This window comes from Vreelandella lutescens (genome assembly GCF_014640815.1).
Taxonomy (GTDB): Bacteria; Pseudomonadota; Gammaproteobacteria; order Pseudomonadales; family Halomonadaceae; genus Vreelandella; species Vreelandella lutescens.
In genome coordinates this window covers 1-56,931 of sequence record NZ_BMHM01000005.1, presented here as the reverse complement: position 1 = coordinate 56,931, position 56,931 = coordinate 1, and the positions used below count along the sequence as shown (strand labels likewise).

At 57.3% G+C, this 56,931-nt stretch carries 51 protein-coding genes, 2 tRNA genes and 1 rRNA gene (1 of these 54 only partly in view); 31 read left to right on the top strand and 23 right to left on the bottom strand.

From position 1 onward, the window contains the following. Positions 1-1,775 carry the 3' portion of a molecular chaperone DnaK gene (gene dnaK, locus IEW65_RS13340; RefSeq protein ID WP_188639975.1) on the top strand. 157 nt of this gene lie to the left of the window's left edge, so only the last 1,775 of its 1,932 coding nucleotides appear in the window; the start codon falls outside the window, past its left edge; its stop codon occupies positions 1,773-1,775. A 109-nt stretch (positions 1,776-1,884) separates the two neighbouring features. Continuing rightward, positions 1,885-3,039: a molecular chaperone DnaJ gene (dnaJ, locus tag IEW65_RS13335; RefSeq protein ID WP_188639974.1), complete on the top strand. Its 1,155-nt coding sequence runs from the start codon at positions 1,885-1,887 to the stop codon at positions 3,037-3,039. Between the two features lie 67 nt (positions 3,040-3,106). Here dnaJ and IEW65_RS13330 read toward each other — a convergent pair whose 3' ends face one another. Beyond that, complete coding sequence (locus IEW65_RS13330) at positions 3,107-4,051, bottom strand: HNH endonuclease (protein ID WP_188639973.1); 945 nt, start codon at positions 4,049-4,051, stop codon at positions 3,107-3,109. Between the two features lie 176 nt (positions 4,052-4,227). Here IEW65_RS13330 and IEW65_RS13325 point away from each other — a divergent pair, with 176 nt between their 5' ends. Further along, positions 4,228-5,130 (top strand): DMT family transporter, encoded by a 903-nt coding sequence (locus IEW65_RS13325; protein ID WP_188639972.1) that lies wholly within the window; start codon positions 4,228-4,230, stop codon positions 5,128-5,130. Here IEW65_RS13325 and IEW65_RS13320 read toward each other — a convergent pair. Genes IEW65_RS13320 through IEW65_RS13310 form a run of 3 tightly spaced genes read right to left on the bottom strand, consistent with a single transcriptional unit; the run spans position 5,108 to position 8,035 of the window. Then, on the bottom strand, positions 5,108-5,857 hold the full coding sequence (locus tag IEW65_RS13320) for an ABC transporter ATP-binding protein (RefSeq protein ID WP_188639971.1): 750 nt from the start codon (positions 5,855-5,857) through the stop codon (positions 5,108-5,110). The genes IEW65_RS13325 and IEW65_RS13320 overlap by 23 nt on opposite strands. Further along, positions 5,851-6,918, bottom strand: a complete 1,068-nt coding sequence (locus IEW65_RS13315) for a FecCD family ABC transporter permease (protein WP_188639970.1) — start codon at positions 6,916-6,918, stop codon at positions 5,851-5,853. The genes IEW65_RS13320 and IEW65_RS13315 overlap by 7 nt, the downstream gene beginning before the upstream one ends. Further along, on the bottom strand, positions 6,908-8,035 hold the full coding sequence (locus tag IEW65_RS13310; protein ID WP_188639969.1) for an ABC transporter substrate-binding protein: 1,128 nt from the start codon (positions 8,033-8,035) through the stop codon (positions 6,908-6,910). Before IEW65_RS13310 ends, IEW65_RS13315 begins: the two co-directional genes overlap by 11 nt. Before the next feature lie 252 nt (positions 8,036-8,287). Between IEW65_RS13310 and IEW65_RS13305 the strand changes: the two genes are divergently transcribed. The 6 genes from IEW65_RS13305 (at position 8,288) to greA (ending at position 14,797) form a co-directional block, all read left to right on the top strand. Next, positions 8,288-8,569 carry a DUF2218 domain-containing protein gene (locus tag IEW65_RS13305; RefSeq protein WP_188639968.1) on the top strand — a complete coding sequence of 94 codons (282 nt, stop codon included), beginning with the start codon at positions 8,288-8,290 and terminating at the stop codon, positions 8,567-8,569. A 113-nt stretch (positions 8,570-8,682) separates the two neighbouring features. Next, entirely contained in the window at positions 8,683-9,489 is an 807-nt protein-coding gene (dapB, locus tag IEW65_RS13300) for a 4-hydroxy-tetrahydrodipicolinate reductase (protein WP_188639967.1), read from the top strand. A 195-nt stretch (positions 9,490-9,684) separates the two neighbouring features. After that, positions 9,685-9,816, top strand: a complete 132-nt coding sequence (locus tag IEW65_RS17180; protein WP_268234730.1) for a hypothetical protein — start codon at positions 9,685-9,687, stop codon at positions 9,814-9,816. Between the two features lie 56 nt (positions 9,817-9,872). After that, on the top strand, positions 9,873-11,018 hold the full coding sequence (carA, locus tag IEW65_RS13295; protein WP_188640169.1) for a glutamine-hydrolyzing carbamoyl-phosphate synthase small subunit: 1,146 nt from the start codon (positions 9,873-9,875) through the stop codon (positions 11,016-11,018). Between the two features lie 75 nt (positions 11,019-11,093). Continuing rightward, a complete protein-coding gene (carB, locus tag IEW65_RS13290) occupies positions 11,094-14,324 on the top strand; it encodes a carbamoyl-phosphate synthase large subunit (protein ID WP_188639966.1) in 3,231 nt (1,076 codons plus the stop codon). Then, complete coding sequence (gene greA / locus IEW65_RS13285) at positions 14,321-14,797, top strand: transcription elongation factor GreA (RefSeq protein ID WP_188639965.1); 477 nt, start codon at positions 14,321-14,323, stop codon at positions 14,795-14,797. Before carB ends, greA begins: the two co-directional genes overlap by 4 nt. Positions 14,798-14,899: 102 nt before the next feature. Here the strand turns inward: greA and yhbY are convergent, their stop codons facing one another. After that, positions 14,900-15,226 carry a ribosome assembly RNA-binding protein YhbY gene (yhbY, locus tag IEW65_RS13280; RefSeq protein WP_188639964.1) on the bottom strand — a complete coding sequence of 109 codons (327 nt, stop codon included), beginning with the start codon at positions 15,224-15,226 and terminating at the stop codon, positions 14,900-14,902. Between the two features lie 114 nt (positions 15,227-15,340). Here yhbY and rlmE point away from each other — a divergent pair, with 114 nt between their 5' ends. The 16 genes from rlmE to IEW65_RS13200 all read left to right on the top strand — a co-directional run bounded on the left by rlmE (position 15,341) and on the right by IEW65_RS13200 (position 32,487). After that, the gene (gene rlmE / locus IEW65_RS13275) at positions 15,341-15,988 is read left to right on the top strand and encodes a 23S rRNA (uridine(2552)-2'-O)-methyltransferase RlmE (RefSeq protein WP_188640168.1); all 648 of its coding nucleotides are present in this window, start codon (positions 15,341-15,343) and stop codon (positions 15,986-15,988) included. Between the two features lie 227 nt (positions 15,989-16,215). After that, complete coding sequence (gene ftsH, locus IEW65_RS13270) at positions 16,216-18,213, top strand: ATP-dependent zinc metalloprotease FtsH (protein ID WP_188639963.1); 1,998 nt, start codon at positions 16,216-16,218, stop codon at positions 18,211-18,213. A gap of 107 nt (positions 18,214-18,320) precedes the next feature. Further along, positions 18,321-19,238, top strand: a complete 918-nt coding sequence (gene folP, locus IEW65_RS13265; RefSeq protein WP_188639962.1) for a dihydropteroate synthase — start codon at positions 18,321-18,323, stop codon at positions 19,236-19,238. Further along, positions 19,235-20,584, top strand: coding sequence for a phosphoglucosamine mutase (gene glmM / locus IEW65_RS13260; protein ID WP_188639961.1), 1,350 nt, complete (start codon positions 19,235-19,237; stop codon positions 20,582-20,584). Before folP ends, glmM begins: the two co-directional genes overlap by 4 nt. Before the next feature lie 130 nt (positions 20,585-20,714). Beyond that, a complete protein-coding gene (gene tpiA, locus IEW65_RS13255) occupies positions 20,715-21,464 on the top strand; it encodes a triose-phosphate isomerase (protein ID WP_188639960.1) in 750 nt (249 codons plus the stop codon). Between the two features lie 4 nt (positions 21,465-21,468). Next, positions 21,469-21,828, top strand: coding sequence for a preprotein translocase subunit SecG (gene secG / locus IEW65_RS13250; RefSeq protein ID WP_188639959.1), 360 nt, complete (start codon positions 21,469-21,471; stop codon positions 21,826-21,828). Between the two features lie 32 nt (positions 21,829-21,860). After that, positions 21,861-21,947: transfer RNA gene (locus IEW65_RS13245), tRNA-Leu, on the top strand. Positions 21,948-22,096: 149 nt separating this feature from the next. After that, positions 22,097-22,173: transfer RNA gene (locus IEW65_RS13240), tRNA-Met, on the top strand. A 320-nt stretch (positions 22,174-22,493) separates the two neighbouring features. Further along, the gene (rimP, locus tag IEW65_RS13235; RefSeq protein ID WP_188639958.1) at positions 22,494-22,955 is read left to right on the top strand and encodes a ribosome maturation factor RimP; all 462 of its coding nucleotides are present in this window, start codon (positions 22,494-22,496) and stop codon (positions 22,953-22,955) included. Between the two features lie 70 nt (positions 22,956-23,025). After that, positions 23,026-24,540 carry a transcription termination factor NusA gene (nusA, locus tag IEW65_RS13230; protein ID WP_188639957.1) on the top strand — a complete coding sequence of 505 codons (1,515 nt, stop codon included), beginning with the start codon at positions 23,026-23,028 and terminating at the stop codon, positions 24,538-24,540. A 27-nt stretch (positions 24,541-24,567) separates the two neighbouring features. After that, positions 24,568-27,153 carry a translation initiation factor IF-2 gene (gene infB / locus IEW65_RS13225; protein WP_188639956.1) on the top strand — a complete coding sequence of 862 codons (2,586 nt, stop codon included), beginning with the start codon at positions 24,568-24,570 and terminating at the stop codon, positions 27,151-27,153. A gap of 17 nt (positions 27,154-27,170) precedes the next feature. Beyond that, positions 27,171-27,584, top strand: a complete 414-nt coding sequence (gene rbfA, locus IEW65_RS13220) for a 30S ribosome-binding factor RbfA (RefSeq protein WP_083023355.1) — start codon at positions 27,171-27,173, stop codon at positions 27,582-27,584. Next, positions 27,584-28,504 carry a tRNA pseudouridine(55) synthase TruB gene (truB, locus tag IEW65_RS13215; RefSeq protein WP_188639955.1) on the top strand — a complete coding sequence of 307 codons (921 nt, stop codon included), beginning with the start codon at positions 27,584-27,586 and terminating at the stop codon, positions 28,502-28,504. Before rbfA ends, truB begins: the two co-directional genes overlap by 1 nt. Before the next feature lie 106 nt (positions 28,505-28,610). Further along, positions 28,611-28,880: a 30S ribosomal protein S15 gene (gene rpsO / locus IEW65_RS13210; RefSeq protein WP_009723734.1), complete on the top strand. Its 270-nt coding sequence runs from the start codon at positions 28,611-28,613 to the stop codon at positions 28,878-28,880. 137 nt (positions 28,881-29,017) lie between these two features. Further along, positions 29,018-31,180, top strand: a complete 2,163-nt coding sequence (gene pnp / locus IEW65_RS13205; RefSeq protein WP_188639954.1) for a polyribonucleotide nucleotidyltransferase — start codon at positions 29,018-29,020, stop codon at positions 31,178-31,180. A gap of 137 nt (positions 31,181-31,317) precedes the next feature. Further along, on the top strand, positions 31,318-32,487 hold the full coding sequence (locus tag IEW65_RS13200; RefSeq protein WP_188639953.1) for an MFS transporter: 1,170 nt from the start codon (positions 31,318-31,320) through the stop codon (positions 32,485-32,487). 94 nt (positions 32,488-32,581) lie between these two features. Here IEW65_RS13200 and IEW65_RS13195 read toward each other — a convergent pair whose 3' ends face one another. The 11 genes from IEW65_RS13195 to dksA form a co-directional block, all read right to left on the bottom strand. Next, a complete protein-coding gene (locus IEW65_RS13195) occupies positions 32,582-33,760 on the bottom strand; it encodes an acetyl-CoA C-acetyltransferase (RefSeq protein WP_188639952.1) in 1,179 nt (392 codons plus the stop codon). A gap of 205 nt (positions 33,761-33,965) precedes the next feature. Next, positions 33,966-34,346 carry an aspartate 1-decarboxylase gene (gene panD, locus IEW65_RS13190; protein ID WP_058578292.1) on the bottom strand — a complete coding sequence of 127 codons (381 nt, stop codon included), beginning with the start codon at positions 34,344-34,346 and terminating at the stop codon, positions 33,966-33,968. 32 nt (positions 34,347-34,378) lie between these two features. Further along, on the bottom strand, positions 34,379-35,239 hold the full coding sequence (panC, locus tag IEW65_RS13185) for a pantoate--beta-alanine ligase (protein ID WP_188639951.1): 861 nt from the start codon (positions 35,237-35,239) through the stop codon (positions 34,379-34,381). A 35-nt stretch (positions 35,240-35,274) separates the two neighbouring features. After that, positions 35,275-36,066, bottom strand: a complete 792-nt coding sequence (gene panB / locus IEW65_RS13180) for a 3-methyl-2-oxobutanoate hydroxymethyltransferase (RefSeq protein WP_188639950.1) — start codon at positions 36,064-36,066, stop codon at positions 35,275-35,277. Positions 36,067-36,252: 186 nt separating this feature from the next. Continuing rightward, the gene (gene folK, locus IEW65_RS13175) at positions 36,253-36,780 is read right to left on the bottom strand and encodes a 2-amino-4-hydroxy-6-hydroxymethyldihydropteridine diphosphokinase (protein WP_229755568.1); all 528 of its coding nucleotides are present in this window, start codon (positions 36,778-36,780) and stop codon (positions 36,253-36,255) included. Next, complete coding sequence (gene pcnB / locus IEW65_RS13170) at positions 36,773-38,161, bottom strand: polynucleotide adenylyltransferase PcnB (protein WP_188639948.1); 1,389 nt, start codon at positions 38,159-38,161, stop codon at positions 36,773-36,775. The genes folK and pcnB overlap by 8 nt, the downstream gene beginning before the upstream one ends. 882 nt (positions 38,162-39,043) lie before the next feature. Further along, a complete protein-coding gene (locus IEW65_RS13165; protein WP_188639947.1) occupies positions 39,044-40,423 on the bottom strand; it encodes a sigma-54-dependent transcriptional regulator in 1,380 nt (459 codons plus the stop codon). Next, a complete protein-coding gene (locus IEW65_RS13160; protein ID WP_188639946.1) occupies positions 40,401-43,346 on the bottom strand; it encodes an ATP-binding protein in 2,946 nt (981 codons plus the stop codon). Before IEW65_RS13160 ends, IEW65_RS13165 begins: the two co-directional genes overlap by 23 nt. Then, a complete protein-coding gene (locus IEW65_RS13155) occupies positions 43,336-43,512 on the bottom strand; it encodes a hypothetical protein (protein WP_188639945.1) in 177 nt (58 codons plus the stop codon). Before IEW65_RS13155 ends, IEW65_RS13160 begins: the two co-directional genes overlap by 11 nt. A 1-nt stretch (position 43,513) precedes the next feature. Next, entirely contained in the window at positions 43,514-44,413 is a 900-nt protein-coding gene (gluQRS, locus tag IEW65_RS13150) for a tRNA glutamyl-Q(34) synthetase GluQRS (protein ID WP_188639944.1), read from the bottom strand. Positions 44,414-44,519: 106 nt separating this feature from the next. Next, positions 44,520-44,957: an RNA polymerase-binding protein DksA gene (gene dksA / locus IEW65_RS13145; protein WP_188639943.1), complete on the bottom strand. Its 438-nt coding sequence runs from the start codon at positions 44,955-44,957 to the stop codon at positions 44,520-44,522. Between the two features lie 186 nt (positions 44,958-45,143). Here dksA and IEW65_RS13140 point away from each other — a divergent pair, with 186 nt between their 5' ends. Both IEW65_RS13140 and sfsA read left to right on the top strand, forming a co-directional pair. Then, on the top strand, positions 45,144-46,304 hold the full coding sequence (locus tag IEW65_RS13140; protein ID WP_188639942.1) for an aminotransferase class I/II-fold pyridoxal phosphate-dependent enzyme: 1,161 nt from the start codon (positions 45,144-45,146) through the stop codon (positions 46,302-46,304). Further along, complete coding sequence (sfsA, locus tag IEW65_RS13135) at positions 46,301-47,029, top strand: DNA/RNA nuclease SfsA (protein ID WP_188639941.1); 729 nt, start codon at positions 46,301-46,303, stop codon at positions 47,027-47,029. Before IEW65_RS13140 ends, sfsA begins: the two co-directional genes overlap by 4 nt. Here sfsA and IEW65_RS13130 read toward each other — a convergent pair. The 6 genes from IEW65_RS13130 to IEW65_RS13105 all read right to left on the bottom strand — a co-directional run bounded on the left by IEW65_RS13130 (position 47,026) and on the right by IEW65_RS13105 (position 51,667). Next, positions 47,026-47,487 (bottom strand): DUF4426 domain-containing protein, encoded by a 462-nt coding sequence (locus tag IEW65_RS13130; RefSeq protein ID WP_188639940.1) that lies wholly within the window; start codon positions 47,485-47,487, stop codon positions 47,026-47,028. The two genes, sfsA and IEW65_RS13130, sit on opposite strands and share 4 nt — an antisense overlap. Positions 47,488-47,522: 35 nt before the next feature. Further along, positions 47,523-48,119, bottom strand: a complete 597-nt coding sequence (gene metW, locus IEW65_RS13125; RefSeq protein ID WP_188639939.1) for a methionine biosynthesis protein MetW — start codon at positions 48,117-48,119, stop codon at positions 47,523-47,525. Beyond that, on the bottom strand, positions 48,119-49,312 hold the full coding sequence (gene metX, locus IEW65_RS13120) for a homoserine O-succinyltransferase MetX (protein ID WP_188639938.1): 1,194 nt from the start codon (positions 49,310-49,312) through the stop codon (positions 48,119-48,121). Before metX ends, metW begins: the two co-directional genes overlap by 1 nt. A gap of 64 nt (positions 49,313-49,376) precedes the next feature. Next, positions 49,377-49,970, bottom strand: coding sequence for a YggT family protein (locus tag IEW65_RS13115; RefSeq protein ID WP_188639937.1), 594 nt, complete (start codon positions 49,968-49,970; stop codon positions 49,377-49,379). A gap of 98 nt (positions 49,971-50,068) precedes the next feature. Then, positions 50,069-50,896 (bottom strand): pyrroline-5-carboxylate reductase, encoded by an 828-nt coding sequence (gene proC, locus IEW65_RS13110; protein WP_188639936.1) that lies wholly within the window; start codon positions 50,894-50,896, stop codon positions 50,069-50,071. A gap of 72 nt (positions 50,897-50,968) precedes the next feature. Then, positions 50,969-51,667, bottom strand: a complete 699-nt coding sequence (locus IEW65_RS13105; RefSeq protein ID WP_188639935.1) for a YggS family pyridoxal phosphate-dependent enzyme — start codon at positions 51,665-51,667, stop codon at positions 50,969-50,971. Positions 51,668-51,700: 33 nt separating this feature from the next. Between IEW65_RS13105 and IEW65_RS13100 the strand changes: the two genes are divergently transcribed. Next, on the top strand, positions 51,701-52,744 hold the full coding sequence (locus IEW65_RS13100; RefSeq protein ID WP_188639934.1) for a type IV pilus twitching motility protein PilT: 1,044 nt from the start codon (positions 51,701-51,703) through the stop codon (positions 52,742-52,744). 24 nt (positions 52,745-52,768) lie between these two features. Next, complete coding sequence (locus IEW65_RS13095; protein ID WP_308421465.1) at positions 52,769-53,932, top strand: PilT/PilU family type 4a pilus ATPase; 1,164 nt, start codon at positions 52,769-52,771, stop codon at positions 53,930-53,932. A 12-nt stretch (positions 53,933-53,944) separates the two neighbouring features. Here the strand turns inward: IEW65_RS13095 and IEW65_RS13090 are convergent, their stop codons facing one another. Beyond that, a complete protein-coding gene (locus IEW65_RS13090; protein WP_188639933.1) occupies positions 53,945-55,087 on the bottom strand; it encodes an anhydro-N-acetylmuramic acid kinase in 1,143 nt (380 codons plus the stop codon). A 116-nt stretch (positions 55,088-55,203) separates the two neighbouring features. Here IEW65_RS13090 and tyrS point away from each other — a divergent pair, with 116 nt between their 5' ends. After that, on the top strand, positions 55,204-56,403 hold the full coding sequence (tyrS, locus tag IEW65_RS13085; RefSeq protein ID WP_188639932.1) for a tyrosine--tRNA ligase: 1,200 nt from the start codon (positions 55,204-55,206) through the stop codon (positions 56,401-56,403). A gap of 453 nt (positions 56,404-56,856) precedes the next feature. Continuing rightward, positions 56,857-56,931: ribosomal RNA gene (locus IEW65_RS13080) — 16S ribosomal RNA — on the top strand; the annotation flags it as partial.

The following is a 56,931-nucleotide window of genomic DNA, read 5'->3' as shown; positions in this document are numbered from 1 at the left end:
CCGCCAAGCGCCAAGCCGTGACCAACCCGGAAAACACCCTGTACGCCATTAAGCGTCTGATCGGCCGTCGCTTCAAAGACGACGTGGTCCAGAAAGACATCAAAATGGTGCCGTACAAAATCGCTGAAGCCGATAACGGCGATGCGTGGGTAGAAGTGAAAGGCAAAAAAATGGCACCGCCGCAGGTAAGCGCGGAAGTGCTGAAGAAAATGAAGAAAACCGCTGAAGACTACCTCGGCGAGCCGGTCACTGAAGCGGTTATCACCGTTCCGGCCTACTTCAACGACAGCCAGCGTCAGGCCACTAAAGATGCGGGCCGGATTGCCGGTCTTGATGTTAAGCGCATCATCAACGAGCCGACAGCCGCAGCACTTGCCTACGGCATGGATAAATCCCGTGGTGATAAAACCATCGCGGTATACGACCTGGGTGGCGGTACCTTCGATATCTCCATCATCGAAGTGGCCGACGTTGACGGCGAAACTCAGTTTGAAGTGTTAGCCACTAACGGCGACACCTTCCTGGGCGGTGAAGATTTCGACCTGGCGTTGATTAACTATCTGGTTGACCAGTTCAAAACCGATAGCGGCATCAACCTCTCCGGCGACAACCTGGCCATGCAGCGTCTGAAAGAAGCCGCAGAGAAAGCCAAGATTGAGCTTTCCAGCGCTCAGCAGACCGACGTGAACCTGCCGTACATCACGGCTGATAACACTGGCCCGAAACACCTGAACGTGAAGGTGACGCGTGCCAAGCTGGAGTCGCTGGTAGAAGAGCTGGTTCAGCGCTCGCTCGAGCCGTGCAAAACGGCACTGAAAGATGCTGGCTTGTCCGCGTCTGAAATCGATGAAGTGATCCTGGTCGGCGGCCAAACCCGCATGCCGATGGTTCAGAAGAAAGCGGCTGACTTCTTCGGTAAAGAAGCACGTAAAGACGTTAACCCCGATGAAGCAGTGGCCGTAGGTGCTGCGATTCAGGGCGGCGTACTGGGTGGCGACGTGAAAGACGTTCTGCTGCTTGACGTGACTCCGCTGACCCTGGGTATCGAAACCATGGGTGGCGTGATGACCGCGCTGATCGACAAGAACACCACCATCCCGACCAAGAAGACACAAACCTTCTCAACCGCGGATGACAACCAGACGGCCGTGACCATTCACGTCGTTCAGGGTGAGCGTAAGCAGGTCACGCAGAATAAATCGCTGGGTCGTTTTGACCTTTCCGATATTCCGCCGGCCCCGCGCGGTGTACCGCAAATTGAAGTGGCGTTCGACCTTGATGCCAACGGTATCTTGAACGTGTCTGCCAAAGACAAGGCTACCGGTAAAGAGCAGTCCATCGTCATCAAAGCGTCCAGCGGCCTCTCGGATGAAGAGATCGAGCAAATGGTACGCGATGCCGAAGCCCACGCGGACGAAGATAAAAAGTTCGAAGCGCTGGTGCAGCTGCGTAACCAAGCGGACGGCATGATCCACGCCACCCGCAAAACCGTTCAAGAAGCGGGCGATAAAGCGACCGATGACGAAAAACAGGCCATCGAAACCGCTATTAGTGAACTGGAAGAAGCGCTGAAAACCGATGACCAGGACAACATCCAGAAGAAACTGGATGCACTGACCGAAGTCTCCGGCCAGCTGGCGCAAAAAATGTATGCCGAGCAGGCAGACGCTGCACAGGCAGGCGGTGAAGGCGCAGAAGAAGCCAACACCAAGCAGGACGACGACGTGGTTGACGCTGAGTACGAAGAAGTCAACGACGACAAGAAGAAGCAGTAACCCACCTCTTTCTGCCAAGGAAAGCGGTGACGCGGGAGGCAACTCCCGCGTTGCTGTTTCCGCGGCCGAGACGCCTATAGAGCGTCGCTAACCAGGAGGCGTAGGACCCATGTCCAAGCGCGATTATTACGAAGTCCTGGGTGTCGAAAAAGGGGCTGATCAGAAAGAGATCAAAAAAGCCTATCGCCGTCTGGCGCAAAAATTCCACCCTGATCGAAACCCGGACGATAACACCGCAGCGGAAAAATTCCGTGAAGTGTCAGAAGCCTACGAAATACTCAGTGATGGCGAGAAGCGCGCGGCCTACGACCAGTTTGGTCATGCCGGTGTGGATAGCCAGGGCGGCGGCTTTGGTGGCGGTGGCTTCGGCGGCGGCGGAGCCGGCGATTTTGGCGATATTTTTGGCGATGTGTTTGGCGATATTTTCGGGGGTGGCGGTGGCCGCCGTCGTGGGCCTAACGCACCCGCTCGTGGTTCCGACCTGCGCTACAACCTAGAGCTTGATCTAGAAAGCGCGGTTGCCGGTACCACGGTCGATATTCGCGTACCGCGCCATATCGAGTGTGACCGCTGTGACGGCGGCGGTGCCGAGCCGGGTTCCAGCAAAGAAACCTGCCCTACCTGCCATGGCCACGGCCAAGTGCGTATGCAGCAGGGCTTCTTTGCCGTTCAGCAAACCTGCCCCACCTGCCACGGCAGTGGCCAGCACATCAAAGTGCCGTGCCACAAATGTAACGGTGAAGGCCGCGTTCGCGAAACCCGCACGCTCTCCGTGAAGATTCCACCGGGTGTGGATACCGGCGACCGCATTCGCTTAAACGGCGAAGGTGAAAGCGGCGTGAACGGTGGCCCGGCGGGTGATCTGTACGTTCAGGTCGCGATCAAGCCGCACCATATCTTCAAGCGTGACGGCAAGCACCTGCAGTGCGACGTGCCGATCAACTTTGTGGATGCAGCGTTAGGTGGCGAGCTAGAAGTGCCCACGCTCGATGGCCGCGTGAAGCTGAAGATCCCGCCGGAAACCCAAACCGGCAAGCTCTTCCGCCTGCGTGGCAAAGGCGTGAAGCCTGTGCGCGGCGGCGCCCCCGGCGACCTGCTGTGCAAAGTAGTGTTGGAAACGCCCGTCAATCTCAACGACGAGCAGCGCGACCTGCTTCGCCAACTGCAAGAGAGCTTCGATGGCAGCAACAGCCACAGCCACTCGCCGAAGAAGACCGGTTTCTTCGACAGCGTGAAGAAGTTCTTTGAAGAGATGAAGCCGTAAGGGCGGTATAGCGCCACTACGTAAAAAGCCCCAGCACGGTTACGTGCTGGGGCTTTTTCGTGTCTGTTCAGCGCAGCAGGTGATCCAAGCGCCATGCCAGTGCCTGTTGGCAAGGCTGACAATGCTTGGCTCTGGGAAGTACGACGGTTTGTCCATGCAACTGATGAAGCCATGCGTTATCTGGCATTAGGTCATCAAGGGTTGGGCTGACATGCCACTTATGATCTGGGCCAGGAGCAATCAGGTAGTTATCCATTGCCCAATGCAAGTTGGGCGTCAGTGCTAGACCATTTGTTGGCCGGTCATCGTAGCTCTTAGCAAAGGGGATCAAATGAGCGGCTTCGACAAGATAGCGATAGTCTGGCGTGATGAAACGTAAGCGGGTGGCCGCGCAGCGATAGTCATAGGCTTCAAGCACGAGCGTGCGAAATGCCGCAGAGCGTGCCTGCTGCTGGGCGCTCTCTTTCACCTCGCCAACTAAGCGGTCAGGCTGTTTCTCGTACTCACCGCTTTCAAGGGCTGTGGTTAAGTAAGCATTGAGCGCATGCTGCTGGGCAGGGCTCGTAAAATAGTGTGCCACGATGAGCGCGCAGGCGATGTGGGCTTTAGATGGGTCTTGAAAGGCATTAAATAATGCGTAATCAAGCGTTGCCTCGGTAAACAGCTCTCGTAGTTTTTTAAGCGATTTAGGTTGCCCAAGGCTATCCACGATCTTAGTGATGCTGCTCTCGAAGTGAGGCTTCCAAAGGGCTCCTGAAATGCCTTGATCACTTTTTAAATGCCAGAGAGGTAGGTGAGGGTTGCCAGCTTGGCGATCACCGGTGGCTGCTTCATAGAGATCAAAATAGCGTGCTACCAAGCGATCATCGATCAATATCTGGGGTGTTGTAATGTGGCCGCTTTGAACTTCGCAAATTATCGCCAGCAGTAAGCAAGGCTTATTAGCCGCCAGTTGGCCTCGGCTTCTACCAACTCGTAGAGCGGTCAGGCAGGTGAGTGTTTCGTCTGTCATGCTGGTCTCAAGTTTGGTCAAGCCTGCGCGAGATTGTCTCGTGTTCAATAGTCGTCCCTCGCACAAAAATGATCAAATCAGACAGTGATAGATGAGCTAACGAAAAGCAATTTGCGTCACAATAACAGCATCTGCTGATTAACCATTGGCTCATCATGAGTGAAGGAAGCCGTGCTATGCCCCAGGATGCTGTTAACCGCCCTTACGTGGGGATCTTGCTACGTGTGCTGTCGGGGGGGCTGTTTACGGGCATGCTGGTGTGTATCAAGGCGGTGAGCGATGCCGTGCCGGTGGGGCAGTCGGTGTTCTTTCGTTCGCTGTTTGCGCTGCTGCCGATCATGGTGTTTCTGGCCTTACGCCGGGAATTTCCTCACGGCTTGGCAACCCGGCGCCCGCTGGGCCATGCGCTGCGCTCTGGGTTGGGTGCTGCGGCGATGTTTGCCTCGTTTGCCGCCGTGGCGGTGTTGCCGGTGGCAGAGGCCACGCTATTAGCGCAGTTGACCCCTATCTTTATGGCGCTGGGCGGTGTGTTGCTGCTGGGCGAGCGTTTTACGCGGGTGCGTGCGTTGGCGATGGGTTTGGCGCTTTGCGGGATGGCCGTGCTGGTGCTGCCGAATGTGGGCGGCTCTGCCCAGCAGGGGCAGCTAATGGGCTATCTATTGGCCGTGATGAGTGCGTTATTAACGGCGGGTGCGCTACTCACCGTGCGGCGCATTTCACGCACCGAAACCACGGGCTCCATCGCGTTTTACTTTATTTTGGTGTCGGCACTGGCGGGGCTGGCGACGCTGCCGCTGGGCTGGGCGTCGTTAAGCCCTTTAACGCTTGGCTTGCTGGTGTTGGCAGGATTGTTGGGTGGTGCGGCGCATATCGCGATGACGTTGGCATTTCGCTATGCCGAGGCGTCGCGGTTAGCGCCGTTTGAGTACTTGGCGTTGATATGGCCGGTGCTGGCGGATTGGTTTCTATTCGATATCCCTGCTTCGCATTATTTCTTCTTGGCTCTGCCCTTTATGCTGGCCGGTGTTGCTTTGGCAGCGCTGGAGGGCAGGCGCTTTAAATGGCCTCTTCGACGATAAGCTGAGGCTGCCCCTTCGAGCAGGGCTCAATGCGGGCGTTCACGTGGTAAACGCTGCGCAGTAGTGCGGGCGTAATGACTTCTTCTGTGGCACCGCAGGCAATCAGCCGGCCTTGTTCCAACACCATGGCGTGATCGGTAAAACGCAGTGCGTGGCCAATATCGTGCAGCGCTACCAGGATTAGCATTTGCCGCTCGTCGGCAAGGCGCCTCAGTACGCTCAATAGGCTAATTTGGCGGTTGAGATCAAGGGCGGACGTGGGTTCGTCCAGCATCAGTATCTCAGGCTCCTGAACCAGCGCCTGGGCGGCGCTCACCAGCTGGCGCTGGCCGCCGCTTAAGTCGCCAATATCACGCTCGGCCAGCGCGCTGATGTTCAGCTCGGCAAGCGCTTTATCCACTTGGGCGAGGTCCTCGGCTTGTACCGTTAGGCTACGCCCTTGCATGCGGGCCAACAGCACGGACTCATAGACCGATAGGACGGCTTTTGCGCCGGTATCCTGGGGCATGTAGGCCACAGGGCGCTCGGCGGTGGTGTGCTGAATGAGCACATCGCCGCTACCTTTTAGTAGCCCCAAAATACGACGAAACAGCGTCGATTTTCCTGCCGCATTAGGGCCAAGCAAGGCCACCACTTGCCCACCTTGAAAGCAGGGCGTGGAGATGTCGTGAACAATGGTGTTGCGCCCGTAGCGGGCGCTCACGTTCTTAAGTTGTAGCGTTACCATGCGGCCTTCTTATGGTTGAGCACGAGAAAGAGGAAGAAGGGGATACCCACCAGCGAGGTGATAATGCCGATGGGAATGATGGTGCCGGGAATGAGGATCTTCGAAATGACCGAGCCCACCGAGAGAATTAGCGCGCCGCACAGCGCCGAACCTGGCAGGAAGAAACGTTGATCTTCGCCTAGCAGCATGCGGGCGATATGCGGGCCCACCAAACCAATGAAACCAATCGTGCCAACGAAGGCGACGGCGATAGCGGCGAGTAACGAAACGAGCACCAGTACTTCTAGGCGTAGCGCGCGAGGATTAACGCCCATGCTTTCGGCCTTGGCATCGCCCAGGCGCATGGCGGTGAGGGCCCACCCGTGGCGTGCCAGTAGCGGCATCACCAGGGCTAAGACGCTAAGCGCTACCCAGAATTTTGGCCAAGTGGCTTTGGTAAGGCTGCCCATCGTCCAAAACACGACAGCAGCGACGGCCTCTTGACTGGCAAAGAACTGAATCAGCGCCATCAGAGAGTTGAAGATGAACACCATCGCAATGCCGAGTAGCACGATGGTTTCGACGGTAACGCCGCGCTTGAGGCTGAGTGCGTGAATCAAAAACGCGGTGAACATCGCCATCACGAAGGCGTTGATGGGTACCACGTATTCAATCGCGGCGGGGATGATCGCCACGCCAAAGGCTAAGCCCAGCGCTGCGCCAAAGCTGGCACCTGCGGAAATCCCCAGCGTGAACGGGCTGGCGAGTGGGTTGCTCAGGATGGTCTGCATCTGTGCGCCTGCCACCGAGAGGCTGGCCCCAACGACCATCGCCATTAACGCGACTGGCATACGAATATCCCAGAGTATGACCCGCGCCTGCTGGCTGACGGCGCCCGGAGTCACCAGCGCCGCAACGACCTCAGACAAACTGAAACGGGCGGGGCCAAGTGCCAAATCCACGCATAGGCTGAGCAGCAGCGCTAGGGTCAAGCCCACCAGAATCAGCTGCCGGCGCCACACTTGTGCGCGATAAAAAGTGCGCCCGGAGGTTGGGCTGGCGACGTTGGCATTAGTGGTCATGAAGCGTTACCCAGTAGCCGGGCTGGTAATTGATCGGCAAAAACCGCTCGTGAAGCTCTTTCAAGGTGGCTTCGGGGTCTACATTTTCAAACAGCTCGGGATGGAACCACTTGGCCAACTGCTGTACGGCGACGAAATAGTAAGGGCTGTTATAAAACTGGTGCCAAATGGCGTGTACGTTCCCCGTCTCGACAGCCTCAATACCGGTCATAGCGGTGCGGGTCGTTAACGCCTGCAGTTTTTCCCGTGCCAGCGCTTGGTCCGCGCCTGGCCCAACGCCTACCCAGTCACCGCCTGGTACATAGGCATCCCAACTGCCGCCTGTGACCACCACGTGCTGCGGGTTAGCAGCAATAATGTGCTCGGGGTTTAGGTTGCCAAAGCTTTCGGGGATGATGCTGTCAGCAATGTTGGTGCCGCCTGCGAGCGTTACGTATTCACCAAAGTTGGCAGGGCCGAAGCTCATACAGCACTCGTCGGAATAGCCGCCCGCACGGTCGATGAAGACGCGTGGCCGGTCGGGGTTGGCTTGCTCAATGATGTCGGTTACCCGCGCGAGCTGTTCTTCTGCAAAGGTGATGAACTCCTCGGCGGCTGCCTCATCGTTCATCAACTGGCCGATTAAGCGCATCGAAGGGATGGTGTTTTCGATAGGATCTTCGCGGAAATCCACGTAGACAATGGGGATATCCAGCGCTGCGAGTTTGTCGTCGTATGCGGCATCTTCGGTAGCCGCTTTTGCCTCGATATTCATTAGGATGAGGTCGGGGTTCAGCGATGCCGCTTGCTCGACATCGAAGGTGCCGTCTTTGAAGCCCCCAAGCGTGGGAATCGACGCCATCTCGGGAAAACGCTCTAAGTAGCGCTGGTAATTGTCTGGGTCCGCTTGGGAAAAGTCCTCTCGCCACCCCACTACATGGGCTAACGGTGCTTCCGGTTCGAGCATACCCAGTAAATAAATTTGCCTGCCTTCACCGAGAATGACGCGTTCAGCAGGGGCGTCGAGAGTGATCTGTCGGCCAGCAATGTCAGTGACCGTGATAGGGGCCGCGGCGGCAGAAACGCAAACGAGAGACGTCAGCGCGCTCATAAGCGAAAAAGATAGGCGTGACAGCATAGTGGCATCGATTACCTGGGTTTTTAGCGTCAAAGCTAACGATGGGTGTTTAATCAAACATAGGTTTTGAGGTTAATTGCTATTCTCATGTTTGGCATTATCCTCAAAAGCAATAAAGCTGTCGAGGTAAGTGAGAGGCGTTAGCGTTTAGCAACACGCTGTTGCAACAAATTCTCATTCGTCGCTTGGTTCTTTGCACTGCGAGTATTACGCTAGTGGGTACTTACTCGCTTTTGAGATGGAGAGAACATCATGCCGTTATCCCGAGCAGAGATTGCCACCTCGTCTGGTGCGAAATTAATCAACCGCTTGTGCAAGCACTGGGCGCATAAGCTTGAGGTAGAGCACAGTGAGCAGGATGCCAAGATCGTGTTTGCCAGCGGTACTTGCCTGATGCATGCAGACCCAGAGCGGCTGTCGGTGTCGATTGAAACCCTAGAGGAAGAGCATCTAGACCAGCTAGAGGGTGTGGTGGAGAGCCATTTAGTGCGCATGGCGAAAGATGAGCCGTTGGTGATCGTCTGGGAGAATTGATTGCGTCGGCGTGGCGCAGCCTTTAGCGCCGCATCGCTAAGGTGGTCTGCTATAATCGCGGCCACCTTTTTTGTATCTCGTGAATATTCAACAGCCCACGCGCAGGAGTTTCCATGACCCGAATTGCCATTGTAGGCGTAGCTGGCCGTATGGGCCGCACCTTAGTCAATGCTATTGAGCAAGCGGCAGATGCGACGCTGGCGGGCGGCATTGTGGAGCCAGGCAGCTCCTTGGTGGGCGCAGATATTGGCGAGCTGGCGGGTGTAGGTAAGCGTGGCGTGGTGGCGGTAGATTCGCTAGCGGCCATCGTGGATGACTTCGACGTGCTGATTGATTTCACTGCGCCCCAGGTCACATTAGCCAATTTGGCGTTCTGTGCTGAGCACGGTAAGCGCATGGTGATTGGCACCACCGGCATGAATGACGAAGAGCTAGCAACGCTCGATAGCTACCGCGATACGGTCGCCATGGTGTTCGCTCCCAATATGAGCGTGGGCGTGAACCTGACGCTGAAACTGCTGGAAACAGCGGCCAAGGCGCTGGGTGACGAAGGCTACGACATTGAAGTGATCGAATCTCACCACCGTCATAAAGTCGACGCGCCTTCCGGTACGGCGATCAAAATGGGTGAAGTGGTGGCCGAAAGCTTGGGCCGTACCCTGAAAGAGCACGGCGTGTTTGAGCGGGTAGGGCAGTGCGGCCCGCGTACCGATAAAGAGATCGGTTTTGCTACCGTGCGCGCAGGCGATATCGTCGGTGAACACACCGTGATGTTTGCTACCGAAGGCGAGCGCATCGAGATTACCCACAAGGCGTCTAGCCGGATGACGTTTGCCAAGGGCGCGGTACGGGCTGCTCGTTGGGTCGCCAGCCAACCTCATGGCCGTTACGACATGCAGGATGTCCTGGCACTTAACTAATCAGCAAAGTAGCCTTCGGTACAGCGCCTACAATAAAGGGCTAGCCGAAGGCCGGTAAATCCTGTAACATTCCAAAAATTTTGGCCCAGTGGCTGCAAAAAGCAGCAAAATATCTATAGTGAAGAGCTGTAGAGAGAGCACCGCGCTTGTTGCACTGGCCGTTTAGTTAAAAAATAGTCAGCTAGATGCTGCACCGTGGCCGATGCCGTTACAGATGCCATGGAAGAGAACAACAAGCGGGATGAAACCGATTTTTTTATTGTCGGCTTCGTCCCGCTTTTTTACGACCCGACGTTTGCACGCAAACGCCGACAACCGGATCGCTGAGCCTGCGCCCACAGGCTCCCACCAGCATGGGAGAACTTGTTTTGAATAACCCCGCATTGAGCAAACCCGCGATATTGGCCCTGGAAGATGGCAGTGTGTTTCATGGAACTGCTATTGGCGCGGATGGAGTCACAAGCGGTGAGGTGGTGTTCAATACAGCCATGACCGGCTACCAAGAAATCCTCACTGACCCCTCTTACACCCGCCAAATCGTCACCCTGACCTATCCCCATATCGGCAACACCGGCATCAATTCTGAAGATGTAGAGTCTGCCTCGATTGCGGCAGCGGGCTTGGTAATTCGCGATCTCCCTCTGCTGGCCAGCAGCTTCCGCTCTGAGCAAACCCTCTCTGATTACCTGAAAAGCCAAAACGTGCTGGGCATTGCGGATATCGACACTCGCCGCCTAACGCGCATTCTGCGCGATAAAGGTGCCCAGAACGGTGCGATTTTGGCGGGTGCCGATGCAGAAGGTGAAGATGCCGTAGAACGGGCGCTGGCGGCGGCGAAGGCATTCCCTGGCCTGAAGGGCATGGATTTAGCCAAGGAAGTCTCGTGCAAAGAAGCGTACGAGTGGTCAGAAGGCGAGTGGACCTTGGGCGAAGGTTACGCGGATACCACCCAGGGTGAGCGCCCTTACCATGTGGTTGCGTTTGATTACGGCGTGAAGTTCAACATCCTGCGTATGCTGGCGGCACGCGGTTGCCGCCTGACGGTGGTGCCCGCGCAAACGCCTGCGGCTGAGGTGCTGGCGATGAACCCCGATGGCGTGTTCCTCGCCAACGGCCCCGGCGACCCCGAGCCCTGCGACTACGCCATTAAAGCGATCCAAGAAGTGCTGGAAACCAATACCCCGGTATTTGGTATCTGCTTAGGCCACCAGTTGCTGGCGCTGGCCTCCGGTGCCAAAACGGTCAAGATGAGCCACGGCCATCACGGTGCCAATCACCCGGTACAGGATTTAGACACCGGCACCGTGATGATCACCAGCCAAAACCACGGCTTTGCGGCCGATGAAGCAACCCTGCCTGCTAACGTACGTGCGACGCACCGTTCGCTGTTTGATGGCACCCTGCAGGGTATTGAGCGTACCGACCGCCCAGCGTTTAGTTTCCAGGGCCACCCGGAAGCCAGCCCCGGCCCGCGTGATGTCGCGCCGCTGTTTGATCGCTTTATCGCCATGATGCAGGCGCGCCGCTAAGTTTGCCGCGCTGCCTCTCATTGCCTAATTACGCCGTTTTGATGCTCATCGTCACCACTTTTTGCGGGAACCGTTATGCCTAAGCGTACCGATATCAACAGCATTCTTATCATTGGCGCTGGCCCGATTGTCATCGGCCAGGCCTGCGAATTCGACTACTCTGGCGCCCAGGCGTGTAAAGCGCTGCGCGAAGAGGGTTACCGGGTTATTTTGGTCAACTCTAACCCAGCCACCATCATGACCGACCCCGCCATGGCCGATGCTACATACATCGAGCCGATTACTTGGCAGGCGGTTGAGAAAATTATCGAAGTCGAGCGCCCGGACGCTATTCTGCCCACCATGGGCGGCCAAACCGCGCTGAACTGCGCGCTGGATCTTGAAAAGCATGGCGTGCTGGCCAAGTACAGCGTTGAGATGATCGGTGCTAACGCCGACGCCATTAATATGGCGGAAGACCGCGACCTGTTCGACCAAGCCATGAAGCGCATCGGCCTTGAGTGCCCGAAAGCCAAGGTAGCGCACACCATGGATGAGGCGTGGGAGATTCAGGCAGAGCTTGGCTTCCCGACGATTATTCGTCCTTCCTACACCATGGGCGGCTCCGGCGGCGGCGTGGCGTACAACAAGGAAGAGTTCGAAGAGATCTGTACCCGCGGTTTCGAGCTTTCTAACAACCACGAGCTGCTGATTGATGAGTCGCTACTGGGTTGGAAAGAGTACGAAATGGAAGTGGTGCGCGACAAAAACGATAACTGCATTATCGTCTGCGCGATTGAAAACTTCGACCCCATGGGCGTACACACCGGCGACTCCATCACCGTCGCGCCTGCGCAAACGCTGACCGATAAAGAGTACCAAATCATGCGGGACGCGAGCCTCGCGGTACTGCGTGAAATCGGCGTGGAAACCGGCGGCTCCAACGTGCAGTTTGGTATGGACCCGAAAACCGGTCGTCTGGTCGTGATCGAGATGAACCCGCGTGTGTCGCGCTCGTCGGCGCTGGCATCGAAAGCTACCGGTTTCCCGATTGCTAAAATCGCCGCGAAGCTGGCAGTGGGTTACACCCTAGATGAGCTGCAGAACGACATTACCGGTGGTCAAACGCCGGCATCGTTTGAGCCGTCCATCGACTATGTCGTGACTAAAATTCCGCGCTTTACGTTCGAGAAATTCCCCCAGGCTAACGACCGCCTGACCACCCAGATGAAGTCGGTGGGTGAGGTGATGGCGATTGGCCGCACGTTCCAAGAGTCGCTGCAAAAAGCGCTGCGCGGGTTGGAAACTGGTAACGACGGCCTCGACCCGATCGTGACCGAATTCACCGATGAAGCCATGGCCCAAATCAAGGGCGAGCTGCAGGCGGCGGGTGCCGAGCGTATCTTCTTTGTGGCCGACGCCATGCGTTCCGGTATGAGCGTTGACGAGATCTTTGCGCTGACCAACATTGATCCTTGGTTCCTGGTGCAGATTGAAAATCTGGTGCTGACCGAAAACGCGGTGGCTAAGCGAACGCTTACCGATTTTTCTGCGCGCGAGCTTTATCAGCTCAAGCGTAAAGGCTTTGGTGATGCCCGTTTAGCCAAGCTTCTGGGCGTGTCGGAAAAAGAGTTCCGCAAAACGCGTCAGGCAGCAGGCATTCGCCCGGTGTACAAGCGCGTGGACACCTGTGCCGCTGAGTTTGCGTCGGATACGGCCTACATGTACTCCACCTACGAGGAAGAGTGCGAAGCGGACGTCTCGGATCGCCAGAAAATCATGGTGCTGGGCGGTGGCCCGAACCGTATCGGCCAGGGTATCGAGTTTGACTACTGCTGCGTTCACGCCGCCTTCGCCATGCGCGACGACGGTTACGAAACCATCATGGTCAACTGTAACCCGGAAACCGTTTCTACCGACTATGACACCTCTGATCGTCTCTACTTCGAGCCCGTCACGCTGGAAGATGTGCTGGAAATTGCTGATAAAGAGAAGCCGGTAGGCGTGATTGTACAGTTCGGCGGCCAAACCCCGCTGAAGCTGGCTCGCGAGCTGGAAGCCGCAGGCGTGCCGATTATCGGCACCACGCCGGACGCCATCGACCGCGCTGAAGACCGCGAGCGCTTCCAGGTGATGATCGACAAGCTTGGCCTGAAGCAGCCGCCTAACGCCACCGCGCGCAGCTTTGAAGAAGCATTCGATAAAGCTGAAAAAATCGGTTACCCCTTGGTCGTGCGTCCGAGCTATGTCCTGGGCGGCCGGGCGATGGAGATCGTCTACGACGCTTCCGAGCTTGAAAACTACATGACCAACGCGGTGAAAGTCTCCAACGACTCGCCGGTACTGCTGGATCACTTCCTGAGCGCCGCGGTAGAAGTGGATATCGATGCGGTCTCTGACGGCCAGCAGGTCGTGATCGGCGGTATCATGCAGCACGTAGAGCAAGCGGGCGTTCACTCCGGCGACTCCGCCTGTGCGCTGCCGCCTTACTCGCTGCCTGCTGATGTTCAGGATGAGATGCGCGAGCAGGTCAAGAAAATGGCCGTTGAGCTGGGCGTGAAGGGCCTGATGAACGTGCAGCTGGCGTGGCAGGATGGCGAGATCTACGTGATCGAGGTCAACCCCCGTGCATCGCGTACCGTGCCGTTTGTGTCCAAGTGCATTGGCACCTCGCTGGCGCAGATTGCCGCCCGCTGCATGGCCGGTAAAACGCTGGCCGAGCAGGGCTTTGAGCGCGAAATCGTGCCGCACTTCTACAGCGTGAAAGAAGCGGTCTTCCCGTTCAACAAGTTCCAGGGCGTTGACCCGATTCTCTCGCCGGAAATGAAATCTACCGGTGAAGTGATGGGCTCGGGCGAGACCTTTGCTGAAGCCTTCTTCAAGGCGCAGCTAGGCGCGGGCGAAGCGATCCCGGCGCTGGATGGCGACCGTAAAGCGTTCCTGTCCGTGCGTGAGCCGGACAAGCAGGGGATTATCGAAGTGGCCCGTTCTCTGCTAACATTGGGCTTCACACTTTGTGCAACACGCGGCACGGCAGCAGCGATTGAAGCCGCTGGGCTACCCGTGGAGCACGTCAATAAAGTCTACGAAGGCCGTCCCCATATCGTCGATCTGCTGAAGAACGACGAAATCGCCTACATCGTGAACACTACCGAAGGTCGTCAGGCAATTAACGACTCTTCGATCATTCGCCGTACTGCTCTCGCGCGCAAGGTGCCCTATGCGACCACCTTGGCGGGCGCTAATGCTGTTTGTATGGCGCTAGAGTACGGTAGGGAGATTACGGTGCGGCGCCTTCAGGATCTGCATGCAGGAGCAAATAAATGAATAAGGTCCCGATGACGGTAGCGGGAGAAAAAAGCCTTCGCGAAGAGCTCAACCACTTGAAGGGCGAAGCTCGCCCTCAGGTGATTGCAGCGATCGCTGAAGCGCGTGAACACGGCGACCTTAAGGAGAACGCCGAGTACCACGCCGCCCGTGAGCAGCAGGGGTTTATTGAGGGTCGTATTCAGGAAATCGAGAGCAAGCTCTCGGTTGCCCAGGTGATTGATGTCACCAAGCTGCCCAAAACTGGCAAGGTTATTTTTGGTGTGACCGTGTCGCTGCTGAATTTAGACAGCGATGCCAGCGTCACCTACCGCATTGTGGGTGAGGATGAGGCCAATATTAAAGAGGGCCGCATTTCAGTGACGTCACCTATCGCCCGTGCTCTGATTGGTAAAGAAGAGGGCGACGTGGTGGTAGTGAAGACCCCTGGTGGCGACGTTGAGTACGAAGTTGAGACGGTTGAACACCTCTAAACGCGTGCTGATAGCGCTATAAAAAAGGCCCGATGCAGGTAACTGCGTCGGGCCTTTTGGCTTAGCGGCGCTTGGCGCCGTGTCAGCATATTACGGTGCGCGTTAGTGCCGCCCGTGGTGGTTCTCAAAGCGAGCAACGTTGGAAAGCTTTGGATTGACCTTCGGGTTGTGGCGGTACAGTAGCGCCATCTTGCCAATGGTTTGCACGAGCTCGGCGTTGCTATCAGCCAACAGCTCGTTAATCATCGCGGCGCGGTCGTCCCGCTCTGGCAGCGCGAGCTTCACCTTGATCAGCTCGTGATCATTGAGCGCGCGGCTGAGTTCTGCGAGCAGATTTTCGGAGACGCCGTTCTCAGAAACGGTGACCACGGGGTTCAAATGGTGGCCAATGCTACGAAATGCTTTCTTTTGTGCCTGTGACAAGCTCATGGTATCTTGCGGTATCCCGGTTAGCGCTTAACGTTCCATCTTACGGTGAAATGCCGCTAAGTGAAAGCAATCACGTCAATGCGTCCATCTCTTATTCCAGTGTCAGATTCCCACATGCAGCAAAAGCCCCCAAGCCGAAAACATTCAGTGAGCAAAACCAGCAACAACTGGAAAAAAGAACATTTCGACGACCAGTACGTGAAGCAGAGCTGGCAGGATGGCTACCGCTCACGGGCGAGCTACAAACTGCTGGAGCTGGATGAAAAAGATAAGCTGTTTCGCCCAGGCATGACGGTGATCGATTTGGGTGCTGCCCCCGGTGGCTGGAGCCAAATTGCCGCTGAGAAAGTCGGGCCTGAGGGCGTGGTCATCGCTTCCGATATTCTGGAGATGGACGCGCTGGCAGGTGTGGACTTTCTGCAGGGTGATTTTACCGAAGAGAGCGTGCTGAACGCGATTATGGAGCGCCTGGGAAATCGCCCGGTAGACCTTGTTATGTCGGACATGGCCCCCAATATGAGTGGTATGGCTGCGATTGACCAGCCCCAGGCGATGTACTTGGTAGAGCTAGCGCTGGAGTTGGCTCGCGAGACGCTCTCCCCCAAAGGGCGTTTTTTGGTCAAGGTGTTCCAGGGCGAGGGCTTTGACACTTATCTGAAAGAGCTGCGTGGCAGCTTTGAACGTGTTGTTACTCGCAAGCCGGATGCTTCACGAGCGCGCTCCCGAGAAGTCTATTTTTTAGCGGAGGGCTATCGCGGTTAGCCAGTGCTGGCAAGGCCCTGGTGTTATGGCAACGTGTTATAGCAAAGATTTATCACCGCGATTGCCAGACAGGCAAGCGTAAGGTGTGTCACATTATGCACATTGGACGAGCGTGACACAGATGGCCCAAAGCCAAATGTGCTTTGGCAATGGTTGAACGTTGTACTCTAGTGTAAGGTCTGAGTACTAGCGGTTAACTGACGGATTCTTGTAATGAGGGTAGCCCCTTGAACGATATGGCGAAGAACCTGATTCTGTGGTTGGTCATCGCGGCCGTTCTACTGACAGTGTTCAATAATTTCAGTACGGAAAGCGCACCACAAACCACGAACTACTCACAGTTTGTGCAGCAGGTGCAAAATCAGCAGGTCCGTAGTGTCACGATTGATGGCTATACCATCTCTGGTGAGCGTACGGATGGGTCACAGTTCCAGACGATTCGTCCGGCAGCGGAAGACCCGAAGCTGATGGATGACCTGCTCAGCAATAATGTGACGGTGGTGGGTAAAGAGCCAGAACAGCAAAGCATCTGGACGCGTCTGCTGATTGCCAGCTTCCCGATTCTGCTGATCCTGGCTATTTTTATGTTCTTTATGCGCCAAATGCAGGGCGGTGCCGGTGGCGGTAAAGGCGGCCCGATGAGCTTTGGTAAATCCAAGGCGAAGCTGCTCTCCCAAGACCAGATTAAAACCACCTTTGCAGATGTGGCGGGCTGTGATGAAGCGAAGGAAGAGGTCGAAGAACTCGTCGACTTCCTGCGCGACCCCACTAAGTTTCAGCGCTTGGGCGGTACCATTCCCCGTGGCGTGCTGATGGTGGGCCCGCCCGGTACCGGTAAAACGCTGCTGGCCAAGTCCATTGCAGGCGAAGCGAAGGTACCGTTCTTCTCCATTTCGGGCTCTGACTTCGTTGAAATGTTCGTGGGTGTCGGTGCATCTCGTGTACGCGACATGTTCGAGCAAGCGAAGAAGCAGGCACCCTGCATTATCTTCATCGACGAAATCGATGCTGTTGGCCGCTCTCGCGGTACCGGCATGGGTGGCGGTAACGATGAGCGTGAGCAAACGCTCAACCAGCTGCTGGTGGAAATGGACGGCTTTGAAGCCAACGAAGGCATCATTGTCATCGCCGCCACCAACCGCCCGGACGTGCTTGACCCGGCGCTCTTGCGCCCCGGTCGTTTCGACCGCCAGGTCACCGTTGGTTTGCCGGATATTCGGGGTCGTGAGCACATTCTTGGCGTTCACCTACGCAAAGTGCCGCTGTCGGATGACGTGAAGCCGGTGCTGATTGCGCGCGGTACGCCGGGCTTCTCCGGTGCTGATCTCGCCAACTTGGTTAACGAAGCCGCGCTATTTGCTGCTCGTCGTAACAAGCGTTTGGTCAGCATGGAAGAGCTTGAGTTGGCCAAAGATAAGATCATGATGGGCGCTGAGCGCAAATCCATGGTCATGACTGATAAAGAGAAGCTGAATACTGCGTACCACGAAGCGGGTCACGCCATTATCGGTTTGGTCATGCCAGAGCATGATCCGGTTTACAAGGTCACGATTATTCCCCGTGGCCGGGCGCTGGGTGTGACGATGTTCCTGCCGGAAGAGGACCGCTACAGCCTGTCGCGTCAGCAGATCATCAGCCAGCTCTGTTCGCTGTTTGGTGGTCGTATTGCCGAAGAAATGACGCTTGGGCCAAACGGTGTGACCACCGGTGCTTCTAACGACATCAAGCGCGCAACAGAGCTTGCCCATAACATGGTGGCCAAGTGGGGTCTGTCCGATGAAATGGGCCCGCTCATGTACGATGAGGACGAGTCGCATCAGTTCCTCGGTGGCCCTGGTCAGGGCGGTGGTAAGCTGAAGTCGGGTGAAACCACCACGCGTCTTGATAAAGAAGTGCGCAAGATTATTGACCAGTGCTATGAGCAGGCGCGCCAGATTCTGCACGACAACCGTGACAAGCTGGATGCCATGGCGGAAGCGCTTATGAAGTTTGAAACCATTGATGCGACTCAGCTGAAAGACATCATGGAAGGCCGCGATCCGCGTCCACCTGAGGGCTGGAGCGACGGTGATTCATCCGGTGGCGGCACGCCCGTTAGCGATGACCAGCCAGAAGTGAAAGCGAAGGATGAAGCACCTAGCGAGTCGGGTGATGACAGCGAAGAAGATAGCGATGAGCCTCGTCGCCGTCCCTCTGATCCGTTAGGCGGCTCTGCGGGTTCTTAAGGGTGTCATCCCACAGGTGTTAGCAAAGGCGTCCCATAATGGGGCGCCTTTTTGTTATGCTGGGTGCCAATAGGCAGTTATGTTTCTTTTTATTTTTAGGCGGCAGTATGAATCTGAACGTTGACCCTTCAACGCCTTCACGCCAAGCAGGCAGTGCTTTGCAGCTGCGTTGCGGGCGCCATACGCTGGATCTCTCGTTTCCTCGGGTGATGGGGATTTTAAACGTCACGCCCGACTCGTTCTCCGATGGTGGGCAGCATGTTGCCCTAGACGATGCGCTGCGCCACGCCGAGCGCATGCTCGCCGAAGGTGCTGCGATGATTGATGTGGGAGGCGAGTCAACGCGCCCAGGTGCGGTACCGGTTTCTGAGCAGCAAGAGCTAGACCGCGTCGCCCCCGTGGTTGAGGCGCTGGTGCGCGAGCTGGACGCGCTCGTCTCGGTGGATACCAGCAGTGCCACGGTGATTCGTGAGGCCAGCACCTTGGGTGCAGGCATGATTAATGATGTACGTGCATTAGAGCGAGAAGGCGCTCTAATGGCTGCTGCAAGCAGCGGTTTGCCTGTGTGCCTGATGCACCGGCAGGGCGAGCCCCAGAATATGCAGCAGTCGCCTAGCTATAATGAGCCGGTCGAGCGAGCGGTAGCGGCCTATTTGACGGATCGTGTGGCTGCCTGCGAAGCAGTGGGCCTGCGTCGTCATCGTCTGTTGATCGACCCAGGCTTTGGGTTCGGTAAAACCGTCGAGCATAACCTGCGCTTGCTTAAATATATGGAGTCCTTGCTCGCCCTCGAGCTGCCTATTTTGGTTGGTATGTCGCGTAAAAGCATGATTGGCAAAGTGCTAGGTCGTCCGGTAGAAGAGCGGTTAGCAGGTGGTTTGGCGTTAGCCGCTATGGCGGTGGAGCGCGGGGCGAGCATCCTACGGGTGCATGATGTTGGGCCAACGGTGGATGCCGTGAATATGGCTTGGGCGGTATTGCAGGAAGGCTGTGAGCCGCCCGTGGATAAGGAACTCTCATTATGACACGACGCTATTTTGGCACTGACGGTATTCGCGGCACCGTGGGTCAGGCACCCATTACCGCTGATTTTATGCTCAAGCTTGGCTGGGCGGCAGGGCAGGTGCTACGCCGAGAGAAAGGCCGCACGCGCGTATTGATTGGCAAAGATACGCGGATTTCCGGTTACATGTTTGAGTCAGCGCTGGAAGCTGGGCTTTCGGCGGCGGGTGTTGATGTTTCCTTATTGGGTCCCATGCCAACGCCTGGGATTGCTTATCTCACTCGCACTTTCCGTGCCGATGCAGGCATTGTGATTTCGGCTTCTCATAACCCGTTTGACGATAACGGCATTAAGTTTTTCTCCGCCGAAGGCAAAAAGCTGCCGGATGAGGTGGAAGACCAAATTGAGGCCATGCTGGAAGCGCCGCTCACCACAGCAGACGCAGCGCAGTTGGGTAAAGCAACACGCATTGACGATGCCGCCGGGCGTTATATTGAATTTTGTAAGTCCACGCTGCCAGACCGGCTCAGCCTGCATGGGCTGAAAGTGGTGTTGGATTGTGCCCATGGCGCTACCTACCATATTGCCCCCAGCGTTTTTCGCGAGCTCGGGGCAGAGGTCAGCGTGATTGGTACCGCGCCGGATGGCTTGAATATCAATCATCATGTTGGCTCTACTCATCCCGCAGCGCTGCGGGCGGCGGTCATTCAGCAGGGCGCAGACCTGGGCGTTGCCTTTGATGGCGATGGCGACCGCGTACTCTTGGTAGACGCTGATGGTCGCGAAGTGGATGGCGACGATATTCTCTATTTGATTGCCCGCGATCGCTATGAGCGTGGCTTGCTGGAAGGCGGCGTGGTAGGCACGCTGATGAGTAACTTCGGCCTTGCCATGGCCTTAGATCGGCTCGGTATTCCCTTTCAGCGTGCCAAGGTAGGCGACCGTTTCGTGATGGAAATGATGGCGTCTAACGGTTGGGAGCTGGGCGGTGAAGCGTCGGGGCATATTGTATGCGGCCATGTGCAAACCACGGGTGATGGCATTGTCTCGGCGCTGCAGGTGTTGGCGCTCATGGTTCGTGAGCAAAAGCCATTGCCCGCACTACTTAAAGGGCTTGAAAAAGTACCGCAGTCACTGGTGAATGTGCGCTTGCCTGTCGGGTCAAACGCTAAAGAGGTGATGACGGCACAGCCACTGCTAGACGCGGTTGCCGCTCTGGAAACAGAGCTAGGAGATCAAGGTCGCGTATTGCTACGTCCGTCAGGCACCGAGCCGCTTATTCGGGTAATGGTAGAAGGGCGTGCGCACCTTGATGTGGACCGCTTAGCCAATAAGCTGGCAGGCCAAGTGCAGGCACTGCTGGGCTAATCAGCGAGTGGGGAAAGTGCCTATTCTTACCTAGTAAAGGGCGCTCTCCCCGTCATTGGGATAACAACAGCGGTTGTCTTGACAAGGCGGCTCCTATACCATTTCGCTCCACCTTGAGTGAGGATTATCCATGCGTACGCCATTAATTGCCGGCAACTGGAAAATGAACGGTTCTGCGGCGTTGATTGACGCGTTTGGCAAGGCCTTTGCTTCTGCCACGCTACCTGCCAACGTCGACGTGGTGGTTATTCCGCCGTTTCCTTATCTAGACGCTGCGCGCCAAGCGTTCAGTGGCACGCCGCTGCAGCTAGGGGCGCAAACGCTGAATCCTCATCACTCAGGTGCTCATACCGGTGAAGTGAGTGGCAGCATGTTGAAAGAGTTTGGGGTGGGCTATGTACTGGTAGGCCACTCCGAGCGTCGCCAGCTCTACCGTGAGAGTGACGAGCAGGTATTTGATCGTCTGCTGGCAGCGCTAGACGCAGGATTAACGCCTATCCTGTGCGTCGGAGAAACGCTGGAAGAGCGCGATGCAGGTCACACGATGGATGTTGTTTTGCGCCAAGTGGGCTATATCATGGCGCGCTTAGCACCAGAACAGCGTTTGCACGTAGTGATTGCTTATGAGCCCGTATGGGCGATAGGTACCGGGCGCACGGCCACACCTGAGCAGGCGCAAGAGGTGATGGCGGGTATTCGTGCTTATCAGGCAGGGTTTGATGCGTCGCTTGCCAAGCAGCTTAAACTGCTTTACGGCGGTAGCATGAATGCAAGTAACGCGGCTGAGCTGCTCGCCCAGCCGGACATCGACGGCGGTTTAGTGGGGGGTGCCTCACTTAAAACCGACGATTTCTACGCCATTTGTCAGTCAGCAGGATAACTCAATGCAAGTTGCAATTCTTATGGTTCACGTGGTGATTGCGGTCGCCTTGGTGGTACTTATCCTGCTTCAGCAGGGTAAAGGTGCTGAAGCAGGCGCTGCCTTTGGCGGTGGTGCTTCGCAAACCGTTTTCGGCTCGCGGGGTAGCGGTAATTTCTTGTCGCGTACAACGGGCATTCTCGCAGCAGGCTTTTTTGTGACCTCCATGGCACTGGCCTACTTTGCGACCCAGGCAGGCCAAGCGCCAGAAGCGGGTATTCCTGATGCGCGGATGATCGAACAGCAGCAAAATATCCCAACGCTTGACGACAGCCCTGCAGGTGTGGATAATACCGCGCCAGTGCTAGAGGAAAGCGGCGAGTAATCGTCAGGTATATTTCTTTAGCCTCCCCTGATGCCGAAGTGGTGGAATTGGTAGACACGCTATCTTGAGGGGGTAGTGACCGTATGGTCGTGCGGGTTCAAGTCCCGCCTTCGGCACCATCTGTTTTGCTGGTTTACCAGCTTCCCAGAGTTTTTGCCCTAGGAAGTCAGGGTTGGCACCTGAGGCGAAAGACGCACTTGAAGCAAGTTCTTGAAATGAGTTCTTGACGTAAGACCTTCAAGTGTCTATTATCGTCGACCTAGATTGATGCGGGGTGGAGCAGTCTGGTAGCTCGTCGGGCTCATAACCCGAAGGTCATCGGTTCAAATCCGGTCCCCGCTACCATTTAATTAGCACCATGGTTTATATTTTGAAGCGGTCTACACTGAGCTTTGAAATGGCGAAAACGCCGGGACCTGATGCTAATATGGTATTACAGGTTTCTTTCAAAAAGCCCCTTCCTGTGAAGGGGCTTTTTGTTAGTAGCTTTTTATACAGCTTTTGAAAGTTGTTTGTTGTTAGCTTTTTGCGAGCCAAGAGTGTCTCACGAGCGGATGTTGTCCGAGTAGCCAGAGGCACATTCCCAGGTAATGCCCATCAGCCACCTAGCTTTTCTTACGACTCCTGGCCAGGTGCCTGATGCAACGGCTATAGGAGCTTTGTCTGTGGCCACAAAACACGCTGCGCTTCACGCGCTGATCGAACCTGTCGTTGCCTCTATGGGCTTCGAGCTATGGGGTATCGACCATATTTCCCAGGGCAAGCATTCACGGTTGGTGATTTACATCGAGCGCGAAAGCGGTGTCAGCGTGGAAGACTGCGCTGACATTAGCCGTCAGGTCAGTGCCGTTATGGATGTGGAAGACCCGATTCCCGGCGAATATCGTCTGGAAGTCTCGTCACCCGGCATGGCACGTCCCCTTTACTCCCTGGAGCAGTTTACGCGCTATCAAGGCCATCACGTGGCATTGAAGCTGCGCGTCGCGTTTGATGGGCGACGCAAATATCAAGGGCTTCTCGCAGGCGTCGAGGGGGATGAAGTGCTGCTGCAACTGGAAGGCGAAGAGTACTGCTTTCCTATCGAAAGCATCGATTCTGCGCACGTTGTCCCGCAGTTCGACAAGTAACACGGGTCGCGGCTTCCGGCAAGCGCCGGGATGATGCACAAAAGGACAGGTTTTCTGGCGAGGCAAACGCATGAGTAAAGAAATTTTAATGGTCGTGGACGCGATCTCTAATGAAAAAGGCGTCCCACGCGATGTCATCTTCGAAGCGGTAGAAGCCGCGCTAGCCAGCGCGTCACGTAAGCGTTTTGAGCACGAAGAAGCCAATGTGCGCGTTCATATTGATCGCCGCACAGGTGACTACGATACGTTCCGCCTATGGACCGTGGTCGAAGATGACGAATTCGAAACGCCAGACTACGAAATTAAAGAAACCATTGCCGAGCAGCGCGATCCGCCGCTGAAGCTTGGCGATGTGGTTGAGCAAAAAATTGACAATGCCATGTTCGGCCGGATTGCTGCGCAAACCGCCAAACAGGTCATCGTGCAGAAAGTACGTGAAGCTGAGCGAGCCGAAGTGGTTCGTCAGTACGCTGATCGCGAAGGCGAGCTGGTCGCAGGTATCGTTAAAAAGACCACCCGCGACGGTTTGATCATCGATCTGGGCGAAAACGCTGAAGCGTTTTTGCCCCGTAACGAAATGATCCACGGCGAACGTTATCGTATGAACGAGCGTGTGCGCGCGCTGTTGGTGAAGGTCGATGCCGATGCTCGCGGCGCGCAGCTGCAGCTGTCGCGTACGTGCCCTGAATTCATCATTGAGTTGTTCAAGATCGAAGTGCCGGAAATTGCCGAGCAGCTGATTGAAATTAAAGGCGCTGCGCGCGATCCAGGCTCACGGGCCAAGATTGCGGTGAAAACCAACGACCGTCGTATCGATCCTGTTGGAGCGTGCGTTGGTATGCGGGGTTCGCGTGTTCAGGCGGTATCGTCTGAGCTGCAAAACGAGCGTGTGGATATTGTGCTGTGGGATGACAATCCGGCACAGCTGGTGATCAATGCCATGGCACCCGCCGATGTGGCGTCTATCCTTGTGGACGAAGATGCCCATGCGATGGACGTGGCGGTGGCTCAGGACAATCTGGCACAGGCCATCGGCCGTAGCGGTCAGAACGTTCGCTTAGCCTCTGAGCTGACCGGCTGGCGCATCAACGTCATGACCGAAGACGAAGCTGAGTCTAAGCGCGAGCAAGAGATTGACAGCCTGGTGGACTCTTTCGTGCAGCATTTAGAAGTGGACGAAGACGTTGCCCGCCTGCTGGTAGAAGAAGGGTTTACCACCCTTGAAGAAGTTGCTTACGTGCCGCTTGAAGAGATGCTTGAAATCGAAGAGTTCGATGAAGCGTTGGTAGAAGAGCTGCGTGCACGTGCGAAAGACGAGCTGCTGACGATGGCGATTGCCTCGGAAGAAGCGCTAGACGGTGCCCAACCGGCAGAAGATTTGCTGGAAATGGACGGCATGGAGCGCCACCTGGCCTTCATCCTGGCCAGCCGCGGTATCGTTACAATGGAAGATCTCGCCGAGCAGTCCGTCGACGATCTGGTCGATATCGAGGAGTTGGACGAAGCGCGCGCAGCGGCACTGATCATGACTGCCCGTGCGCCCTGGTTTGAAGTCGATGACGCATCGGATTCAAACACACAGTAAACAGGTCACGGGTTTAGGAGGGTCACTATGTCAGATATGACAGTTAAAGATTTTGCAGTAAAAGTGGGCCGCGATGTGCCCCGCCTATTGGAACAGATGAAAGAAGCAGGCTTAAAGCATGCTTCTGAAGGCGACGCTGTGTCTGAAGACGACAAGCAGACGTTGCTGAGCTTTTTGAAGAAAAGCCATGGCGGCGGTGATAGCGAGCCGAGCAAAAACCGTATTACGTTGACGCGTAAAACCCGCAGCCGCATCAAAACCGGCGAGCGCGGTAAAACGATTGAAGTACAGGTTCGTAAGAAGAAAACCTACGTCAAAAGCGCTGAAGACGAAAAACCGAAAGCCGCAGAGCCTAGCTACACGGGTCCACGCCAGTTAGTGGGCGACATGGCTGAAGCTGAAGCTGAGCGCAAGGTGTCTGATGCGCGTGAAGCCGAGGAAAAAGCCGCTGCACAGAAAGCCCGTGCTGCACAGGTAGCGGAAGCGACTGCGCGTAGTAATAAAGAAGCTGAAGCAGCGCGTAGTAAAAAAGAGCTTGATGCAAAGCCTAGAACTGCTAAAGCGCCGGCGACACTTGATGTCGTGGTGCCTGAGCTTGAGATCGACGATACGCCGACAGGCGACGATCTGCCGCCAGCACCGCCGAAAGAAGGCCGTACCGACCGTCGTACCGCGCCGCCTAAAAAGGCTGCTGCGAAGAAGAAAGGTCGTGACGATGACGAAGACCGTGGCGACCGCGAAGAGCGTAAGCGTGGCGGTGGCAAGAAAGTGAAGCGTGCCGAACGCCGTGGCGGACGTCGCGGTGGCGCAAGCCAGAGCGGCAACGGTAAGCACGGCTTCCAGAAGCCGACTCAGCCGATCGTGCGTGAAGTCTCGATTCCTGAATCCATCAGCGTTGCTGAGCTGGCCGACAAAATGTCGATCAAGGCGAACGAAGTCATCAAGGCTATGTTCACCATGGGTGCGGCAGTGACCATCAACCAGACGATTGACCAGGATACAGCGGCCATCGTCGTGGAAGAGATGGGCCACAAGGTCAAACTGGTAAAAGATGACGCGCTGGAAACGGAAATGCTGGAAGGCATCTCCTATGAAGGCGAAGAGATTACCCGTTCACCGGTTGTGACCGTTATGGGTCACGTTGACCACGGTAAAACCTCGCTGCTGGACTACATCCGTCGTGCCAAAGTCGCCACTGGCGAAGCGGGCGGTATTACCCAGCACATCGGTGCTTACCATGTGGAAGACAACCACGGCGGCGTCACTTTCCTGGATACTCCTGGCCACGCGGCGTTCACCGCCATGCGTGCCCGCGGTGCAAAAGCCACCGACGTGGTTATCCTGGTGGTCGCGGCTGACGATGGCGTGATGCCTCAGACCGTCGAGGCGATTGAGCACTCGAAAGCGGCTGAAGTCCCCATGGTCGTTGCGGTGAACAAGATCGATAAAACGGGTGCTGATTTTGACCGCATTCGTAACGAACTCTCCCAGCACGGCGTTATCTCTGAAGAGTGGGGCGGTGACACGCAGTTTGTTCACGTGTCTGCCAAAACTGGTGAGGGTATGGAAGACCTGCTGGAAGCGATCCAGCTGGCCTCTGAAGTACTTGAGCTGACAGCCGTTCCGTCAGCACCCGGTAAAGGTGTTGTTGTCGAGTCTCGCTTGGACAAAGGCCGCGGCCCGGTCGCTACCGTACTGGTTCAGAACGGTACGCTGAAGAAGGGTGACATCGTACTGGCAGGCCTGCACTACGGTCGCGTACGTGCGCTGACCAACGAGCTAGGTCAACAGGTCGATACCGCTGGCCCCGCCATGCCGGTAGAGATCCAAGGCCTAGACGGCACGCCGGATGCGGGTGACGACTTCATGGTGGTCGCCGATGAGAAGAAAGCCCGTGAAGTGGCTAACTTCCGTCAGGGCAAATATCGTGAAGTGCGCCTGGCGCGTCAGCAGAAAGCCAAGCTGGAGAACATGTTCAGCCAGATGGGCCAAGACGAAGTGGCTAAGGTCAATATCGTCCTGAAAGCTGACGTTCAAGGCTCGCTGGAAGCGATCAAAGGTGCGTTGGAAGAGCTGTCCACGGGTGAAGTGGAAGTGGCCGTTGTGTCTTCAGGTGTGGGCGGTATCACCGGTACCGACGCTAACCTGGCACTGGCTTCTGAAGCGATTGTGGTTGGTTTCAACGTACGTGCTGACGCGGCTGCCCGCGAGATCATCGAGCGTGAAGGCCTGGATCTGCGCTACTACAGCGTTATCTACCAGCTGATCGACGAAGTGAAGCAGGCGATGAGCGGTATGCTCGCGCCCGAGTGGAAAGAAGAGATCGTCGGTGTGGCCGAAGTTCGCGACGTATTCCGCGCTCCGAAGATTGGTGCCGTTGCAGGCTGTATGGTCGTCGAAGGCACGGTATCCCGCAGCAAGCGCATCCGCGTTCTGCGCGACAACGTGGTGATCTACGAAGGCGAGCTCGAATCGCTGCGCCGCTTCAAAGACGACGTACAAGAAGTACGTAACGGTATGGAGTGTGGCATCGGCGTGAAGAACTACAACGATGTCCAGGTCGGCGACAAGATCGAAGTCTTTGACCAAGTGAAGGTCGAGCGCAGCCTGTAAGGCCGCGAGGAGCAAGCATGCGCGAATTTAAGCGTACCGACCGAGTAGCCGACCAGCTCCATAAGGAGCTGGCGGTACTGATCCAACGCGAAGTGAAAGACCCGCGCTTGGGCACGGTCACGGTCAGCGGTGCTACCGTTAGCCGTGATCTTGGCTACGCCGATATCTATGTCACCCTGCTGGGTGAACAGGAGCCCGAGCGTATCAAAGAGAACCTGCAGGTGCTGAAACGCGCCTCAGGGTTTCTAAGAAGCCAAATTGCCAAGCGTATTAAGCTGCGTCACGTACCGGAGCTGCGCTTTCATTTTGATGAAAGCGTGGTACGCGGCCAGCACCTCTCATCTTTGATTGACGAAGCGGTCTCCACTGACCGTGCCCGTCAAGCGGATGATGAGGGCGGCAGTGAAGAGCAAGGTGAGGAGACGCGTTAATGGCTCGTCGCCGTCGTGGATTACCGGTGAATGGCGTGCTGCTGCTGGATAAGCCGAAAGGCATCTCCAGCAACCACGCGCTGCAGCGTGTGCGTCGTCTGTTTGAGGCGCAAAAAGCCGGGCATACCGGCACGCTGGACCCTATGGCGACAGGCTTGCTGCCTATTTGCCTGGGGGAGGCCACTAAGTTTTCCGCGCATCTGCTGGAAGCCGACAAGATGTATCGCACCCGCGTCGAGCTGGGGGTGATCACCGATACCGGCGACGCAGAAGGCACGATCATTGAGCAGCGTGAGGTTCCATCACTCACGGCTGAGGCGGTGGAGTCGGTCTTAACGCAGTTTCGCGGTGAGATTGAGCAGGTGCCGCCGATGTATTCGGCCCTCAAGCATCAGGGCAAAAAGCTCTACGAGTTGGCCCGTGAGGGCAAACACGTAGAGCGTGCAGCGCGGCGGGTTAGCGTGTATGATGCGCGCCTGCTTGCCTTTGAGGGCGCCGCGTTTGAGCTGGAAGTAAGCTGCAGTAAAGGCACTTACATTCGCACGTTGGCCGAAGATATTGGCCATGCTCTGGGCTGTGGTGCTCATATTAGCCAGCTGCGCAGGCTTAAAACGGGGCCGTTTAATGGCGACGCCATGTGGACGCTAGAAGCATTGGAAGCCTTGGTAGACCAAGCCAGCCGTGAGGCAGAATTAATGCCTGCGGATGTGCTGGTCGACCATCTACCTTCGCTGAGTGTCGACGAGGCCTCTTATGGGCGTCTTGCCCATGGGCAGTCTGCCTACTTAGCCGCGGGTGAGTTATCACCGGATGCGCTAACACGACTTTATTACGCTGAGACGTTTATCGGCCTTGGCGTTGTAAAAGGGCCTGAGGAAGTAGCGCCCAAGCGGCTGTTAAGTACAGTCGCCATTTCGTAAAACGTTGCAAGGAAGCGGCGATTTGCGGGAAAATAGTAGCTTGAGACTGCAAATATGCGTGGTCTCACCCATTCATTTTTAGGCATATTGCTTACTGGAGAGACAGATGGCATTAACCGCTGAGAAAAAGGCCGAGATCGTCAACGAATACGGCCGCGGCGACAACGACACCGGTTCCCCTGAAGTTCAGGTTGCACTGCTGAGCGCTAACATCAACGGCCTGCAGGACCACTTCAAAACCAACAAGCAGGATCACCACTCTCGTCGTGGTCTGATCCGCATGGTAAACCAGCGTCGTAAGCTGCTGGACTACCTGAAGCGTAAAGATTTCGAACGCTATCAGTCTCTGATTCAGCGTCTGGGTCTGCGCCGCTAAGCAGTACCGGCAATGATTCGAAACGGGCAGCTCCTTGCGAGCTGCCCGTTTTTTTGTTTGTGGTAGCCGTAAGGCGCATCAACGCCTAGAATGGTGGCGAGTCAAAACGACCCAAGCGAAAAGACAAGTAGCTATTAATGTTAAAGGAAGTAGCCGTGAATCCGGTCAAAAAAACGTTTCAATACGGTCGTAGCACCGTCACTCTAGAAACTGGGCGTATCGCTCGCCAAGCCACAGGTGCCGTGATGGTCACCATGGACGAGACCGTCGTACTGTGTACGGTGGTGGCGAAGAAAGATGTGAACCCAGGCCAGCCCTTTTTCCCGCTCTCGGTACACTACCAAGAGAAGACCTACGCAGTCGGCAAAATCCCCGGTGGCTTCTTTAAGCGTGAAGGCCGCCCGACTGAGAAAGAGACCCTGACCTCGCGTTTGATCGATCGTCCGATCCGTCCGCTGTTTCCCAAAGGGTTTATGAACGAAGTACAGGTTATCTGTACCGTTCTGTCGACTGACCGTAATCATGACCCGGATATCGCGGCCATGCTGGGCACCTCGGCGGCGCTGAGCATTTCTGGCGTACCGTTTAATGGCCCGATTGGCGCTGCGCGCGTTGGCTTCAACGAAGAGCAGGGCTACTTCCTGAACCCCACGGTTGAAGAGCTGACCACGTCTGAGCTGGACATGGTGGTTGCCGGTACGGAAAACGCCGTACTGATGGTGGAGTCAGAAGCGCAAGAGCTGCTGGAAGATGAAATGCTGGGGGCGGTACTGTTTGGCCACCAGGAGATGCAGGTCGCGGTTAACGCCATTAAAGAGCTGGTCGCTGAAGCTGGTAAGCCGCGCTGGGAATGGCAGGCTCCTGCTGAGAACGTGGCGCTGAAAACCGCCATGGCCGACGCCTTTGAAGCCAAAGTAGGCGAAGCGTACCGCATCACCGACAAAATGGCTCGCCAGGACGCGCTAGCGGCCCTGAAAGATGAAGCCGTTGAGCAGTTAGTGGCCGCTGAAGGCGAAGAAGCAGAAGGTAAGTTCAGCAAAGATGACGTGAAGGGCGCATTCGCAGCGCTTGAGAAGCGCGTCGTGCGTTCACGCGTCGTCAAAGGTGAGCCGCGTATCGATGGCCGCGATAACGTCACCGTGCGCCCGCTGGCCATTGAAGTTGGCGTGCTGCCGAAAACTCACGGCTCTGCCATCTTCACCCGTGGTGAAACCCAGGCGATTGCCGTGGCGACACTGGGCACGCTGCGCGATTCGCAGCTGATCGAGTCGCTGGAAGGCGAGCGTAAAGACCGCTTTATGCTTCACTACAACTTCCCTCCCTACTCGGTTGGCGAAGCTGGCTTTATGGGTGGCCCCAAGCGTCGCGAAATCGGTCACGGCCGTTTAGCGCGCCGTGGTGTTCAGGCCATGCTGCCGTCTGAAGACGTGTTCCCCTATACCATTCGTGTAGTGTCGGAAATTACCGAATCCAACGGCTCTAGCTCCATGGCATCGGTATGTGGTTCTTCACTGGCGTTGATGGATGCGGGCGTTCCGCTGAAAGCGCCGGTGGCTGGTATCGCCATGGGCCTCGTTAAAGATGAAGACGGCTATGCGGTGCTGACCGATATCCTCGGTGACGAAGACCACCTGGGCGATATGGACTTTAAAGTGGCCGGTTCTGAAGAGGGCGTTACCGCTCTGCAGATGGACATCAAGATCGAAGGCATCAACGAAGAGATCATGGAGACCGCGCTGCAGCAGGCACACGAAGCACGCATTGGTATCCTGGCTCAGATGAACGCCGTGATCAGCCAAAGCCGTACCGACGTGTCTGAAAACGCACCGTCCATGGCAACGATCAAAATCGATCCCGATAAGATTCGTGACGTGATCGGTAAAGGCGGCGCGACTATCCGTAAAATTTGCGAAGATACCGGCGCATCGATTGATCTGGATGATGACGGCACCGTGCGCATTTACGCGGAAGACAAAGCGGCGGCTAAAAAAGCTATCGATACCGTACTGGCGATTACCGCTGAAGCGGAAATCGGCAAGCTGTATAACGGCAAAGTGGTGCGTATCGCCGACTTTGGTGCTTTTGTGAACATCATGCCGGGTACCGATGGCTTGGTGCACATCTCGCAAATCGTCCAGGAGCGCGTCAACAACGTTCGCGACTTCCTGAATGAAGGCGACGATGTCATCGTCAAAGTACTGGATATTGATAACCGCAATCGCGTGAAGCTCTCGATCAAAGAGATCACCGAAGAAGAGAAGGCAGCGTTTGCTGCTGCCGAAGCGGACGTCGCTAGCTAAGCAGCGTTACGCGTATGACCGACCGCCCCCGCAGCCCCTGGCTGCGGGGGCGGTGTTGTTTGTATCGGCACTGCTTGTAAAGGTACTGCCTGTATAGGTTCTGTTTGTGTAGGTGCTTAGGAATACGAGGACACAGCATGGAGCAACAGCTAACGCCGCGTTGGTGGGCGGTGGTCGCGGTGATGATGGGCATTTTCCTGTTGGTGACAGCCGAGCAGCTGCCCATTGGGCTGCTCTCTCAGGTGGCGGCCGATATGGGGGTGACGCCGGGCATGGCAGGGCTCATGGTGACCGTGCCCGGCGTGGTGGCCGCGTTTTCAGCGCCTCTTCTGCCCGTGGCAGTAGGACGTTTAGATCGTCGCATCATGCTGACGCTGATGATGGTGGTGATGGTTGTAGGCAGTGCGCTATCGGCGGTGGCCAGTAATTTTGCGCTGCTGTTAGCGGCCCGCGTGTTGGTAGGGATGAGCATCGGCGGCTTTTGGGCGATTGCGGGCAGTATTGCGCCGCGCTTGGTGCCTGGTGACCAAGTCGCCAAAGCCATGACGCTTATCTTTGGCGGTGTGGCGGCGGCGTCGGTGCTCGGCGTGCCGTTAGGCACGCTGCTAGGCGATGCCAGCCACTGGCGCGTTGCCTTCGGGGCATTAGGCGGGTTAAGCCTGCTCACCGCCATTGCGCTGTGGTGTTGGCTGCCGCCGCTGCCGCCAAAAGAGCCGGTGCGGTTGCGAATGCTGGCACAGCAGTTAAGTAATCGTGGGGTGCGCGTGGCGGTGCTCACGACAGGATTTGTCGTGGTGGGGCATTTTGTGGCCTATACCTTTATCAGCCCTATCTTGCAGGACATTAGCGGCGTGGCGCAGCGCCATGTGGGGAGTCTGCTGCTGCTATATGGAGCAGCGGGTATTTTAGGCAACATCGCTGCGGGGATGTTTGCTGGCCGCCACCCGTACCGTGCGGTGCTTGTGATTCCTAGCTTACTGCTGGTGGTTGTGGCGATCTTCCCGGTGGTGGGCGTAGAGCCTACCCGTGGCGTGCTGCTGTTAATGCTGTGGGGCGCTGTATTTGGCAGCGTCTCGGTGAGTGTTCAAACCTGGATACTGCGCACGGCACCCAATACCGAGGCCGCCACGGCGTTAATGGCCTTTGTGTTTAACATGTCGATTGGTGTGGGCGCTATGGTCGGTGGGCAGGTCGTGGACAGCACCAGCCTACCCATCACCATGTGGGCAGCCTCTGGCCTGTTCCTGCTGGGCATGCTGTTGGTATTGCGTACGCCATCACGTGTCGTAGGAGAAAAGCATCGCTAATCGCAAGGTAGAGAAAAGCGCGCTTCGCCTGTTCCGTTGAGCAAAAAAATGCCCCCGCAGTGCGGGGGCATTCATTGTCAGTAGCACCGACGTATTACGGACGCTCAATCGCCAGAGCGACACCTTGCCCGCCGCCGATACACAGCGTCGCGAGGCCTTTTTTGGCATCACGGGCAATCATTTCGTGCAGCAGCGTAATCAGTACGCGACAGCCGGATGCGCCGATGGGGTGGCCAATGGCAATGGCACCGCCGTTCACGTTCACCTTAGAGGTATCCCAGCCCAGCTCCTTGTTAACGGAGAGCGCTTGGGCAGCAAAGGCTTCGTTGGCTTCGACTAGGTCGAGGTCGTCTAAACTCCAGCCCGCTTTCTCTAGGCAGCGGCGAGTGGCCGGTGCCGGGCCAATGCCCATAATGGCAGGGTCAACGCCTGCGTTGGCATAAGCGGCAATGCGTGCCAGCGGCTCTAGGCCAAGCTCTTTGGCTTTTTCAGCCGAGCACAGCATGACCACGGCTGCGCCATCGTTAAGTGATGAAGCGTTACCAGCGGTCACGGTGCCATCTTTCTTAAAGGCAGGACGCATGCCGCCCAGTTTCTCGGCAGACACTTCGCGCGGGTTTTCGTCGGTATCAAAAACCACCGGGTCGCCTTTGCGCTGGGGCACTTCTACCGGCACGATTTGGCTTTTAAACTTGCCTTCTTTAATCGCGGCAGCGGCTTTTTGCTGTGAAGCGGCGGCAAATTCGTCCATCTCTTCACGGGTAATGCTGTATTTCTCAGCCAGGTTCTCGGCGGTGATACCCATGTGGTAGTTATTGAACGCATCCCACAGGCCGTCATGCACCATTGAGTCGATGGCTTTCCAGTCGCCCATGCGCTGGCCGTTACGAGAGTTAGGCAAGATGTGCGGGGAGGCTGACATGTTTTCCTGACCACCGGCCAGAATAATCTCAGCATCGCCGCAGCGAATGGCTTGGGTGGCTAAATGCAGCGCTTTAAGGCCAGAGCCGCACACTTTGTTGATGGTCATGGCAGGAACTGTTTCTGGTAGGCCTGCCTTGATGGCTGCTTGGCGTGCAGGGTTTTGGCCAACGCCTGCGGTGAGCACTTGGCCGAGCAGCACTTCATCAATTTTTTCAGGGGCCACGCCGGTCGTGGCGAGAATATCTTTAATGACCAGTGCACCTAAGTCACTGGCAGGAATGCCCGCAAGTGATCCACCAAAACTCCCTACGGCGGTGCGGCGTGCCGCTACGATGACCACGTCTTGCATAAAAAAGCTCCTTGGGTAAGTAACGCAACGTTCTCATTAAGGATAGCGAAGCCCCGCTGGGCCTATCCCTTGTTATTGGCATGTTGTGTCAGACTTACCCCTCAGCATAGGGGAAGGTTGTGCGTTGCGGCAATACGCTTTTTTAAGCAAATAGAAACGGGCCGATGAACGGCCCGTTTAACGATGCATTCTCAGCGGGTTAGCGTTATGCCAGCTGGACAGGAATGGCGTTGCTGGTGTGGCTCACGTGGTTGCCTTCCTGGAGGTACACCAGTGCAGGCTGGTGGTTTTCCAGCTCAGCTTCAGAGTAGTGAGCGTAGCTGCAAATAATAATGCGATGCCCGGGTGAGGCGAGGTGGGCAGCGGCACCGTTGATAGAAATTAAACGTGATCCCTCTTCGCCACGAATGGCGTAAGTGGTGAAGCGCTCGCCGTTTTCTACGTTATAAATCTGGATCTGTTCATTTTCGCGAATACCCGCCATATCCAGCAGGTCGCCGTCGATGGCGCACGAGCCTTCATAGTTGAGAACGGCATGGGTAACACGGGCCATGTGCAGCTTGGCTTTGAGCATAATGGTGTGCATGGAAACTCCTGGTAACGAGCTAGCCTTACGGGCTAGTCAGTGGCAGCACAAGGTAGCTGCACGCTGAGATTGTCGATCAGCCGGGCTGGGCCTAGTTTGGCGGCGGCGAGTAGCACGGCGTGGCGCGTCGCGTCTGTGACGGGGCCTAGGTGGGTATCCCGCAGCTCAAGGTAGTCGGGCGTAAAGCCGGCATCATACAGTGCGATTTTGCCCCGTTGTAGTACCTGTTCGGCGGATTCGCCCTGGGCCAGCGCATCGCGCAATGTGCACAGCGTTGTGTAGAGCGAGGGGGCGGTGGCACGCTCCTGTTCACTGAGGTAGCCGTTACGAGAGGAGAGCGCCAAGCCATCATCAGCACGTACAATCGGCACGCCAATAATCTCGATGGGCATGTGCAGATCGGCCACGAGCTTACGAATCACGGCAAGCTGCTGATAATCTTTTTCGCCAAAGCAGGCCACATCCGGCTGCACGAGATTAAACAGCATACTCACTACGGTGGAGACACCGTCAAAATGCCCGGGCCGCGAGCCACCGCATAGCCCTTCACCCACCTCAGGCACGTGCACCCGCGTCTGGGCGGTTAGCCCATTGGGGTAGAGCGCGCTGACGGTCGGGGCGAACAGAATATGGCATCCCGCCTCGGTGAGCTTGGTTTGGTCGGCCTCAAACGTGCGCGGGTAAGCGTCTAAATCTTCGCCAGGGCCAAACTGCATGGGATTCACAAACAGGCTGGAGACGACGATGTCTGCCTGTTGGCGAGCCTCGGCCACTAGGGCGAGGTGACCAGCATGCAGGTTGCCCATGGTCGGTACCAGCGCAATGCGCTGGCCGTTAAGGCGATGCTCGCGCAGGGTCGCGCGAAGCTCATTAATATCTCGCAAAGTGCGCATAGAGAAATCGCTGTCGCTCACTTAGAAACCGTCTCTTAGAAACAGTGCTCGGTTGCAGGGAAGGCGCGATTTTTGACCGCGTTATGGTACTGCTCAAATGCCCCCTGGATGGAGCTGGCCTCTTCCATGAAGTTCTTCACAAAGCGCGGTGTGCGGCCATGAGTAACGCCTAATACATCGTGCATCACGAGAATTTGGCCATCGGTATCCGGGCCTGCGCCAATACCTATAACAGGTACGTCTAACGCCTCAGTGACCGCTTTGCCCAGACTTGCCGGTACGCACTCAAGCAAAATCACCGACGCGCCTGCCTCTACAAGGACTTTGGCGTCGTTGATAATTTGTTCAGCCTGCGCGGCTTCACGGCCCTGGACCTTATAACCGCCTAGTTGGTAAACGGTTTGTGGTGTTAAGCCCAAATGGGCGCATACCGGCACGCCACGACGCGTTAGTTCGCGGATGCCATCGGCCATCCAGGCTTCGCCTTCCACTTTCACAAGCTCGGCACCGGCACGCATCAGTGCGGCCCCGTCTTCAAGCAGGCGTTCCGTGGTCGCGTTGCTCATAAACGGTAGGTCGACCATCAGTAGGCTATGGCCCTTACCGCGTGCTGCGCAGCGGGTGTGGTAGCAAATATCGTCCATGGTGACGGGCAACGTGCTGCTGTGGCCTTGTAGAACCATGCCTAAGGAGTCGCCCACTAGCAGAACATCAATACCAGCAGCGCTGGCGGCATGAGCAAAAGAGGCGTCGTAAGCGGTCAGGCAGCTGAACGTTTCTCCGGCGCGCTTATAGGCTTGTAGCGTGCTCAGGGTGACGGTTTTCATGGCGTACTCTCATTGTTTCTTCATGGGGCCGATGTGACCTGGCTCTGCGTCAACGTAGGCGTCAACACAAGCGGCGCTCGGCCATTATTATCGCGTGCGAGACGTCATTTGCGCGAAACGGCACATGCGTGAAGCGATGTAACCGGCAATTGTTACCTGAATGGGGGGGTGGTGTCGAGATTTGTGTCAGACGGTAGCACTGGGGGTGACAGACGCCTCGCCTAAGCGCCGAATATCCTTAACATCTACGCAGGTTAACCAGTGGTTAAGCGGCTGCTGATGCAGGAAAAGACTAGGGTTGGCGGTGCGAGCCACCTCGGCCAGCGGCACGATCACAAAGGCGCGAGCATGCATATGAGGGTGGGGCACAGTGAGGCGCGGCTGTTGAATCACGCGCTCACCGTAGAGCAGTAGGTCTAAATCTAACGTGCGTGGCCCCCAGTGGCGAAGCCGCCGCCTGCGGTGGTGCTGCTCCAGGGCCTGGAGCTGGTCCAGCAGCGCCAGTGGCGATAGCCGGGTATCCAGGCAGGCCACGGCATTGATAAAGTCTGGCTGATCCTGCGGACCCACGGGCGGCGTGGCATACAGCGACGAGCAGGCGACCAGCTGGCACAGCGGCAGTGCAGCAAGCTCGCTGAGCGCCTGCCGCACTTGGGCTTCTGGATGCTCTAAGTTGCTGCCTAAGCCAATATACGTACGGGTCGCGCTATTCACTGTTGGCCTTACGCGGTTTGCGACGCTTTTTACGCCGACGGTCGCCTTGGCTAGCAGGGTCACTGCCGACTTTTTGCAGCAGGCGTAGCTGTTCGTGCTCATCGCCTTTCTGAAATGCCGTCCACCAGTCGCCTAGCCCGCGAGGGATTTCGCCCGCTTGCTCACGTAGCAACAGAAGATCGTAGGCGGCGCGAAAGCGCGGGTGCTCGCGGGTTTGGAAAGCCCGCTTGCCCCGGCGCATCGGCAGACGCGCCTGCAGCTCCCATATTTCACGCATGGGGATGCCAAAACGCTTAGGAATCGAAATATGCTGGAGCTGGCGCGAAACCACCTCTTGCGAAGCCGCTTGCAGCGCAGGCACAGCGGGCATGCCCTCGCGCTCAAGTGCCGCTTGGCGATGCGCCACCGGTGCCCATAGAAACGCTGCTAATAAGAACGCCGGTGTGACTGGACGACCCTCAGCAATACGTTTATCGGTATTGGTCAGTGCCTGTTCGATCAGCTCTTCTGCCCAAGCGGCATCGGCCATGGCCTCTTCTGCTTCGGGGAACAGCATGCCAAACAGGTTGTAGTGGCTGAGCAGGCGGAAAGTGATTAAGCCGTGGCCCGCCATAAACAGCTTGAGCACTTCATCGAACAGGCGCGCCGGCGGAATTTGCAGCAGCAGCGGTGCAAGGTCGTACATCGGTGCTTCGGTGGCGGGCTCGATAGTGAAATCGAGCTTGGCCGCAAAGCGAACCGCCCGCAGCATCCGTACCGGGTCTTCGCGGTAGCGGGTGGCGGGGTCTCCGATCAAGCGCAGCGTGCGAGACTCAATATCCCGTGCGCCGTTGGCGAAGTCGTGGATCGTGAAGTCAGCAATATTGTAGTAGAGCGCATTGACGGTAAAGTCGCGGCGCAGCGCATCCTCTTCAATATTGCCCCACACGTTATCCCGCAACAGCAGGCCATCATCCGACTGATGGGCGATGTGGTCGCCATGTTCGTCCTGCGGTTTTCCGCGGAAGGTGGTGACCTCGATCACTTCACGGCCAAAGCGCACGTGCACAATGCGGAAGCGGCGGCCAATCAGGCGTGAATTGCGAAACAGATCGCGCACTTGCTCTGGCGTGGCGTTGGTGGCAACGTCAAAGTCCTTGGGCATTTTGCCCAGCAGCGCATCGCGGATACAGCCGCCTACCAGGTAAGCGTCAAAGCCTGCACCGTTGAGTCGGTACAGCACTTTTAAGGCAGCTTCACTGACCTGCTGGCGCGAAACAGGATGCTCGGAGCGCGAAATAACACGAGGGCTGAGCGCATCAGAAGCGCTCTCTGGGGAATCGAGCAGGGATTTCAAGCGCTCTCCCGGGCTATGTAATAAACGGGTAAATCCTTTAAACATGCGGCGATATCGACTCGCAGTGTATCGAAAACGGGTTCGAAAAACGTGACCGTATTGAGAACGGTAAGGGGTTGAGTGTATCCGACCCCCTGAGGCTTGCAAAGAGCGGCTTGCAAAGAGCGGCTTGCAAAAAGCAGCCTGCAAAGGCCAATGCGTGGGAGAGTGAGTGCCTATAAACGCGGAAAGGGGAGGCTACATGAGCCTCCCCCTACAAAGCAGACAATCAGCGTCCATGCTGCTGTTTTTATTCATGATGGCACATCGCCCTGAATACGCACCGCAGTCGGCAGGCGTAAGAACCACTCTGATTCCGACCGCCTCGTATTCAAAACAATAATCCAACCGCGAACTTTTTCTCCCGGCTTATTATTTTTAGCTCCGGGGGTGTACACCTATACTGCTGTTATTATTGTTGGGGCGCAGCTTCTTGTGTACGTCGCGTCCTTATTTGGGCACTTGTCAGTTATTGTTGTTGTTCGTTGCGCTGGTGACATACTTATGTGCTGTCACAGCGCTTACAAGTAATGAGACGCAAGCCTGTTATTCTTATTCGTGCCGTTATCTCTACCTGGCCCTGTTGTTTTTGTTATGGCTCAGGATGGGGCGGTGTCATGTTGTTTTTGTTAGCAACCTACCGCGCAGCCCAGTTTGTTCTTCTTGCCTAGTAATATTGCACTCGCCGTGCCACTCATTAGATACCTTTTACATTTCAGCAGCTTGGCAATTTATGTCCGTGCCAGGGAACTAATTGGGTGGTGAAGTGTTACCCCTTTTTTGCCCTTTTGTTCGCGCTGTTGTGTGGGAAGGTAACAGTGGCGGGGTAACGATTTTTGAATATTTCTTATGTAAATCAATCTATTAGACGTTAGTCTTAGTGATGACCTACGTAGGGCGACGTGCGGTTTTTTTACGCGGAATACCAAGACGTTGGCGGCGTTCCCATAAATTTTTGCGACTAATGCCTAGTTTTTGCGCCAGCTCTGTTTCGCTCATTTGATCCTGATGCTCCAACACAAAGTGCTGGAAGTAATCCTCTAAAGAAAGATCATCCTCATCTTGAGGTGCGGTATCACTGATGGCCGCCTGAGGGTTTAATGCGGGGGAAGGCGTGCGGTTGGTGACAGGCCCAAGCCCCAGGTCGTCGGGGTGGATCAAGTGCCCTTCGGCCAGAATCACGCCGCGCTCCAGCGCGTTTTCAAGCTCCCGCACGTTACCCGGCCACGGGTAATCGCGCAGATCCTGGCGGGCCGCGCGGGATAGTCTCAAGCCAGGACGTTCATGGCGCTTGCAGGCTTTTTCCAGCAGGATATCGGCGATTTCCAGCACGTCATCGTCCCGTTCCCGCAGCGGTGGCAGCGCAATTTGCATCACATTGAGGCGATAGTAGAGGTCGAGACGGAACTCGCCGCTTTTAGAGAGGGCGCGTAGGTCTCGGTGCGTTGCCGCGATCAGGCGCACGTTTACATGGCGGGTTTCTACCGAGCCAATCTTTCGGATCTCGCCCTCTTGCAGCACCCGTAACAGTCGCGCCTGAGCATCGAGCGGTAGCTCACCAATCTCATCCAGAAAGAGCGTGCCTCCGTCGGCGGCTTCGACTAACCCGGTGCGTGAGGCGCTTGCGCCGGTAAACGCGCCTTTTTCATGGCCAAACAGCTCGGATTCAATCAGCGTTTCAGGGATGGCGGCGCAGTTAACGCAAATGAGCGGTGCCTTGGCGCGCTTGCTCTGCTGATGAATGGCGCGGGCGACCAGCTCTTTGCCGGTACCGGACTCGCCTTGAATGAGTACGGTGACATCGGCGGGCGCGGTTTTTCGAATCCGCGTGTAGACCTGTTGCATCGCCGTGCAGTGGCCAATCATGGTTTGGCGGCCGCCCCCTTCATCCGTCACATCCGGGGGCGTGCCTTGCTGCATGGACTGCTTGTGCAAAATGCGCTCAACGGTTTCCAGCAGCTCCGTGTGGTCAAACGGTTTGGCCACATAGTCGACGGCACCCATTTTTAACGCATCCACCGCAGAGCGCATGCTGGCATAGCTGGTCATGATCAGTACCGGCGCGGGCGCGGCGGGTTCAATCAGCGTCGTGCCCGGCTCGCCTGGTAGGCGCAGGTCGCTGATGATGAGGTCATAGTCACTTAGCGGCAGCTCACGGGCTTCCTCCGCGCTGGCCGCTTCGCTGACGTGATAGTCATGACGTTCAAGTAAGCGCTTGAGGGCGCTGCGAATAATCGCTTCATCTTCAACAATCAGTATCCGGGGCATGGGGCGAGTGATCATCCTGTTGGTAAAGCGGTAGCCATAGCGTGATGGCGGTGCCGCGAGGCTTTCCGGGAGGCGGTGATGCGACCTCTATTTTGCCTTGGTGCTCGTTAATAATTTGATACGCCAACGATAGCCCAAGCCCAGTGCCTTCGCCCGCGGGCTTGGTGGTAGTAAACGGCTCAAACAAGCGGTGTTTGACGCTTGGGTCGATGCCGTGGCCATCGTCTGTTACGCGCCACCAGGCGTGGCTGGCCTGGGTGCCTGCGGTAATCTGTACCGTTCCCTGCGGGCGGCAGGCATCCTTGGCGTTGCTCAGTAAATTTACCATGACTTGGGTAAGACGCTGAGCGTCACCGCGTACCACAATGTCATCTGAGCAGGTATTGATAAAGACAATATCCTCGCTTGAGCGGGCTAAATGGATCAAGTGCAGGGCATCGTCGCTAATCGTTTTCAGCGCGGCCGGGGCCGTGGGTAGCGGCAGAGCAGGGCGTCCACCGTGAGCAAACCCCACCAATGAGTTAACAATTTTAGTCACCCGCTGGGTGAGCTGCTGAATATGGTCGGCGGTTTCCAGCAGGGCGGGGTCATCGGTATCGTAACGCAGGTTTTGCGCGAGCGATGAAATGCCGGTAATCGGGTTGCCAATTTCGTGGGCCACGCCTGCGGCAAGCTGGCCAATGGAGGCGAGCCTTGCTGCGTGCACCAGCTCCTCTTCCAGCCACTTCATCTCGGTGTGGTCCTCAACGAGAATGACGCTACCGCCCCGGCTATCGTGACCGCTCAGCACGGCTTTATGCAGGGTGAGAAAATAGTCTTTGCCATGCAGGGTGACCGCCTGTTTATACAGCGGGGTTTGGCTGGCGTTCAGCACGCTGCTGAGCAGGTTGGGCCAGGGCGGGGGCAGGCTGTCGCGTCGCGAGCCAATCACGCTGTCGCCGCTAATGCCGGAAAGCTGTGAGAGCGCTTGGTTCCACATCAGCAGCTCATCGTCATCACCTAAGACGCACAGGCCAACCGGCAGGTAGGCGAGCGTTTGGCGGTGATGGCGGCGCAGCCCGTCCAGCTCTCGTGCCAAACCAGTTAAGCGTGAGCGGTACGCCTCTAAGCGGCTTTCGACAAAGTGAATGTCATCGGTGACGGGAGCATCATCGTGGCGGTAGGGCAGGTAGCGGTCGACAATATCACGCGCGACAGAAGGCCCCATGAGGCCGGATAAGTTTGCCTGAATACGGTCGCGCAGGCGGCGCAGCGCGTAAGGGCGGCGCTCTTGGGGCGTAAGATTGAGCGCTTTTAAAGCGCGTTCCACTTCACGGCCCGCGGCCTCCTCCCCTAGCGCTTGTGCCAGGTGGGCAGTGAAGTCGCCCGCTGTCGCGGCTTCTAATGGCAAACGTTTTGAGCGAATCACTGCATCCACTGAGCAGGCCTCAGCCGCCGAACGCTCGCCTTCTGAAATACGCGTAAAGAGCGATACCACGATAAGCAGCACGATATTGACCGCTAAGGACAGCAGGGTAGTGCTATACCAGGCAGGGTCACTGGCGTTAGTCAACGTGGTAAACGGCAGCGCCGGTAGCTCGATATTCAACAGTAACGGTAGCCATAGCCCCCATAACCATACGCCAATGCCACCTAACAGCCCGGCAACCGTGCCTTTGCGATTGGCACCGGGCCAGTAGAGCAGTGCCAGCATTCCCGGTAGGCATTGTGCCATGCCGACAAATGCCGCTAGCCCGAGGCTGGTGAGTGAGTGGTAGCGGCCGACGCTTTCGGCAAATAGCCAGCCGCCAATAATCACGCCAACGACGAGCGCGCGCCTAAGCCAAAGCAGCCAGCCATAGAGGTCGCTACGCGCTTCTGGCGGGCGGGCCACCAGTACTAAATGATTCAGCACCATGCCGGAGAGCGCCAGGGCGATCATCATCATCGTACCGCTGGCTGCGGCTAAGCCGCCGATAAAAGCGAGCACCCCCACCCACCAGTGTTCGGTCATCACATACGCTGCGTAAGCGGTGAGCGGTAGGCTGTCGTTGGTTGACTGAGCGGCCCATAAAATCAGCGGCACGGGCAGGGCCATCAGCAGTAAAAAGAGCGGTAGCGACCAGCTTGCTTGCAGCAAAGTGTGCCGCGAAAGGCTTTCGGCAAAGGTGATCTGAAACAGGTGCGGCATCATAAAGGCCGCAGCAAAAAACAGTAGCAGCAGCGTGCGCCATTGCGGGGCTTCTAACTGGGGTGTAGTGGCTTGAATGGCTGCGCCAGGGCCTTCCAGCCAGCGCTGCAAATCCTGTGGCCCGTCGAACACCCACCAGAGTGCAATCGCGCCAAGCCCAAGCATGGCCAGCAGTTTAATCACGGATTCGAAAGCGATCACGGTGAGCAGCGTGTCGTGGCGGTGACGATGACTGTGGCGGGCACCAAACACCACGGCACAGGCGGCAATCACCGCGCAAAACAGCAGCGCGACTGCGCTGCTGTAGCGGCTCCCGGTGAGGAGGGTGACCGCATCACTGAGGGTTTGTACTTGTATGCCCAGCAGCGGCAGCACGGCAAGCAGGCTGAGCAGCGTGACCAGCGTGCCTGCCCAGCGCGAGCGGTAGCGAAAGGCGAACAGGTCCGCCAGCGATGACAGCTGATAGGTGCGGGTAATGCGCTGTATGGGGACTAGCAGGACCGGTGCCAGTAAAAACGCGCCTGCGGCCCCCAGGTAGTAAGCCAAGTAGCCAAAGCCCGCCTTGCCCGCCATTTCCACGCTGCCATAAACCGCCCAGGCGCTGGCATAAACGCCGAGCGCCAGGGTGTACACCATGGGGTGGCGGGTAACCCGAACCGGCACCCAGCCTCGCTCTACGGCCATGCCACAACCAAACAGTATCCCCAGGTAGCCAAGCCCCAGTAGGGCAACCCCCACAAGCTCAACGTTCATCGAGTTTCCTCTTTTGCTCAAGCCATAGGGTGAGGGCGATCAGGCCGCCCCAAATTGCAAAAGGTCGGTACCAGGCAGCAGTGGGGTCTCCCCAGCCATCCATAAACAGTGGCGAAAGCAAGTAACCGCCAAACACCAGAAACAGCATGATGCGATACACGTACATCTTAAGGCTCCAGTGGCGTCGGCCGGTGAGCACGCGGCGTTAGGTGCGCCACGCTCCAGTGCGTGATGGCCCAGGCGAGCTGCGTGGCGGGCGGTTCATCGGCCAGCGCAAGCGGCGGCGCTTGATCCAGTAGCTGTAGCGCCTGGAAGAGTTGGCGGCGCACGCCGTTGGGCGTTTCATCCAGGGCAGGGGCGAGATTCTGCTTGGAGAGCTTTTGACCATCGGCCGTCACGACCAGCGGCAGATGCAGGTAGCGCGGGGTAGGAACGTGCAGCGCTGCCTGTAACTGATGCTGCCAGGGTGTGTTGTCCAGCAGGTCATAGCCACGCACGATATCGGTAATGCCCTGGTCGGCGTCGTCGACCACGACGGCGAGCTGGTAGGCCCACAGCTGGTCTTTGCGTTTTAGTACCACATCGCCAAGCGTGGCGGGGTCAAACTGCTGCTCGCCAAAGAGTCGGTCGTGCCAACTAATCGGGCGCTTGGCCAGGTCGCTGCGCAGCCGCCAGGCTAGCGGTTGGGTGGCATCACTCACGCCGTTACGGCACCAGCCGGGGTAGATGTCGAAGGCTTGCCACTGCTTACGAGAACAGCTGCATGGGTAGGCTAATCCTTGCTCAATCAGTTGCTCTAACGCCTGTTGATACGCGTCGTGGCGGTGACGTTGCCAGATAACTTCTTCATCCCAGGTAAGCCCAAAGGATTCGAGCTGGCGCAAGATGGTGCTGGCTGCGCCTTCGGGGCAGCGCGGTGGGTCGATATCTTCTATACGGACCAGCCACTGGCCGCCTGCCGCACGAGCATCTAAATAGCTGCCCAGGGCAGCGACCAGCGAGCCAAGATGCAGCGGCCCAGAAGGAGTGGGGGCAAAGCGCCCTCGGTAGCGAGCGGTAGCGGTCATGGCAGCCCGTGATTAGCAAGAGTCATACGACGTACGATGACAAACAAAAACGGGCACCTCAAGGGTGCCCGTTGTCTGCCATCGCTGATAGCGAGGCGGTCTTTGTTTAGCCGCCCAGCTGCTTCTCTTTGAGTTCGGCTAGGGTTTTGCAATCGACACAAAGGGTAGCAGTAGGGCGTGCTTCTAAACGGCGGATGCCGATTTCCACACCGCAGGCTTCGCAGAAGCCGTAGTCATCATCATCGATATTATCGATGGTTTCGTTAATCTTCTTGAGCAACTTACGCTCGCGGTCACGGGTACGCAGTTCCAGGCTAAAGCCCTCTTCTTGCGTCGCGCGGTCGGCGGGGTCCGCGTAGTTGTTAGCATCTTCCTGCAGGTGGCGTACGGTACGATCCACCTCTTCCATGAGGTCCTGTTTCCAGTCTAGAAGGAGCTGACGAAAGTGCGCCAGCTGCTTCTCATTCATATACTCTTCACCGGGTGCTGGCTCATACGGGGTGAAGGACTTGGACGCTTCCGATTTCTTTTCCGCTACTGGCATGGGAGTGCCCCTTACGTATGTGACTGCTGATCGACCATGGGCGTGTACCACGATCTCACGCCAAAGGGATGCTTGTTTAGCTGAAAATCACGCCCAATGCAAGCATAATGGTTCGTTTTCGACCATAGTCCTACATCTTGTACGGACTGGGTCATGTGTTTACTACTGCTAGGGGAAGGAGCCGTTATGGCTTGGAATTCGCGTGTTGCTCACGTTGCGCCGTTTCGCGTGATGCACTTACTGGAAATGGCCCAGGCCAGAGAAGCCGAAGGCCATGATGTCATCCATCTGGAAGTCGGCGAGCCGGACTTTGCGACCCCCGCCCCTATCGTGGCGGCAGGCCAGCAGGCGCTGGCCGAGGGTAAAACGCGCTATACCCCAGCGGCTGGGTTGGCATCGCTGCGTGAAGCCATCGCAGGCCACTATGCCGACCATTTTGAGGCCGCCGTTGACCCCTCCCGCATCCTGGTAACGCCGGGTGCCTCAGGGGCGCTGTTGCTGGCCAGCCAGCTACTCGTAGAAAGCGGCGACCGGGTCCTCATGGCCGACCCTAACTACCCTTGCAACCGCCATTTCATGGCTCTGGCAGGGGCCGAGATTGATGCCGTACCGGTGGGGCGTGACAGCGGTTGGCAGCTCACCGCGCCGTTGATCGAGCAGCACTGGCAGGCCAAGACGCGGTTAGCAATGCTGGCCAGCCCTTCTAACCCTACCGGGCACACGTTAGATGCGCAGGCGCTGGCGCAGGTGATCAGCACGGTGGCTGCCAAGGGCGGTGATGTCATCGTCGATGAGATTTACCAAGGGCTGAATTACGACGATGCGCCGCTGTCGGCCACCTCGCTGTCAGATGACGCCTTTGTGGTGAACAGTTTCTCCAAGTACTTCGGCATGACCGGCTGGCGCTTAGGCTGGCTGGTCGCCCCCGAGCATGCCGTCGAACCGCTGACTCGGCTGGCGCAAAATGTATTTCTCGCCGCGCCAACGCCCTCCCAATACGCAGCGCTGGCAGCGTTTACCCCGGAGTGCCGCGATATTCTGGAAACCCGACGGGCCACCCTGAAGCAGCGCCGCCAAGTGCTGCTGGACGGCTTGGCCAGCTTAGGGCTTGCACCGGATCTACCGCCCCAAGGCGCGTTCTATCTCTGGCTGGATATCTCCCGCTACAGCCGCGACAGCCAAGCGTTCTGCGAGCGCCTGTTAGTGGAGGAGAACGTCGCCATCACCCCCGGCATCGACTTTGCGGTGCAAGGCGGCGAGCACCATGTACGCATCGCCTTTACCAACGAGGTGGCGCGGCTAGAAGAGGCCGTGGTACGCATCGCGCGCTTTGTGAGCCGTTTATGAGTAGGACCCCAGGGTTAGTGCCCGGCGTGTTGCTGCGTCGCTATAAGCGCTTCTTGGCCGATGTGCGCTTAGATAGCGGAGAGGAGGTGGTGGCTCACTGCCCGAATACCGGCTCGATGAAGGCGGTGAACGTGCCCGGCTGCCGGGTGTGGCTCTCGCCAAGTAATAATCCCAAACGCAAGCTTGAGTGGACCTGGGAGTGGATAGAGCTGCCCGAGCCAAACGGCGGTACGGCGCTGGCATCGGTGCACACCGGGCGAGCGAATGGCTTGGTCGAAGCAGCGATTAACGCAGGCGAGATAGCGCCGCTGGCGGGCTATCAAACGTTAAAGCGTGAGGTGAAAATCGCCGATGCGCGGCTGGATATTCGCTTAGACGACCCCGTAAAAGGCGTCGCGTATGTCGAAGTGAAGCAAGTGACGTTGAAAGAGGAGGATGGGCACGGCTATTTTCCTGATTCCGTCAGCGTGCGTGGCACCAAGCATCTGCACACGTTGGCGGCGCTGGCCCAGCAGGGCGAGCGGGCGGTGCTGCTGTTTTGCGTGGCCCACGAAGGAATTGAAGACGTTGCCCCGGCCGCTCATATTGACCCCACCTATGCGGCGGCGCTAAGCGATGCCGTAAAAGCGGGTGTAGAAGTGCTGGCTTATGGCGTGACGGTGGAGCGACAGCAGGGAGTGCCGGTAGCGGCCCGCTTGATACGGTCGCTACCGGTACGGGTTTAGCGCTCGATATAAAAGCGCTGAATAAAGTTGACCGGCTCAGGACTGGCATTACGGTCGTAGCGCACCTCTAGGCTGAAGCGCATGGGCTCGTCGTGGCGCAGGGTGAAGGTGGCGAGGTGGTAGGTGGCATCGCCATCGTGCACGGTGCGAAAGCTGAGCGGTTCGCGGGTGTCGGTCAGGCCGCGTACGTTGCCCTGCACGCTGGCGTTCACCGGCAGTGTGCTGCCGTCCGGCTGGCGCTCGCGTACGCTGATATTCACTAAGCCGTGCCCGATACTGCGCTGAATGTTGTTCGCTTGGGCCACTTCAGGGGTTAAAAAGCGGGTCTCAATGGCGTTGTAGTGGATCTCGTAATCGCCCACTTCTACCATCTGCTCTGCCGCTGCTTGGGTGGCGCTGAACAGCGTTCCCAGTAGCACCATCAGCAGTGAAAAGCGTCGCAGTGTCGCGATAGCCATAGCGTGTCTCCTCTCTTGCGTGCGTAAAGGCTTAGTTATGGGCGTCGACGTACCCGGAAAATGGCAATTTCACCAAATAGGTTAGGCCACCACTTAGACGTCCAGTGCCCCTTGTGGTCACCAACGCCCACAGCGCGGTCAACAATCACCAAGCCTTTCTCTTTGCACAGGTGCTCGAAGTCGTTAAACGTCGAGAGGTGAATGTTGGGGGTGTCGTACCACGCGTGGGGCAGCGATTTCGACACCGGCATGTAGCCGCGTAAGCCTAAATGAATGCGGTGACGCCAGTAGGCGAAGTTAGGGAAGGTGATAATGCCCTCTTCAGCGACGCGCAGCATTTCATCGAGCATTTTATCGGGGCGGCGCAGCGCTTGCAGCGCCTGGGTCATAATGACCTGATCGTAGCTATTGTCGCTAAAGCTGCCGAGCCCATCATCCAGGTTGTGCTCAATCACGCTGACCCCACGGGCAACACACTGGGTGATGCCGTCGGGGTCAATCTCCAGGCCGTAGCCGGTCACCCCTTTTTCTTGGGCCAGCCGCTCTAACAGCACGCCGTCACCGCAGGCAAGGTCTAATACGTGGGCACCTTGGGGTACCCAGTCGTAAATCAGTTCAAGATCCGTGCGCATTAGTGTTTCTCCTCCACACCCGACTCGATCTTCAATTCTCGCGCCGCGCGGCTCATAAAGGCGCTGAATAAAGCGTGGTAGCGAGGCTCGGGCAGTAAGAAGGCATCGTGCCCGTGGGGCGATTCAATGTTGGCATAGCTCACCGATTTGCCTGCCAGAGTCAGGGCATCCACCAACTCACGAGAGCGTGATGGTGGGAAGCGCCAATCCGTGGTGAAGCTAACGATTAAAAACGGGCATTGGACAGGGGCAAGGGCTTCTGACAGACCACCGCCATGATTGGCAGCAGGGTCGAAATAGTCCAGCGCCTTCGTCATTAGCAGGTAGGTGTTAGCGTCAAAGGCGGTTGAAAACGTATCGCCTTGGTAGCGCAAATAGGACTCTACTTGGAACTCGACATCAAAGCCAAAGTGAAGGTCATCGCTGCGCAGGTCGCGCCCAAATTTGCTTCCCATCGCATCTTCGGAGAGATAGGTGATATGGCCCACCATGCGCGCTAACTTAAGCCCACGCTTGGGCACGGTGTCGTGCTCCGCATACCAGCCACCAAAGAACTCTGGGTCGGAGCGAATCGCTTGGCGGGCGACTTCGTTAAAGGCAATGTTTTGTGCCGACAGGCGAGGCGTTGCCGCAATAATGACCGCATTTGCTACGCGCTCAGGATACGTGATGGTCCACTGCAGCACCTGCATGCCGCCTAGACTTCCGCCGACCGCCGCTGCCCAGCGCTGAATACCTAAGTGGTCGGCAAGGCGTGCTTGGCTCGCGACCCAGTCGCTCACCGTGACCATGGGGAAGTCTGGCCCCCACTGGCGGCCAGTATCCGGGTTGTGGCTTACCGGCCCTGTGCTGCCGTGGCAGCCGCCCAAGTTGTTCAGCGACACCACAAAGAATCGATTGGTATCGATGGACTTGCCGGGGCCGATATGGGCATCCCACCAGCCGGGTTTGCGGTCATCAGCGGTGTGATAGCCCGCGGCGTGATGGTGCCCCGAAAGCGCATGACAAATCAGTACGGCATTAGAGCGGTCAGCGTTGAGCGTGCCGTAGGTTTCGTAGATAAGCTCGTATTCCGGCAGCGTTTTACCACAAGCAAGCGGCAGCGGCGTATCGAACTTGGCGACGTGTGGGGTGACTAAGCCAACGGAATCCGCTGGCCGCTCGTCATAAGCAAGAGTGTCTGAATCAGGCATCGAAAGCGCTAGTCCTGCAAAATATAGTCCTGCTAAGGAATCGTCAGGTGCGATGGTGCGGCGGTTATAGGCCGACCAGTGCCCCAGAGATTCCCGCTGCACGAATTAAGGAGCCCACTACCAGGCCATCGACGAGGTTAATGGCGATAAAGACCACAATGGGGGATAGGTCGATCATGCCCAGTGGAGGAATGACTTTTCTCACTGGTGCCATAATCGGTTCGACCAGCTGCATCACCAGCAGCGCGCCTGGGTGGCTGGCATTGGGCGCTACCCAGCTCAGAATGATCATTACGATCATGGCAAAAAAGTAAATTTTCAGAATGGCGTTCGCAATGGCGGCAACGCCGGCAATGAGCAGTCCTGCGATGGGGGGCATACCCACGCCAATCACCATGAAAATGGCCACCATGCTCACCACTTTGAGCACAAAACCGGCGGCCAGCGTGGCGAGGTCAAAGCGCCCACCCACGGGGCCGAGGAAGCCTTGAAACAGACCAACAACAGGCTGGGTGATTTTCACCACTGACTGGCTGAGCGGGTTGTAGTAATCCGCCCGGGATGCCTGCAGCAAGAAGCGCAGCATTAATAAGAACAGATAAATGTTGATCAGTGAGTTAACGAGCATTAACCCGGCGCTGCCTAATTGACTTCCCATTGCGGCTTCTCCTAAAAAGGTCGTTCTTGAGATGAGTACGTGTATGCAACTCATCTCGTTCTTATGGCGTCATTCACGGTCGGTTGTCTACGTGCGACTCAATCGTTACCGCTTAGCTCTTTGGACATGGCATCGGCGCGCTCGGCACAGGCCTGCATGGCGTCGGCAATGATCGTGCGCAGGTGCGCATCTTCCATATGTGCAATAGCGCGTTCGGTGGTGCCGCCCGGCGACATCACGTTCTGCTTCAAGGTGGCCGGGTCTTTGTCGCTGCGCTGGGCCATGGTGGAGGCACCCAACGCGGTTTGAATGGCCAAGCGGCGGGCGGTTTCTGCAGGTAGGCCGAGCTTCACGGCGGCCTCTTCCATGGCTTCGAACATCAGGAAGAAGTAGGCCGGAGCGCTGCCGGAAACCGCGGTCACCGCATCCAATAACCGCTCTTCCTCAACCCACTCTACAATGCCCACGGCTTCCATCAGCTGGGTGGCGAGGGTGCGCTGGGCATCGCTGACCGCCGCGTTGGCGTACAGGCCGCTGGCGCCGATGCCGACCAGTGACGGGGTGTTGGGCATGCAGCGCACCAGGGCGTTGCCGCCACCCAGCCACTGGTCGATGGTGTTGGCGTCCAGGCCAGCGGCAATGGACATCACCAGCGGCGACTGCTGCTGAACGCTGTCGCGCATAGCCTCACAAACACCGCGCATAATCTGCGGCTTCACCGCCAGCACGACCACATCTGCACCGTTAACCGCTGCGCTGTTGTCGGTGTGGGTATGAATGCCCAGGCGCGCCTTCAGCGGAGCCAGTTCGCTTTCGTTGGGGGCCGTGGCGGTGATGTCGCTGGGTGAGACACCGCTTTCGATCAGGCCGCCGATAATGGCACCGGCCATATTGCCTGCGCCAATGAAGGTGATCTTGCTCGCCATGGGGGTATCCTTTTTCGCAAATGGCTGCGTCTTGCAGCGTGTGAAGTAAGTCGTGTGTTGTTCGAGCCGCGGTTAGCCCCGTGCGCCAAAAATGGCGGTGCCTAAACGTACCAGCGTGGCACCCTCTAAGACAGCCGCTTCTAAATCGTCGCTCATGCCCATCGAGAGCGTATCCAGCGGCGCGTCGGGCAGTGCCGCCTGGAGCTCTTCCAATAGCTGGCGCAGGGCGGCTAGCGGCTGGCGCTGTGCTTCTAAGGTCTCTGCCGGGGCGGGAATCGCCATGAGCCCGCGCAGGGCGAGACCTGGCAGGGCGGCAATCTCTTGAGCCAGCGCTAAGGCATCCTCTGGCAGCACGCCGGATTTCGTGGCCTCGCGGCTAATATTGACCTGTAGGCATACGTTTAGCGGTGGTAAGGCTTCCGGGCGCTGTTCGCTCAAACGTTTGGCAATTTTCAAACGATCCACGCTGTGTACCCAGGCAAACTGTTCGGCCACGGCGCGGGTCTTGTTCGATTGCAGCGGGCCAATGAAGTGCCACACAATGCCATCAAGATCCTCAAGCGCCATCTGTTTATCCAGCGCCTCTTGCAGGTAGTTTTCACCAAACTCGCGCTGGCCGTGCTGCCACGCTTCGCGCAGCATCTCGGCGGGCTTAGTTTTACTCACCGCCAGCAGGGTGGCACTGGCGGGCGAGCGCCCGGCATCCTCAAGCGCCTGGCGCAGGCGTTCACGCGCAGATGCAAGTGACTCGGGGAGCGCGTTGTCTGTCATACTCAAGAACCTTACCGCAGCTGGGAAAGAGAGATGGATATTACCGAACTGCTGGCATTCTCGGCAAAGCAGAATGCATCCGACCTGCACCTTTCGGCGGGTCTGCCTCCCATGATACGTGTTGATGGCGATATTCGTCGGCTTAATGTGCCCGCCATGGAGAACAGCGACGTTCGGCGGCTGATCTACGACATCATGAACGATCGGCAGCGCCGCGACTACGAAGAGCACTTAGAAGCAGACTTCTCGTTTGAAGTGCCGGGGGTGGCGCGCTTTAGGGTCAATGCCTTTAACCAGGCGCGCGGGGCAGGGGCGGTGTTTCGTACCATTCCCAATAAGGTGCTTTCCATGGACACCTTGGGCATGGGCGAAGTGTTCCAACGCCTTTCAATGCTCCCCAGGGGATTGGTGCTCGTGACCGGGCCCACGGGGTCGGGGAAAAGCACCACCCTGGCGGCAATGATCGACTACATCAACGACCAACGTTTTGAGCATATCCTGACCATCGAAGACCCGGTGGAATTTGTGCACACCAGCAAGCGCTGCCTGATTAATCAGCGGGAGGTTCACCGCGATACTCACAGCTTCTCTGGGGCGCTGCGAAGCGCGCTGCGCGAAGACCCGGACGTGATTTTGGTAGGCGAGCTTCGCGATCTTGAAACGATTCGCTTAGCGCTGACCGCTGCTGAAACGGGGCACTTAGTGTTTGGTACGCTGCATACCACCTCGGCGGCGAAAACCATCGACCGGATTATCGATGTGTTCCCCGGCGAAGAGAAATCCATGGTGCGCTCGATGCTGTCGGAATCGCTCCAGGCGGTCATCTCGCAAACGTTGTTGAAGCGTCAGGGCGGCGGGCGCGTGGCGGCCCACGAGATTCTGATTGCCACGTCTGCGGTGCGTAACCTCATTCGCGAAGATAAAGTGGCTCAGATCTACTCGGCCATTCAGACCGGCGGTGCGCTGGGGATGCAAACCCTGAATGCCTCGCTTGCCAAGCTAGTTAAGGAAGGCGTGGTGAGTATGGAGGAAGCCCAAGTAAGGGCTAAAGGCACGCTGACGTTAAAAGATGAGTAAGGCGGCAAAAGGAGGGGCGATGCGATGAGTGAGCCAGCCAGCGGTATGACCGCGACCCAGTGGCTGCATCAACTGCTGGGCATCATGGTCGAGCAGCAGGCCTCTGACCTGCTGATTTCGGTGGGCGCGCCGCCCAGCTTGAAAACGCCCCAGGGGCTGGTGCCGCTAGGGCGTCAGCCGCTCTCCTCTGGCCAAGTGCGCAGCCTGGTGCTGAATGCGGTTCCTGAGAAGCAGCGGGAGCGCTTTCAAGAGGAGCACGAGGCGAATTTTGTCCTAAGCCTGGAGAGCGCGGGGCGGTTTCGGGTAAGCGCCTTTCAACAGCGCAACGAGCCCGCCATGGTGGTGCGCCGTATTGCGCAGACCATTCCCACCCTCAGCTCGCTGGGCGTGCCTAGCCAGCTAGCGACGCTGGCCAATGCCAAGCGCGGGCTGGTGCTGGTCGTGGGCGGCACGGGAACGGGGAAATCCACCACCCTGGCGGCGATGATCCAGGAGCGTAACGCCTCCGTCGGCGGTCACATTATTACCATTGAGGACCCTATCGAGTACTTGCACCCGCATCAGCGGGGCATCGTTAATCAGCGCGAAGTGGGGGTGGATACGGAGTCCTTCGAGGTGGCGCTGAAAAATACGCTACGCCAAGCGCCCGATGTGATCTTGATTGGTGAAGTGCGTACCCGGGAAACCATGGAGCACGCCCTGACCTTTGCGGAAACCGGACATCTCTGTTTAGCGACGCTGCATGCCAACAACGCCAACCAGGCGTTGGAGCGCATCCTTCACTTCTTTCCCCATGAGCGGCACGAGCAGGTGCTGATGGATCTGTCGCTGAATCTGCGTGCCGTAGTGGCGCAGCAGCTGCTGCCTACTCAGCAGGGCGGCCGCTGCGCGGCGATCGAGATTCTGCTCTCGTCGCCACGGGTGGTGGATCTGATCCGAAAAGGGCGTATTGATGAATTAAAGCAGGCCATGGCGGGCTCCCGCGATGCGGGAATGCAAACCTTCGATCAGGCGCTTTATGCGCTCTATCAAGCGGGCCAAGTGAGCCAGCAAGTGGCACTGGCCCATGCGGATTCCGCCAACGACCTGCGGCTGATGATCAAGCAGGGCGACGCCGCCGCCAGCGGTAAGCCGTTAGACGCGCAGGTGCCGTCTCATCTTGCCCTGCGCGATGGTGACGACTACTAACGGTAGATGCCGTTAGGGGGCATAAATGCCGCCCAGCACCCGCGGGCCGCTGGCACCGGTCACGGAAGGCAAGTTGCCGGGTAGCCCGTGCAGGCGCTGGTGGGCGAGCCAGGCAAAGGCCCCAGCTTCAATCCAATCTTCCGGCCAGCCCAGCGTGGCGGGGGAGAGCAGCGTCACCTTCGGAAGGTGCGCGGCTAGCCTTGCCATCAAATAGGCATTGTGAGCACCGCCGCCGCCTACTAGCAGCGTGGCGCTGGGCTGGCTCAGCGGCAGCTGCTCAACGCCCTGCGCAACGCTCACCGCCGTCAGTTCAGCTAGCGTTGCCTGAACATCACGGGGGGCTTCGTCGCCAGTGAGCTGCTTCTCTAACCATGCTAAGTGAAACAGCTCTCGCCCGGTGCTGCGCGGCGGCGGCTGATGAAAAAAGGGTTCTTGCAGCAGGCGGGCGAGCAGCGCTTGGTTGATTTGCCCGCTGGCCGCCCACGTTCCGCTCTCATCAAATCGCCCGGTGTGATGCTTTGCAAACCAGGCATCCAGCAGTACGTTCGCCGGGCCGGTATCGAAGCCCACCACGGCGCGCTCCGGCTCCTGAGGGAGCCAAGTGAGATTGGCAAAGCCGCCTAAATTCAGCACAAGCTGTTCGCCTGAGCGCTGCCCAAACAGCGCTTGGTGGAAAGCGGGCGCTAGAGGCGCTGCTTGGCCGCCAGCGGCCAAGTCCCGGCGGCGAAAGTCGGCCACCACCGTGCAGCCCGTCAATTCTGCCAGCAGGCTCGGGTTATCTAACTGTAGCGTATACGCCGGCCCCCTCTGGTGACCTTGTGGCGCGTGCTCAATCGTCTGGCCGTGGCTGCCAATCGCCGTAATCTGAGCCGGGGCGAGCCCCTGTTCCGTTAATAATGCTGTAACGGCCTGGGCCTGGAGGCGGCAAAAGGCATCCTCGGCGGCGGCCAGTTCGGCAAAGTGCGCTGCTGGCGCGTGGCAAAGGTGTAGTAGCTGCGCGTGCAGGGTATCGGGCATGGCAACGGCGGCCGTGGCTAATAGTTTAGGCGGCGTGCCAGGAGTGATAGAGACCAGGGCGGCATCAATGCCATCCAGGCTAGTGCCAGACATTAAACCAATATAGTAAGCGGGTGACGAAGGGTGCGAGGTTTTCATAATCCGAGTCATCCAAAACGGGGTGAAGGCTCAACCAAGGCGGTGGAGCGTGATAACATCGCCCACTATTGATTATTTAAACGCCTTTAACGGCATATAGTACATGGAGAGAGGCAATGAGTGAGGTGGATCAGGCGTTAGCGCTGCTGTCGCGAGGTACGCATGAAATCCTGGTAGAAGACGAGCTGCGTAAAAAGCTCGCGTCAGGTCGTAAGCTGCGTATTAAAGCAGGGTTTGATCCTACGGCACCTGATTTGCACCTGGGTCACAGCGTACTGCTGACCAAAATGCGCCAGTTCCAAGATCTTGGTCATACCGTTATCTTTTTGATTGGGGATTTCACCGGCCGCATTGGCGACCCGACCGGTAAAAACGTCACCCGTAAGCCGCTGACCGAAGCCGACGTCAAGGCGAACGCGGAAACCTATAAAGAGCAGGTGTTCAAAATCCTCGATCCGGAAAAGACCGAGGTGCGCTTCAACGCGGAGTGGTTTGGCGAGTTAACGGCTGCCAAAATGATTGAGCTGGCAGCACAAAGCACCGTGGCGCGCATGCTGGAGCGTGATGACTTCGAGAAGCGCTACAAAGCGAATCAGCCGATTGCGATTCATGAGTTTCTTTACCCGCTAGTGCAGGGTTATGACTCCGTCGCACTAGAAGCTGATATCGAACTGGGCGGTACCGACCAGAAGTTTAACCTGCTCATGGGGCGCGAGATTCAAAAGCACTTCGGTCAGGAACCCCAGGTGGTCATCACGATGCCCCTGCTAGAAGGTTTGGACGGCGTGCAGAAAATGTCCAAGTCGCTTGGCAACTACGTGGGCGTGGATGAAGCACCGGGTTCCATGTTCAATAAGCTGGTCTCCATGCCTGACAGCTTAATGTGGCGTTACTTCGAACTGCTCTCGCTGAAATCGAATGAAGAGATTGAGGCGCTGAAGCAGAGTGTCGAGCAGGGTGCGAATCCTCGCGATGTGAAAATGGAGCTTGCTCGTGAACTCATCGCCCGTTACCACGGTGATGAAGCCGCCGCGAATGCGCACAAGTCGGCGGGTAACCAGCTGGCCGAGGGTGAGCTACCGGAAGACCTGCCAGAAGTAGACGTCGATTTTGAAGGCAGCGAGCAGGCCCCGATTGCCACAGTACTTAATCGCTCAGGCTTAACCAAGAACAGCGCACAAGCCAAAGACATGCTGAAAAATGGCAGTGTCAAAGTGGATGGTGAGGTCGTTGCTCAAGACACCATGCTGGCCACTGGTAAAGTGTATGTGATTCAAGCGGGCAAGAAGCGTTACGCTCGCGTGACCCTGGTGTGAACTTTCTGAAAACTTTTTCACATTAGCTCTTGCCAACCCGGCCGCGAATCCGTAAAGTACGCATCCGCTGCCGGGGACGCCAAGCGTTACCAGCGGTGAAAGAGGTTGAAAAACCTCTGGTTTGTCAGGAGGTTAGAGCCGTCTTGTTATAGATTAAGTCGCTCGCTTCACTCGCTGAAAACAGTGGTTGACAAACACCAGGAAGTGCGTAGAATACGCCTTCCTCGCTGAGGCAGCACGGTTCAAGTCATCGGGCCAGCACAGCGAAAACGCTCTTTAACAATTTGATCAGGTAATTCATGTGGGCGCTTGCCGATGAGGGTGATAAATCACCAAATATCAAGGCAAGCGCACAAGAGAGATTTTCGAATCTTTCGAATTCGTTTGAACCTTGAGCCAAGTTTGATCCGCTTTTGTTACTTTCGAGTGGCACGTAAGGATCACGATGATTTTAAACTGAAGAGTTTGATCATGGCTCAGATTGAACGCTGGCGGCAGGCCTAACACATGCAAGTCGAGCGGTAGCAC

What these genes read in the sequence shown, in the direction of transcription:
- dnaJ (WP_188639974.1), top strand. Translation starts at nt 1,885, where the DNA reads ATGTCCAAGCGCGATTATTACGAAGTCCTGGGTGTCGAAAAAGGGGCT.
- IEW65_RS13330 (WP_188639973.1), bottom strand. Translation starts at nt 4,051, where the DNA reads ATGACAGACGAAACACTCACCTGCCTGACCGCTCTACGAGTTGGTAGA.
- IEW65_RS13325 (WP_188639972.1), top strand. Translation starts at nt 4,228, where the DNA reads ATGCCCCAGGATGCTGTTAACCGCCCTTACGTGGGGATCTTGCTACGT.
- IEW65_RS13320 (WP_188639971.1), bottom strand. Translation starts at nt 5,857, where the DNA reads ATGGTAACGCTACAACTTAAGAACGTGAGCGCCCGCTACGGGCGCAAC.
- IEW65_RS13315 (WP_188639970.1), bottom strand. Translation starts at nt 6,918, where the DNA reads ATGACCACTAATGCCAACGTCGCCAGCCCAACCTCCGGGCGCACTTTT.
- IEW65_RS13310 (WP_188639969.1), bottom strand. Translation starts at nt 8,035, where the DNA reads ATGCTGTCACGCCTATCTTTTTCGCTTATGAGCGCGCTGACGTCTCTC.
- IEW65_RS13305 (WP_188639968.1), top strand. Translation starts at nt 8,288, where the DNA reads ATGCCGTTATCCCGAGCAGAGATTGCCACCTCGTCTGGTGCGAAATTA.
- dapB (WP_188639967.1), top strand. Translation starts at nt 8,683, where the DNA reads ATGACCCGAATTGCCATTGTAGGCGTAGCTGGCCGTATGGGCCGCACC.
- carB (WP_188639966.1), top strand. Translation starts at nt 11,094, where the DNA reads ATGCCTAAGCGTACCGATATCAACAGCATTCTTATCATTGGCGCTGGC.
- greA (WP_188639965.1), top strand. Translation starts at nt 14,321, where the DNA reads ATGAATAAGGTCCCGATGACGGTAGCGGGAGAAAAAAGCCTTCGCGAA.
- yhbY (WP_188639964.1), bottom strand. Translation starts at nt 15,226, where the DNA reads ATGAGCTTGTCACAGGCACAAAAGAAAGCATTTCGTAGCATTGGCCAC.
- rlmE (WP_188640168.1), top strand. Translation starts at nt 15,341, where the DNA reads ATGCAGCAAAAGCCCCCAAGCCGAAAACATTCAGTGAGCAAAACCAGC.
- folP (WP_188639962.1), top strand. Translation starts at nt 18,321, where the DNA reads ATGAATCTGAACGTTGACCCTTCAACGCCTTCACGCCAAGCAGGCAGT.
- glmM (WP_188639961.1), top strand. Translation starts at nt 19,235, where the DNA reads ATGACACGACGCTATTTTGGCACTGACGGTATTCGCGGCACCGTGGGT.
- tpiA (WP_188639960.1), top strand. Translation starts at nt 20,715, where the DNA reads ATGCGTACGCCATTAATTGCCGGCAACTGGAAAATGAACGGTTCTGCG.
- secG (WP_188639959.1), top strand. Translation starts at nt 21,469, where the DNA reads ATGCAAGTTGCAATTCTTATGGTTCACGTGGTGATTGCGGTCGCCTTG.
- nusA (WP_188639957.1), top strand. Translation starts at nt 23,026, where the DNA reads ATGAGTAAAGAAATTTTAATGGTCGTGGACGCGATCTCTAATGAAAAA.
- infB (WP_188639956.1), top strand. Translation starts at nt 24,568, where the DNA reads ATGTCAGATATGACAGTTAAAGATTTTGCAGTAAAAGTGGGCCGCGAT.
- rbfA (WP_083023355.1), top strand. Translation starts at nt 27,171, where the DNA reads ATGCGCGAATTTAAGCGTACCGACCGAGTAGCCGACCAGCTCCATAAG.
- truB (WP_188639955.1), top strand. Translation starts at nt 27,584, where the DNA reads ATGGCTCGTCGCCGTCGTGGATTACCGGTGAATGGCGTGCTGCTGCTG.
- rpsO (WP_009723734.1), top strand. Translation starts at nt 28,611, where the DNA reads ATGGCATTAACCGCTGAGAAAAAGGCCGAGATCGTCAACGAATACGGC.
- pnp (WP_188639954.1), top strand. Translation starts at nt 29,018, where the DNA reads ATGTTAAAGGAAGTAGCCGTGAATCCGGTCAAAAAAACGTTTCAATAC.
- IEW65_RS13200 (WP_188639953.1), top strand. Translation starts at nt 31,318, where the DNA reads ATGGAGCAACAGCTAACGCCGCGTTGGTGGGCGGTGGTCGCGGTGATG.
- IEW65_RS13195 (WP_188639952.1), bottom strand. Translation starts at nt 33,760, where the DNA reads ATGCAAGACGTGGTCATCGTAGCGGCACGCCGCACCGCCGTAGGGAGT.
- panD (WP_058578292.1), bottom strand. Translation starts at nt 34,346, where the DNA reads ATGCACACCATTATGCTCAAAGCCAAGCTGCACATGGCCCGTGTTACC.
- panC (WP_188639951.1), bottom strand. Translation starts at nt 35,239, where the DNA reads ATGCGCACTTTGCGAGATATTAATGAGCTTCGCGCGACCCTGCGCGAG.
- panB (WP_188639950.1), bottom strand. Translation starts at nt 36,066, where the DNA reads ATGAAAACCGTCACCCTGAGCACGCTACAAGCCTATAAGCGCGCCGGA.
- pcnB (WP_188639948.1), bottom strand. Translation starts at nt 38,161, where the DNA reads ATGTTTAAAGGATTTACCCGTTTATTACATAGCCCGGGAGAGCGCTTG.
- IEW65_RS13165 (WP_188639947.1), bottom strand. Translation starts at nt 40,423, where the DNA reads ATGCCCCGGATACTGATTGTTGAAGATGAAGCGATTATTCGCAGCGCC.
- IEW65_RS13160 (WP_188639946.1), bottom strand. Translation starts at nt 43,346, where the DNA reads ATGAACGTTGAGCTTGTGGGGGTTGCCCTACTGGGGCTTGGCTACCTG.
- IEW65_RS13155 (WP_188639945.1), bottom strand. Translation starts at nt 43,512, where the DNA reads ATGTACGTGTATCGCATCATGCTGTTTCTGGTGTTTGGCGGTTACTTG.
- gluQRS (WP_188639944.1), bottom strand. Translation starts at nt 44,413, where the DNA reads ATGACCGCTACCGCTCGCTACCGAGGGCGCTTTGCCCCCACTCCTTCT.
- dksA (WP_188639943.1), bottom strand. Translation starts at nt 44,957, where the DNA reads ATGCCAGTAGCGGAAAAGAAATCGGAAGCGTCCAAGTCCTTCACCCCG.
- IEW65_RS13140 (WP_188639942.1), top strand. Translation starts at nt 45,144, where the DNA reads ATGGCTTGGAATTCGCGTGTTGCTCACGTTGCGCCGTTTCGCGTGATG.
- sfsA (WP_188639941.1), top strand. Translation starts at nt 46,301, where the DNA reads ATGAGTAGGACCCCAGGGTTAGTGCCCGGCGTGTTGCTGCGTCGCTAT.
- IEW65_RS13130 (WP_188639940.1), bottom strand. Translation starts at nt 47,487, where the DNA reads ATGGCTATCGCGACACTGCGACGCTTTTCACTGCTGATGGTGCTACTG.
- metW (WP_188639939.1), bottom strand. Translation starts at nt 48,119, where the DNA reads ATGCGCACGGATCTTGAACTGATTTACGACTGGGTACCCCAAGGTGCC.
- metX (WP_188639938.1), bottom strand. Translation starts at nt 49,312, where the DNA reads ATGCCTGATTCAGACACTCTTGCTTATGACGAGCGGCCAGCGGATTCC.
- IEW65_RS13115 (WP_188639937.1), bottom strand. Translation starts at nt 49,970, where the DNA reads ATGGGAAGTCAATTAGGCAGCGCCGGGTTAATGCTCGTTAACTCACTG.
- proC (WP_188639936.1), bottom strand. Translation starts at nt 50,896, where the DNA reads ATGGCGAGCAAGATCACCTTCATTGGCGCAGGCAATATGGCCGGTGCC.
- IEW65_RS13105 (WP_188639935.1), bottom strand. Translation starts at nt 51,667, where the DNA reads ATGACAGACAACGCGCTCCCCGAGTCACTTGCATCTGCGCGTGAACGC.
- IEW65_RS13100 (WP_188639934.1), top strand. Translation starts at nt 51,701, where the DNA reads ATGGATATTACCGAACTGCTGGCATTCTCGGCAAAGCAGAATGCATCC.
- IEW65_RS13095 (WP_308421465.1), top strand. Translation starts at nt 52,769, where the DNA reads ATGAGTGAGCCAGCCAGCGGTATGACCGCGACCCAGTGGCTGCATCAA.
- IEW65_RS13090 (WP_188639933.1), bottom strand. Translation starts at nt 55,087, where the DNA reads ATGAAAACCTCGCACCCTTCGTCACCCGCTTACTATATTGGTTTAATG.
- tyrS (WP_188639932.1), top strand. Translation starts at nt 55,204, where the DNA reads ATGAGTGAGGTGGATCAGGCGTTAGCGCTGCTGTCGCGAGGTACGCAT.